General features: G+C 49.4%; 43 protein-coding genes (1 of these 43 cut by a window edge). 16 read left to right on the top strand and 27 right to left on the bottom strand.

The window, feature by feature from the left end; translation table 11 throughout:
• Positions 1 to 1551, top strand: partial view of a SpoIIE family protein phosphatase gene (locus tag NDK19_RS07460; protein WP_250631237.1) — the 3' end only. The gene continues 1869 nt to the left of window position 1, outside the view; 1551 of the gene's 3420 nt are visible here — the last part of the coding sequence; its start codon lies beyond the left edge, outside the window; the stop codon is at positions 1549 to 1551.
• Positions 1552 to 1555: 4 nt separating this feature from the next.
• Here NDK19_RS07460 and NDK19_RS07455 read toward each other — a convergent pair whose 3' ends face one another.
• Positions 1556 to 2329: an enoyl-CoA hydratase/isomerase family protein gene (locus NDK19_RS07455; RefSeq protein ID WP_250631236.1), complete on the bottom strand. Its 774-nt coding sequence runs from the start codon at positions 2327 to 2329 to the stop codon at positions 1556 to 1558.
• A gap of 76 nt (positions 2330 to 2405) precedes the next feature.
• Here NDK19_RS07455 and recO point away from each other — a divergent pair, with 76 nt between their 5' ends.
• The 4 genes from recO (at position 2406) to NDK19_RS07435 (ending at position 5243) form a co-directional block, all read left to right on the top strand.
• Positions 2406 to 3086, top strand: a complete 681-nt coding sequence (gene recO, locus NDK19_RS07450) for a DNA repair protein RecO (RefSeq protein WP_250631235.1) — start codon at positions 2406 to 2408, stop codon at positions 3084 to 3086.
• 99 nt (positions 3087 to 3185) lie between these two features.
• The gene (lptC, locus tag NDK19_RS07445; RefSeq protein ID WP_250631234.1) at positions 3186 to 3695 is read left to right on the top strand and encodes an LPS export ABC transporter periplasmic protein LptC; all 510 of its coding nucleotides are present in this window, start codon (positions 3186 to 3188) and stop codon (positions 3693 to 3695) included.
• A gap of 10 nt (positions 3696 to 3705) precedes the next feature.
• On the top strand, positions 3706 to 3939 hold the full coding sequence (locus NDK19_RS07440; protein ID WP_250631233.1) for a hypothetical protein: 234 nt from the start codon (positions 3706 to 3708) through the stop codon (positions 3937 to 3939).
• Positions 3936 to 5243, top strand: coding sequence for a hemolysin family protein (locus tag NDK19_RS07435; protein WP_250631232.1), 1308 nt, complete (start codon positions 3936 to 3938; stop codon positions 5241 to 5243). Before NDK19_RS07440 ends, NDK19_RS07435 begins: the two co-directional genes overlap by 4 nt.
• Before the next feature lie 15 nt (positions 5244 to 5258).
• Here the strand turns inward: NDK19_RS07435 and gldB are convergent, their stop codons facing one another.
• The 3 genes from gldB to NDK19_RS07420 all read right to left on the bottom strand — a co-directional run bounded on the left by gldB (position 5259) and on the right by NDK19_RS07420 (position 7488).
• Positions 5259 to 6251, bottom strand: coding sequence for a gliding motility lipoprotein GldB (gene gldB / locus NDK19_RS07430; RefSeq protein WP_250631231.1), 993 nt, complete (start codon positions 6249 to 6251; stop codon positions 5259 to 5261).
• A 50-nt stretch (positions 6252 to 6301) separates the two neighbouring features.
• The gene (locus NDK19_RS07425; protein WP_250631230.1) at positions 6302 to 6751 is read right to left on the bottom strand and encodes a hypothetical protein; all 450 of its coding nucleotides are present in this window, start codon (positions 6749 to 6751) and stop codon (positions 6302 to 6304) included.
• Between the two features lie 104 nt (positions 6752 to 6855).
• On the bottom strand, positions 6856 to 7488 hold the full coding sequence (locus NDK19_RS07420) for an L-threonylcarbamoyladenylate synthase (protein WP_250631288.1): 633 nt from the start codon (positions 7486 to 7488) through the stop codon (positions 6856 to 6858).
• Positions 7489 to 7593: 105 nt separating this feature from the next.
• Here NDK19_RS07420 and NDK19_RS07415 point away from each other — a divergent pair, with 105 nt between their 5' ends.
• Positions 7594 to 8466 carry a bifunctional 5,10-methylenetetrahydrofolate dehydrogenase/5,10-methenyltetrahydrofolate cyclohydrolase gene (locus NDK19_RS07415; RefSeq protein WP_250631229.1) on the top strand — a complete coding sequence of 291 codons (873 nt, stop codon included), beginning with the start codon at positions 7594 to 7596 and terminating at the stop codon, positions 8464 to 8466.
• Positions 8467 to 8505: 39 nt separating this feature from the next.
• The gene (locus NDK19_RS07410) at positions 8506 to 9264 is read left to right on the top strand and encodes a DUF542 domain-containing protein (RefSeq protein WP_250631228.1); all 759 of its coding nucleotides are present in this window, start codon (positions 8506 to 8508) and stop codon (positions 9262 to 9264) included.
• Here the strand turns inward: NDK19_RS07410 and NDK19_RS07405 are convergent.
• The 4 genes from NDK19_RS07405 to NDK19_RS07390 form a co-directional block, all read right to left on the bottom strand.
• Positions 9261 to 10577 carry a leucine-rich repeat domain-containing protein gene (locus NDK19_RS07405; RefSeq protein ID WP_250631227.1) on the bottom strand — a complete coding sequence of 439 codons (1317 nt, stop codon included), beginning with the start codon at positions 10575 to 10577 and terminating at the stop codon, positions 9261 to 9263. The two genes, NDK19_RS07410 and NDK19_RS07405, sit on opposite strands and share 4 nt — an antisense overlap.
• 29 nt (positions 10578 to 10606) lie before the next feature.
• Positions 10607 to 11812 carry a response regulator gene (locus NDK19_RS07400; RefSeq protein WP_250631226.1) on the bottom strand — a complete coding sequence of 402 codons (1206 nt, stop codon included), beginning with the start codon at positions 11810 to 11812 and terminating at the stop codon, positions 10607 to 10609.
• A gap of 1 nt (position 11813) precedes the next feature.
• Complete coding sequence (locus NDK19_RS07395) at positions 11814 to 14000, bottom strand: ATP-binding protein (protein ID WP_250631225.1); 2187 nt, start codon at positions 13998 to 14000, stop codon at positions 11814 to 11816.
• A 94-nt stretch (positions 14001 to 14094) separates the two neighbouring features.
• The gene (locus NDK19_RS07390) at positions 14095 to 14484 is read right to left on the bottom strand and encodes an ArsR/SmtB family transcription factor (RefSeq protein WP_250631224.1); all 390 of its coding nucleotides are present in this window, start codon (positions 14482 to 14484) and stop codon (positions 14095 to 14097) included.
• Between the two features lie 102 nt (positions 14485 to 14586).
• Between NDK19_RS07390 and NDK19_RS07385 the strand changes: the two genes are divergently transcribed.
• Together NDK19_RS07385 and NDK19_RS07380 are read left to right on the top strand one after the other, a co-directional pair.
• Positions 14587 to 16269, top strand: coding sequence for an ArnT family glycosyltransferase (locus tag NDK19_RS07385; protein WP_250631223.1), 1683 nt, complete (start codon positions 14587 to 14589; stop codon positions 16267 to 16269).
• Between the two features lie 26 nt (positions 16270 to 16295).
• Positions 16296 to 17474, top strand: coding sequence for a hypothetical protein (locus tag NDK19_RS07380; protein WP_250631222.1), 1179 nt, complete (start codon positions 16296 to 16298; stop codon positions 17472 to 17474).
• 76 nt (positions 17475 to 17550) lie between these two features.
• Here the strand turns inward: NDK19_RS07380 and NDK19_RS07375 are convergent, their stop codons facing one another.
• Genes NDK19_RS07375 through NDK19_RS07365 form a run of 3 tightly spaced genes read right to left on the bottom strand, consistent with a single transcriptional unit; the run spans position 17551 to position 20202 of the window.
• Entirely contained in the window at positions 17551 to 18003 is a 453-nt protein-coding gene (locus NDK19_RS07375) for a YybH family protein (protein WP_250631221.1), read from the bottom strand.
• Between the two features lie 10 nt (positions 18004 to 18013).
• On the bottom strand, positions 18014 to 18880 hold the full coding sequence (locus tag NDK19_RS07370; protein ID WP_250631220.1) for a nucleoside phosphorylase: 867 nt from the start codon (positions 18878 to 18880) through the stop codon (positions 18014 to 18016).
• A 20-nt stretch (positions 18881 to 18900) separates the two neighbouring features.
• A complete protein-coding gene (locus NDK19_RS07365) occupies positions 18901 to 20202 on the bottom strand; it encodes a tetratricopeptide repeat protein (RefSeq protein ID WP_250631219.1) in 1302 nt (433 codons plus the stop codon).
• Between the two features lie 186 nt (positions 20203 to 20388).
• Here NDK19_RS07365 and NDK19_RS16890 point away from each other — a divergent pair, with 186 nt between their 5' ends.
• Positions 20389 to 20523: a hypothetical protein gene (locus NDK19_RS16890; protein ID WP_262910288.1), complete on the top strand. Its 135-nt coding sequence runs from the start codon at positions 20389 to 20391 to the stop codon at positions 20521 to 20523.
• 9 nt (positions 20524 to 20532) lie between these two features.
• Entirely contained in the window at positions 20533 to 21144 is a 612-nt protein-coding gene (locus NDK19_RS07360) for a SprT-like domain-containing protein (RefSeq protein WP_250631218.1), read from the top strand.
• 15 nt (positions 21145 to 21159) lie between these two features.
• Here the strand turns inward: NDK19_RS07360 and NDK19_RS07355 are convergent, their stop codons facing one another.
• The 7 genes from NDK19_RS07355 to NDK19_RS07325 form a co-directional block, all read right to left on the bottom strand.
• Positions 21160 to 27876, bottom strand: coding sequence for a choice-of-anchor Q domain-containing protein (locus NDK19_RS07355; RefSeq protein ID WP_250631217.1), 6717 nt, complete (start codon positions 27874 to 27876; stop codon positions 21160 to 21162).
• 50 nt (positions 27877 to 27926) lie between these two features.
• Positions 27927 to 28907 carry a YpdA family putative bacillithiol disulfide reductase gene (locus tag NDK19_RS07350; RefSeq protein ID WP_250631216.1) on the bottom strand — a complete coding sequence of 327 codons (981 nt, stop codon included), beginning with the start codon at positions 28905 to 28907 and terminating at the stop codon, positions 27927 to 27929.
• Between the two features lie 12 nt (positions 28908 to 28919).
• Positions 28920 to 29828, bottom strand: coding sequence for a hypothetical protein (locus NDK19_RS07345; protein WP_250631215.1), 909 nt, complete (start codon positions 29826 to 29828; stop codon positions 28920 to 28922).
• 75 nt (positions 29829 to 29903) lie between these two features.
• A complete protein-coding gene (locus tag NDK19_RS07340; protein WP_250631214.1) occupies positions 29904 to 31406 on the bottom strand; it encodes a tetratricopeptide repeat protein in 1503 nt (500 codons plus the stop codon).
• 35 nt (positions 31407 to 31441) lie between these two features.
• Positions 31442 to 33946: a DNA gyrase subunit A gene (gene gyrA, locus NDK19_RS07335; RefSeq protein ID WP_250631213.1), complete on the bottom strand. Its 2505-nt coding sequence runs from the start codon at positions 33944 to 33946 to the stop codon at positions 31442 to 31444.
• A gap of 104 nt (positions 33947 to 34050) precedes the next feature.
• Positions 34051 to 34989 (bottom strand): MlaD family protein, encoded by a 939-nt coding sequence (locus NDK19_RS07330; protein ID WP_250631212.1) that lies wholly within the window; start codon positions 34987 to 34989, stop codon positions 34051 to 34053.
• An 84-nt stretch (positions 34990 to 35073) separates the two neighbouring features.
• Positions 35074 to 35853 (bottom strand): N-acetylmuramoyl-L-alanine amidase family protein, encoded by a 780-nt coding sequence (locus NDK19_RS07325; RefSeq protein WP_250631211.1) that lies wholly within the window; start codon positions 35851 to 35853, stop codon positions 35074 to 35076.
• A gap of 93 nt (positions 35854 to 35946) precedes the next feature.
• Between NDK19_RS07325 and NDK19_RS07320 the strand changes: the two genes are divergently transcribed.
• Both NDK19_RS07320 and NDK19_RS07315 read left to right on the top strand, forming a co-directional pair.
• Positions 35947 to 38664 carry a putative LPS assembly protein LptD gene (locus NDK19_RS07320; protein WP_250631210.1) on the top strand — a complete coding sequence of 906 codons (2718 nt, stop codon included), beginning with the start codon at positions 35947 to 35949 and terminating at the stop codon, positions 38662 to 38664.
• Between the two features lie 49 nt (positions 38665 to 38713).
• Entirely contained in the window at positions 38714 to 39127 is a 414-nt protein-coding gene (locus tag NDK19_RS07315) for a molybdenum cofactor biosynthesis protein MoaE (RefSeq protein ID WP_250631209.1), read from the top strand.
• 4 nt (positions 39128 to 39131) lie between these two features.
• On the opposite strand, the gene NDK19_RS07310 is transcribed toward NDK19_RS07315, so the two are convergent.
• The 7 genes from NDK19_RS07310 to NDK19_RS07280 form a co-directional block, all read right to left on the bottom strand.
• Positions 39132 to 39875 (bottom strand): hypothetical protein, encoded by a 744-nt coding sequence (locus NDK19_RS07310; protein WP_250631208.1) that lies wholly within the window; start codon positions 39873 to 39875, stop codon positions 39132 to 39134.
• 386 nt (positions 39876 to 40261) lie between these two features.
• Positions 40262 to 41725 (bottom strand): RagB/SusD family nutrient uptake outer membrane protein, encoded by a 1464-nt coding sequence (locus tag NDK19_RS07305; RefSeq protein ID WP_250631207.1) that lies wholly within the window; start codon positions 41723 to 41725, stop codon positions 40262 to 40264.
• A gap of 20 nt (positions 41726 to 41745) precedes the next feature.
• Entirely contained in the window at positions 41746 to 44904 is a 3159-nt protein-coding gene (locus tag NDK19_RS07300) for a SusC/RagA family TonB-linked outer membrane protein (protein WP_250631206.1), read from the bottom strand.
• A 284-nt stretch (positions 44905 to 45188) separates the two neighbouring features.
• Positions 45189 to 45953 (bottom strand): SDR family NAD(P)-dependent oxidoreductase, encoded by a 765-nt coding sequence (locus NDK19_RS07295; protein WP_250631205.1) that lies wholly within the window; start codon positions 45951 to 45953, stop codon positions 45189 to 45191.
• 221 nt (positions 45954 to 46174) lie between these two features.
• Positions 46175 to 46876: a tRNA (5-methylaminomethyl-2-thiouridine)(34)-methyltransferase MnmD gene (mnmD, locus tag NDK19_RS07290; RefSeq protein ID WP_250631204.1), complete on the bottom strand. Its 702-nt coding sequence runs from the start codon at positions 46874 to 46876 to the stop codon at positions 46175 to 46177.
• Entirely contained in the window at positions 46873 to 47907 is a 1035-nt protein-coding gene (locus NDK19_RS07285; RefSeq protein ID WP_250631203.1) for an aminopeptidase, read from the bottom strand. Before NDK19_RS07285 ends, mnmD begins: the two co-directional genes overlap by 4 nt.
• Positions 47907 to 50072: a cation:proton antiporter gene (locus NDK19_RS07280; protein ID WP_250631202.1), complete on the bottom strand. Its 2166-nt coding sequence runs from the start codon at positions 50070 to 50072 to the stop codon at positions 47907 to 47909. The genes NDK19_RS07285 and NDK19_RS07280 overlap by 1 nt, the downstream gene beginning before the upstream one ends.
• Positions 50073 to 50206: 134 nt before the next feature.
• On the opposite strand from NDK19_RS07280, the gene NDK19_RS07275 reads away from it, so the two are divergent.
• Entirely contained in the window at positions 50207 to 50899 is a 693-nt protein-coding gene (locus tag NDK19_RS07275) for a hypothetical protein (protein ID WP_250631201.1), read from the top strand.
• 10 nt (positions 50900 to 50909) lie between these two features.
• Here NDK19_RS07275 and NDK19_RS07270 read toward each other — a convergent pair whose 3' ends face one another.
• Positions 50910 to 51332, bottom strand: coding sequence for a DoxX family protein (locus NDK19_RS07270; RefSeq protein WP_250631200.1), 423 nt, complete (start codon positions 51330 to 51332; stop codon positions 50910 to 50912).
• A 120-nt stretch (positions 51333 to 51452) separates the two neighbouring features.
• On the opposite strand from NDK19_RS07270, the gene NDK19_RS07265 reads away from it, so the two are divergent.
• Both NDK19_RS07265 and NDK19_RS07260 read left to right on the top strand, forming a co-directional pair.
• Positions 51453 to 52283, top strand: coding sequence for a PstS family phosphate ABC transporter substrate-binding protein (locus tag NDK19_RS07265; RefSeq protein ID WP_250631199.1), 831 nt, complete (start codon positions 51453 to 51455; stop codon positions 52281 to 52283).
• Positions 52284 to 52304: 21 nt separating this feature from the next.
• A complete protein-coding gene (locus NDK19_RS07260; RefSeq protein ID WP_250631198.1) occupies positions 52305 to 55277 on the top strand; it encodes a GAF domain-containing protein in 2973 nt (990 codons plus the stop codon).
• A 405-nt stretch (positions 55278 to 55682) separates the two neighbouring features.
• On the opposite strand, the gene NDK19_RS07255 is transcribed toward NDK19_RS07260, so the two are convergent.
• On the bottom strand, positions 55683 to 57299 hold the full coding sequence (locus NDK19_RS07255) for a hydantoinase B/oxoprolinase family protein (protein WP_250631287.1): 1617 nt from the start codon (positions 57297 to 57299) through the stop codon (positions 55683 to 55685).
• Between the last annotated feature and the right edge of the window lie 372 nt (positions 57300 to 57671).

The raw sequence follows: 57671 nt of genomic DNA, 5'->3' as shown, positions 1-57671 counted from the left end.
ATTTACACGGGCGACAGCTCCGCCGTTTGGTTCAGCGATATCAATGGGATTTACCGCTACGAGCGCAAGGAAAATATTTCCACGGATTTTACTTTCCGCGCATTGATACGGCGCGTAAGTATCGGGCAAGATTCAACTTTGTTCTACGGCAACTTTGCCAATAAAGAAGGGCTTGCGGTAACTGAACAGTCTGCTGTTTTCAGTCCAGACCTGCCCTACGAGTGGAATCGGATTCGGTTTGATTTTACGGCTACCGCCTTTAACAGTCCCCATGCCAACCGATTCCAATGCAAATTGGACGGTTTGGAAAAAGAATGGAGCGAGTGGAGCGACAGCCGCTACAAGGAGTACACCAACCTTGCCGAAGGTCATTATGTGTTTCGGGTGCGTGCCCGCGATGTTTTCGGCAATATCAGCAGCGAGGCAGAGTACCACTTTGCCATTAAGGCACCGTGGTATCGGACGGTGGTTGCCTATGCGCTGTACATTGTGGTTGCCATTCTGGTGATTTGGCTGATTGGCGAGTGGCGGTTGCGTGCCGTTGCCAACGAAAAAGCCACACTGGCGCAACAGGTTGCCCTGCGCACACAAGAGTTGAGCAGTGCCAATGCAGAGTTGGAGGCTACGCTGGCACAGATTAAGACTCAGAACGAGGTTATTCAGCAAAAATCTGCCGAACTGAGCCATGCCAACGAGCAGTTGTTTGATTTGAACAACGAACTGAGCCGCACTTTGGCGCGGGTACAGCAGCAAAACCGCGAAATAGAAATGCAGCGCGACCAGATTCGCCTGCAACAGGAAAACACGGAAAGCAGCATTCGCTATGCCCGCCGCATTCAGGATGCCATGCTGCCCGATGCAAACGAACTATCCCGCTTTTTTTCAGGCTATTTTATCCTGAATCGCCCGCGCGATATTGTCAGCGGCGATTTTTACTGGTTTGCCGAAAAACAGGGCAAAATAATAGTTGCCGTAGTGGATTGTACAGGGCACGGCGTTCCCGGTGCGATGATGAGTATGTTGGGTACTTCATTCCTCAACAGCATTGCAGCCGAGCAGTCTCAACCCGACACGGCAATGATTCTCAATGCCATGCACCAACACGTGCGGGAAGCCCTGCAACAGGAAAAAGGCATCAACCGCGACGGTATGGATATGTCGGTGATTGTTTATGACCCGCTGGCAAGTACCGTCCAGTTTTCCGGTGCGCGCAACTCGCTGTATCTGGTTCGCAACAGCATACTGACCGAGTACAAGGCAGACCGCTTGTCAATCGGCGGATTCCAAAAAGAAACGGAACGACTGTTTTCCGCACAGACAATAGACGTACACGCAGGTGATGTGCTGTATATGTTCACCGACGGTTACGCCGACCAGATTGGCGGAGCGAACAACCACAAACTGATGATAAAGCATTTCCGCGACCTTTGCGAGCGGGTAGGGGCTTTACCGATTCATCAACAGCAGGCGGCCTTTGACAAGCACCTCACCGACTGGATGGGCAGCGAGGCGCAGGTAGATGATATTTTGCTGGTGGGCTTGATGGTGTAACTCCCTACCATGCCAGCGACTCTTTGCTCAAAAATGCCGCAATACCGCGTTTGCAGTCCGGTGTGGCACGCGCAGCAGCGTTTTGAGCGGCCGCATGGGCAAGCGCTTCTTCCAAGGTCATGGATGGCACATCGGCAATCATTTGCTTGGTGGCTGCCATGGCCTGTGCCGAGTTGCTTGTGCAAAGGTGCTCGGCAAGTTCGCGCACGCGCTGTTGCAGGTTTTCTGCCGGAATAATTTCATTGACAAAACCAAACTGCATGGCCTTTTCGGCACTGATGAGGTCGCCTGAGAGCAGCAATTCCTTGGCGCGCCCTTCTCCGATTTTGCGCAGCAGAAAAACCATCACTATGGCAGGAATAAAACCGATTTTTACCTCCGTATAGCCAAATTTGGCTTCGGGAACGGCAATAACCCAGTCGCAGACGGTGGCAAGTCCGCAGCCGCCTGCTATTGCGTGCCCCTGTACCTGTGCAATAACCACTTTGGGCAGGCGATAAATTTGCAGGTAGAGTTCTTTCAGGTAGGTAGAATCTTCCAAGTTTTCTTCGTAGGAAAGCCCTTGCAGATTTTGCAGATAGTCCAAGTCGGCACCGGCGCAAAAAACTTTGCCTTCGGCACGCAATATCACTACTTTTATGGCATCATCGGCAGCGGCGGCGGCAAAAGCCTCTTTCAGTTCGCTGACCAACTGACGGCTGAACGCATTGCGTTTTTCGGGGCGGTTCAGGGTAATATAAGCGATGCGCCCCTCGGCATGGTAGATAATAGATTGCATGTGCGATGAAGTGTTGAGATTGAGTGCAAAGGTAAGACATACCATCTGCCGCCCATCGGATATCTGACAGAAACTTATGCTGGTTAAAACAAGGGGAATCGTCATCAACTTTTTGCGCTACCGCGAAACCTCGCTGATTGTTAAGGTTTACACCGAAACACTGGGCTTGCGTTCCTATATTGTCAATAGCGTGCGCAGCAGCAAAGGGAGCAGTAAAATAGCCCTTTATCAGCCGCTCACCCTGCTCGAGCTGACCGTTTACGAGAAACCCGATGCGGGGTTGCAACGCATATCGGATGCCCGATTGGCGTATCCTTACCGCCATATTCCTTTTTCCGTTACCAAAACCTCGGTTGCGTTGTTTTTGGCCGAAATACTTGGCAAAACCTTGAAGGAAGAAAAGGAAGACGAGGCACTTTTTAAGTTCTTGTTTGAAAGTCTGGTAACTTTTGACAACCTGACTACCGGCGAAGACCTTTTTCATCTGGTCTTTCTGGTGCGGCTGGCAACTTTGCTGGGCTTTGGTGCTGACTCTGCCGAGTCGCTGGCCGAGCAACTGCAAACCGCCCGCATACCGTTCAGTTTGGCCGAACACGGTGCCGCCTATCGTCAGCTATTGGAAATGCCTTACGGCACAACAAACGCTGCCGTTGCGGCGCACAGGTCACTTTTGCTGGATGCGCTCACTGCCTTCTTTGCCCTGCACTACGAAAACTTCGGCACGCTAAACTCGCTGGCCGTGCTGCGCAATTTGTAGCGGCTTACAGCGATTGCTCGCAATTTTATGCGTAATTTTGTCATTGCAACCAATAACCGCACGGTGAAATACAAAAGTTGGCATAAAGCTATGCTGTGCATGGCAACAGTTTTTCTGTTGAGTGCCTGCAATAATCAGGAATTGCGCAAGAAGAAAGTTAAGGTACAATACAACGGCCCGTTGGTGGAATTTCGGGGCGTAGAAACACTTTACAGCGATAATGCCATTATCCAATTGAAAATTGAAGCGCCCGAACAGTTCATTTTTCAAAACGGCGATGTGAAATATCCCAAAGGCGTCAAAATCAGCCGCTACGATGCCTACGGCAAAAAAATCAGCACCCTGCGCGGCGATTCGGGCAGTTATGATAAAACGCGACAGTTGTATCAGGCCTTCGGAAATATTGTGGTGGAAAATCTGGAACTGAACCAACGACTCTACACCACCCAATTAGACTGGGATCAGCCCAAACGCGAAATTCGCACCGATAAGCCCATTAAAATCGTTACGCCCAACGAAATGCTCGAAGGAGTCGGGTTGGTTTCTGACGAAAGTTTTAGCCGTTACCGTATATTGCGGCCATCGGGGACATTTTCTCTGAACCCTTAATAATTTCCCTATGAAGTTAGAACAGGTGATTATTTTGTCAGTTGCCGTTGCCTTATTTGTCATTGGCGTGCACCAGTCCTTTCTGTATGGTGTAATGGCAAGCTATTGGATTTTTATGCTGATAGCTGCGTTGTTGTTTTACTACAAACTCCGTAGCAATCGCTATCGGCAGGCGGCAGTTAAAGACACGCCGACCGAAAAGAAAAGCCCCAAATCAGTTAAACCAAGGCAGCGTTCCCGATGAATACGGCAATTGTTATTGTTATACTCTCGCTTGTATTGTCTGCCTTTTTTTCGGGCATAGAGTTAGCGTTTATCTCAGCCAATAAGTTGCACATCACGCTGCAAAAAAACAAGGGCGTATTTTGGGCAGATATTATAGCCCGCTACTACAACCGCCCTTCTTTGTTTATTACGGCCATGCTCATCGGCAATACCATCACGCTGGTGGTATATGGCATCTACATGTCGCAAATATTAGACCCCCAAGTGATGTACTTTGTCGGGCAGGTGCTGCAAATGAAGGGTACAACTGCTGAAATTGCATTTATTGTTCTGCAATCAATGCTTTCTACGCTGTTGGTGCTGGCAGTTGCCGAATTTATGCCCAAGAGCATCTCATTAATCAATCCCGATAAATTGCTGGCAATTTTTGCGCTGCCCATCCACCTGTTCTATCTGATACTGTATCCCTTTGTTTATGTTGTTGTATCATTGACCAAGCTCGTGATTACGAGGGTTTTGCGGCTGGAATACTCCGAAGCCAACCCTGCTTTCGGCCTTACCGACCTGAACCATTACATTGGCAACCTAAACCGCAGCGAAGACAGGGAAACCAACGTTGATACCAAAATATTTTCCAATGCGCTTTCTTTCAAGTCCATTAAGGTGCGGGAGTGTATGCGCCCGCGCACCGAGATGGTAGCCGTTGATAAAGAAGATGGTTTGGAAGCCCTCAAAAAGGCATTTATAGAAAGCGGGCACTCCAAAATCTTTGTTTACGACGAAACAATAGACAACATCATTGGCTATTGCCATGCGATGGCATTGTTTAAAAAGCCGCAAAGCATAGACGAAATACTTTCTACGGTTATTATGGTGCCCGAAACCATGCCTGCCAATGAATTGATGGTTGATTTTATTGCCGAGCATAAAAGCATTGCCGTTGTGTTAGACGAATTTGGCGGCACAGCGGGGGTTGTCAGCATAGAAGACATCATGGAAGAAATTTTTGGAGAGATACATGATGAGTTTGACATTGTGCAGGAAGACATCAAAAAGGTAGATGCTGCCACCTATATCCTCAGCGCACGCTTGGAAATTGACTACATCAACGAACACTTGCAGTGGGGGCTGCCCACCGGCGATTATGACACGCTGGGCGGCTATCTGATTTCCATTGTTGAAAATATTCCCAAGCAAGGCGATGTTATAGAAACTGCGGATTTTGTCTTTACCATTCTTTCCACGCAGGAAACGCGCATCAATAAGGTAAAGGTGGAAATCAAAAATATGGAAGAACTGCCTTCCATACGTCCGGTATTTTGACGCATGTGAAGGCAGCTATTGCGCTCTTTGCGGCTTGTAGCCCGACTCTTCAAATATTTTTTGCACGTTGCGTTCCGCCATCAGTTGGGGCAGTGTTATTTCAGGGTGAGTTTTCATGTAGGAACGCACAATTTGCCAGCCTAACCATGTGCCGATTCGTCCCGGGCATTCGTCGCCTATCTCAAACGTATGCGGACGATGCTCAATATACCGTTTGCTTGCTATTTGCCCGGTTTCAAAAAACAAATTGTTCTTAACAAAATGTGCCCATATGACATCCTGATTGTCGTAAGAGTCGGTAACTTCCCGTGCCGTATAGCGGATAATGAGCGAGTCGGGTACGTGGGGCAACATTTCCGAGGTGAACTCATAGGCTTTACCGTAGGCAATCATCTGGTTGAGCAGCGTTTGGTTGCTTTCGTCAATTTGATTATAGCGTGCCGAAAGCATCAGTATGACTGCCGGGGCAATCAACTCTTTTCGGTAGTGCGTGAAAATATAGTTAGGGTCGGGGGAACGGTAGCGCGAAGCCTGCCCCATAAAATAATCCAGCCCGATAAAAATGGCCGAGTCGGAAACGGCCAAGTCGTTGCCATAGCCTGTTATCATGGTGTAAACAACCGGCACCTGAAAATCAGGGTAGTAGTATTTAACCATGCGGAAGGCTTGCTCCAATTCTGCTTTGATAGCTGCCATATTGCCAAAGTAGGCCTGCGCCTCCATTGTTAGCGTATCTATGTACTCGCTGCGCCCCAGCCGCAACATGTCGCTAATGGGCACGGCGTCGTTGTTCAGGCGGTTGCGGAACAGAAACGTATTGGCAAATGCAGGGTATTTGTCCAAAAATTGTCGCGCCTCTTCCTCATTGCTGATGGCAGCAATTTCGCCTTCCAACCTGATAAGCGACAGGTTTACGGCTATGTGTGAAACATCGGGCGCTTCTTTTTCTTTGGAGCAAGCCCAAACAACAGACAATAGAATAACAATCGGCAACAAGTACCGCTTCATAGTTTGCATGATGAATAAAAACAAGGGTAGTTTTATTTCATCCGCAAAGATTACATGTTTAGCTGTGGTTGCAAACTTTTTTCTTTCAACCAAATGCCAGCTTCGCGCGTGTTGTGGAAACAGGCGAGGTCTAAGTGGTTGCCGCCAAGGCTTACATGTACATTAATCAGATTGGCCGTTGCTGTGCCGCCTGCTTTTTCAGGATTGATGCTCAGCGCATATGCCTGAATACCTTGACGGGCTAATTGGCGTGTTTTTTCATGTACCAAGTAGGAGTAGGCATCTTCGCGGAGTACTTTCAACTTACTCAAATCGGAAAGCAGCAAGTGCGCTCCGGTTTGCTGAATGGCCTGCAAAACAATGGGAGTAGCCGTTACAAAACGCGCGTAATCCACAAATCCATACCAAGTTTCAATCAATACGTTTTCGGTAGGCAAATACTCAAGATGCAAAAAGTCATCATTGAAAAGTGTCTGGTTCATTAAGTCGGTAGTCTTCATATCACTAAAATCATAAGGTTGTTTGTTTGCCTGTGTAGTTTAGTGATACCATGCGGGTTATCCGCACCCGATGATTAACGCATCAGGGGTGCAAATATTGTGTGTTATAAATATAACTCAAAATCTCCTAATCCTTCCCGTACTACTTCCATAGTGCCATCTTGTTCGCAAAGTACTACCGTTGAAGGAACGTTGCCGCCGTAGCCCGAATCAATCACCATATCCACCACGTGCCCGTATTTGTCGTTGATAAGCGAGGGGTCGGTCATGTACTGAACGATTTCGTCCTCGTCTTTGATGGACGTTGTCAAAATCGGGTTGCCCAATTCTTTGACAATTGCACGGGGTACGTTGTGGTCGGGCACACGGATGCCTACCTGATTTTTTTTCTGTCCTACAATTTTAGGCACTTCGCTGCTCGATTCCAGAATGAAGGTAAAAGGGCCGGGCAGTGCTTTTTTCATCACCCGAAACACGGCGTTGGGAATCTGGCGTGCGTAGTTGCTGATGTCGGACAGGTCGTAACAAATAAACGACAGGTGCATTTTGTTAGGCTTTACGCCTTTGATGCGGCAGATGCGCTCAATCGCTTTGGCGCTGTACAGGTCGCAACCGATGCCGTAAACCGTATCGGTCGGGTAGATGATAACGCCCCCCTCTCGCAGACATTCTACCACTCGGCGAATTTTCTGCGGTTCGGGATTTTGCGGATGAATGCTGATTAACTCTGCCATAATGCGAAGTTAATATTTTGTTACGCTTTGGAAAGAATTCTTTGGGCAGCATTTTTTTTGAACAGGGAAATTTTTTGAAAGCCGTAACTTCGCAAAAAAATTGGGCATATGATTCTCATAGACGGCAAAGCGGTATCGGAAAAGATACAGGAACAAATCAGGGAAGAAGTGGCAAGGCGCAAGGCAGAAGGCCGACGCATTCCGCATTTGGCGGCAGTGCTGGTAGGCAACGACGGCGCAAGCGAAACCTACGTAGGCAGCAAAGTCCGTACTTGCGAGCGCATCGGTTTTCACTCTACGCTCATTCGCTTGCCCGAGACCATCAGCGAAGCCGAACTGCTGGCACAGGTGCACAGCCTGAATGAAAACCCCGACATTGACGGCTACATTGTGCAACTGCCTTTGCCGAAACATATCAACGCCGAAAAAATTACGTATGCCATCAGCCCCGAAAAAGATGTGGATGGTTTTCATCCGGCCAATGTGGGCAAATTAGCACTGGGGCTGCCTACTTTTATCCCTGCCACGCCTTTCGGCATTGTGCAACTACTGGCGCACTACGGCATTGCCACCGAAGGCAAGCATTGCGTAGTGGTAGGCCGCAGCAATATTGTAGGTATGCCGATGGGGCTGCTCATGTCGCGCAATGCCTACCCGGGCAACTGTACGGTTACGATTACGCACAGCCGCACCCCCAACTTGGCAGAGGAAACCCGCCGCGCCGATATCCTGATAGCTGCCCTTGGACGACCTGAATTTATCAAGGCCGATATGGTGAAGGAAGGTGCCGTGGTGATAGACGTAGGCATTACCCGCGTGCCCGATGCTTCCAAAAAATCGGGTTACAGCATCAAAGGCGACGTGGCATTTGACGAAGTTGCGCCGAAATGCAGCTACATCACGCCCGTTCCCGGCGGCGTAGGGCCAATGACCATTGCTTCGCTGTTGAAAAATACGCTGTTGGCTTGTGGGGAGGAGTAATGAAAAATTGCTATTTTAGCATCATCAAATACGAGTACCATGCTGTCGCGTGAAAAAAGCCTTTCCGAGTTGGTTGCAGAGCATCATTCCATCGGTGCGGTATTGCATTTGTTTGGCATTGATTTTTGTCAGCATGGCAATAAAACATTAGAAGCGGTTTGTCGCGAGAAGCGCATGAGCACAGCCCCCATCTTGAAAGAGTGGGAGTCTATGCGACAACAAGAGCGATTTTCCATGCCCGAGTTGCTCAAAGGCTACACGGTAGATGCCATTATTGACTACCTGAAAAATTCGCATCGCGTGTTTATGCGCCGCCGCCTGCCCTATATGCAACACTTGGTGAGCCGTGCACAGCCGCAAAACCTGTCATCTGCCATGCAGGAAACGCTGGACGATTTGAAAATTGCTTTCCCGCTGTTTGCAGAAGATTTTGTACGCCACATTTTGGAAGAAGAAAACGAAACTTTCCGCTATATTTTGGTGCTGGACGATGCCCTGTATCATCGCGGCGGATTGGGTAAAGCCTTTTTTGCTATGCAGAAACATACTATGCAGAGCATTGCGGCACACCACCACGACGATGACGACGATATGCGCGGCATCCGCGAACTAACCCGCGACTATGCAACCGATGCCACCACTCCGTTGGTTATTCGCGTGCTTTACTCCGAGCTGCAACGCTTTGAAAATGAGTTGCAAGCACATGCAGCCATAGAAAATCGCATCCTTTTGCCCAAAGCCTTTGCGCTGGAAAGTAAAGTGAAGCGCCTGATGCAGGAAAAAGCGGGATTGAATTAATCCCTGCCCGTGATTACGTAGTTGAGTTTTCGGTTTTCGCCTTTTTGCAGGAATTCTTTTACAAGCCGACTTTCTAAAAATTCGGGCATAAACGGGTTGCTGTTGGCATGAAAAAACGAAAGTTTCGGCAAATCCATCAATTTTTCTATCGGCAGGTCGGACAGTTGGTTTTGTGCCACGTTCACTTCGCGAATGTTGGGTAGTTGCAGGATGAAGTTGGGGAAAATGCTCAAACGGTTTTCCTGTACGCGCAGCACTTCCAGATTTTGCAGCGCCGCGTAGCTGTCACTCAATTGACTCAGGCGGTTGCGGTGCGCATAAAGACCTTTTAAGTGTTGCAGTTGGGCAATACTTTCGGGCAGTTTTTCAATTCGGTTGAAAGACAGGTACAAATGTGTCAGATTTTTCAGGTGGCTGATTTTTTCGGGGACTTCCGTTATCTGATTCATGTACACATCCAATTCTTCCAATGCCTGCAAATCAAAAATGCAGTCGGGGATGGCAGTAAGTTGATTACCGTACAGAATGATTTGCCGCAACTGCTGCAAGCGGGCTGTTTCGGGGGCTACCTGTGCAATTTTATTACCGGCCACATTGATGGATATCAGCGAGCGGTATTGCCCGATTGCGGGCGGCAATATTTCCAACCGATTGGAAATCAGGCTTAGTTTTTTTAATTGCGGCAGCGGATACCATGTAATATCATGTGTGAGGCGGTTGTAGTCGGCATAAAATGCACTCAGATGCTTTAGTTTCTTCATTTGGTGCGGCAGCGAAGTGAGGCGGTTGCGGCTGATATTGAGCGTATCTAACTTGCGGATTTTCCACACACGCGGCATTTCAGTTAAGTAGCGGTTGTTAATAACCAGCGTGCGAACGTGGCGCAACTTGCCGATTTTTAATAGTTGCTGCTCAACAGCTTCAGTCTGTGCGCTGTTCAGCGTGGCGAAGCTGTCCAGTACCTGACGCTGTCGGGCAGCCGACATGCTTTTGAGCCTTTCGGTCATTAAACTGTCGGGTGCAAAGCGTTGCTGTTGTATCGGCGTGCCGTCGCAGGTGATTTTATGGAGTTTTTTCAGGCGATTGAGGCGGCGCGGCAGTTCGGCAATCGGATTGCGGCTCAAATCCAGCGTGCGCAGATTGGTGCAGGCATATACCCATTCGGGAATAGCAGTCAGGTTGCGTCCCGATAAATCAAGATACAAGATAGTGTCTTTGCGGGTAGAGTGGGCAGCCTCTGCGGATGCTGTATGACGGCGAAGCAAAAAGGTTGGGATTTGTGCCGAAAGGCTGCCCGCTGAGAGTAGAAACAAGAGCGTTAGTGGTAGTAAGGGCTTCATTGTTAAATGCTTATGCCGATTATCAGAGGGTCTGTCGCGGGGGTGTTGGCGGCAGCGGTTGGTTGCGCCTGCCACTCGTCCCACAGCGAACGGATGAGTTGTTTTTGGCGTACAGCGGGCAAATTATGCAATTCTTCCAGAATTTCTACGAGATATTGCCCGGCAAAAGCCCTGTTTTTGAAGCCGCACAGATGCTCTGCCATGCCCGTGGTAGCCATATAAAAGACTGTCCGATTAGGGCTGAACGGCTGCTCGTGTTGTTGGAAATCATCCGCATTGAAGGCATTATTGCTTTTACCCAATGGTTGGGGCATACCTTGCAAAACTTGTGTTTCGCCTGCCGTAATAACTATCAGGTTTTGGCAAGTTCCGGCAAATATCAATCGGTTGGCCTGATGGTTAATGAGCGTGATGCCTATGGAAAGGTCGGTTACATGCGGCATAATGCGGGAGGCTGTGCAAAAGTTGAGTTGCAATTCGGCCAGCAAGCAGGCGGGCAGGGTGATGCCATTGAGCACGGCGCTGTCTGTCAAGTGTTTGATTATCAGGCTAAAAATAGCGCCTTTGGGCAGGTCTTCGGTCAGGCAGACGGCAGTGATGACAAGGCTTTGTTTTTTTTCTGCCAAATGGTAAAAAGCCATCATTGATTTCTCGGGTTGTCCGGCCTGCGGGCGAAAGATAAAAGCATCTTTGCATACGGCTTTGACGGCTTCTTCGGTCGGTTGTATGATTTGTTGCAGTTGCATTAAAATGCCCCATTCTGCCGTTTGCGGAGCATTGGTATCGGCAGTTTCGGTCGCTAAGTGATTGCGTTGCCTTGCCATAATGAAGGCTTCATCTATGGCTTGGCGAAGCTCGTCAAGTTCCCAAGGTTTGGTCAAATAGCGAAAAATATTGCCCTTGTTGATGGCGCGGATGATGGCTTCCATGTCGGAGTAGCCTGTGAGCATCATGCGCACGGTTTGCGGAAACTCTGCGGCAGCTATCTCCAAGAGTTCCACGCCTGTCATTTCGGGCATGCGTTGGTCGGTAATCAGCACGTCAAAGGGGTGCTCAGGCGGCTGATTGCGCATCATTTGCAGCGCTTCTTTGCCCGAAAGGGCGGTTTGAATATCGTATAATCTGCGAAAAGCTGCTTTAAAGATGGTCAGATTATCAATCTCATCATCTACGTACAGGATTTTTGCCTGCCTTTGCGGAAGCATCATATCAGGTATGGGCTAATTGACGCGGTAAAATAATGAGAAATTGGCTGCCTTTTCCTTCGCGGCTGTTGGCGACGATATTGCCGCCGTGTTCTTTTACGATGCCTAATGCGATGGAAAGCCCGAGGCCTACGCCATCGCCAACTTCTTTGGTAGTAAAAAAGGGGTCAAAAATATGGGGCAGATGTTTCTGGGAAATACCGCGGCCTGTATCGGCAATGGTGATTGCTACGGCATCCTTCATGTCGGACGGTACGTGCCGTCCTTTGGCGGGGTAAGTAGTGGTAATAAATATAATGCCCTGATTGTCAATGGATTCTATGGCGTTAATCAATAAATTGAGAAACACCTGATTCAATCGGGCAGGGTAGCACTCTATCTTCGGAATGTTTCCGTAGTATTTTTCTATTTGGATACGGCTGGCAAATTGCCCGCTCAACAGCATAAGCACATTGTCTAAACTTTCTTCAATGTTGGTTAGTTTGATGAGATTTTCTTCATCTATACGGGCGAAGCTGCGCAATCCCTGTACAATTTCAAAGGTACGGGTAGCCCCTCGTTTGAGGCTTGCAACAAGTTCTTCGCTTTCGTTGAGCAACATGTCGGCGTTGTGGACTTTCTCCCATTGTTCAATAGCACTTTGCTTGCTGCCGTTGTGCAGTGCCGGATTGCGGTAAATGGTCAGCAGTTGTTTTAAATCAATAAAATTTCTTCGCAGCGAATCGGCTCCTGCATAAATAAAATTGATAGGGTTGTTGATTTCATGCGCAATGCCTGCCGCCATTTGTCCCAGTGAGGTCATGCGGTCTTGCTGTACTAATTGTGCCTGTGTTTTTTTAAGTGCTGCCAGTGTGGTGCGCAGTTCGGTATTGGTAACTTCCAATTGCTCCTTTTGGCGAACGGTGCGTTTGTAGAGGTAGCCAATGGCCAAACTCATCCCCACAAAAGCGGTGATTAATCCGGCGGCAATCATGAGTTTAAACTGCGTATCGCTTTCTATGCGCTTGTTGGCGCGGTCAAGTTCGGCATTTTTATCGGCAAGTTCGGCTATCTGTTGATGCGTGATTTGGGAAAGCGAGTCCCTTGCGGCAATGGCATCTTTCAGACGCATTAAAGCGCTGCGGGTCTGTTCGTTGCCTGCTGTCATCAGGCTGTGGTTTTTTAGCAGCAATTGCTCCAAAATTTCCATGCGTGCCAAATAGCGGCGGGCTTCTTCGGGGTGGATGTTGTTATCGGCGGAAAAACGCTTGGTCAGTTTTTCCATCTCATGGGTGATGAGGGTGTTGTATTTTTCAATTTCTGCACGATTGCCTTCCAGCGACCGCGTAATTTCGTCAAAATAGCGCATGTATGCCTGCCCGGTGTCTGTTGCCGCTTTGGCAGGGGCAGCAGGTGCCGTGTAGAGGCTGATGCGTTTGAGCGGGGTGCTGAAATTGCGTGCAGTAACAACACCGCCTGCTACTTTGAGTTTCGGCATATCCTGCAACCCCGATAAAGGCACGTAAATAACACCTTTGCTGTCGGCTGCAAATTCCTGCCGATTGTAAATCACGCGCGCCTCGTTTTGCAGTCGTTTCTGATGGTCATAAACAACAACTGCATACAACTCCGCATTGGCGGGCTGCTTGTAATACAAATGCAGAAAGTAGTTGTTGCGGTCGTTTAAAGATATTTTCACATCATCGGTGCTAAGCACTGACTGATTGACTTTGACGGTAGCCTGTGGCGAAAGTTTGATGTCGGCGGGTATGAAAAACGCGAAATAGCCGTTTTCATCGCTGATGCCGCTGCCTACTTCCGTGCCTTGTACGATAACGGCAACATTGGCATTGTTAATAGGGTCGCCGGTGCGTGTAATAACCCTGCCGACGAGGTTTTGCTGCGATGCCCGAAGGGTGATTTGCAGCAGTTGCTGTTCCGTATCGTAAAACCAATTGACTACGGAAAGTTTGTCATTGTTTACGCGTACCTGTTTCGGGCTGTTGAACGAGGCAGGAATCATGCTGCCAAATTGGCCTTTTCTGTCGGTAGTGAAAGGACGTAAGTTATCTACCTGAAATTCAATATTTACAGCAGGTCGTCCGTCATCAAACACAACCTTGCCGTGCAACAGTATCTCTTGCTGAGCTGCCGCAAGCGGCCAAAGGCCGAGAAAGCAAAAAATAAAAGGCAGAAGGCGCAACAACAACATCAACCGTATGATGAAAGGTGATAAAGTGTGCTAAGATACCTAAATTTGCTGTAAAAGTGAAATAAAATCGCAAAATATTGCAATATTTACGTGCTTAGCGCCATCGGTTAATTTGTCCTAACAGGATGCGGTTAGCTGCCAATTCGCGGTTAGAGAGTAGTGTATTGTAAATTTTCAGGTCTTTTTGCAGGTCGGCATCTTTGTTCAGGTAGCGGAAAATCTGCTCAATAAATTCGCTCAATTCGTCTTTGATACTGTAAAAAACCCATTGGTCAATTTTTCGGTAATTGACCAATCCGGCATTTTTGAGATAGGCCAAATGGCGCGAAATCTTGGTTTGCGTAAAATCCAGCACCATTTCCAAGTCGGAAATGCACATTTCTTTGTTTTTGTACAGTAAGAACAAGATTCGCAGGCGCGACTCATCTCCCAATGCCTTGAAAAACTGTTCGCCTACGCTTAAATTAAAGTGCTTTACTTTCATTTGATTATTCGTTTAAGCAAATATCTGCAAAATTTGGCATTTCAGGATTTCCCGAACCTGCAATCGCAAATTCACCTTAGTTTTGCAACAAAAATTTCTGTCATGCCTGCCAACCAAAAAATTTCGTGGCTGATAGCCTTTGTTGCCGCTGTTACGTTTATGCCCTTTCTGGGTGGTATCAGTTTGTTTGATTGGGACGAGGTAAACTTTGCCGAGTGCGCCCGCGAAATGATTGAATTGGGCGACTACCTGCGCGTACACATAGACTACCTGCCGTTTTGGGAGAAACCGCCGTTTTTCATCTGGTTGCAGGCCATTGCGATGCACTTGTTTGGCATCGGCGAATATGCAGCCCGCTTTCCGAACGCGGTTTGCGGTGCCATAACGCTGGTGCTGCTCTTCCAAGTCGGGGCACGGCTGAACGGTACGCGCTTCGGCTTGCTTTGGGCAGGTGCTTACTTCGGTTCTATCTTGCCGCACCTGTATTTCCGCTCCGGCATTATTGACCCTTGGTTTAACTTGTTCATTTTCTTGGGTTTTTACTTTTTCGTGCTGTTCTATTGGCGGAAAGACGGCATCAAAGGCATCACTTTGCAACGCGGTGCGTGGTATTACCTCATTGTTGGCGGGTTATGGCTCTCTGTGGCCATCTTGACCAAAGGGCCTGCCGCGCTGCTGATTGTTGGTTTGTGTCTGGGGGTTTATTGGGTGCTGGAACGCTTCCGTTGGTATGCGCACATTGGGCATTTTGCGGCTTATGCGCTCATCAGTGCTTCGGCGATGCTGATTTGGTACGGCATTGACACGCTCAAAAACGGCCCTTGGCTGGCGATAGAATTTACCAAATATCAATACCGATTGTTCAGTACGCCCGATGCAGGCCATGCGGGATTCCCGGGCTATCACTTCGTGGTGTTACTGCTGGGCTGCTTCCCTGCTTCTGTTTTTGCCATTCGCGCCATGACTATGCCGCGCCCGACAGGCGAAAAGACCGCTCAAACGGATTTTAAACGCTGGATGACGATTTTATTTTGGGTTGTGCTGATTTTGTTTACTATCGTTAAGTCTAAAATTGTGCATTATTCTTCCATGTGCTACTTCCCGCTGACCTATCTGGCGGCTGTGGCAGTGGAGCAAATCCTGCAAGGCAATATCGCTTTCAACAAATGGATGCGCGGCGGACTGCTGGTAATTGGCTCTCTTTGGGCACTGGCGCTGATTGTGGTGCCTTCGCTGGCACAAAATGCTGCTGCACTCAAACCGCTGCTTGCTGCCGACCCGTTCGCACAAGCCAATCTGGATGCGGTTGTGCGTTGGTACGGCTGGGAAGGCATCACGGGCATCATTTTCCTTGCCGGAACGGTTTGGGGCATCCGACAGTTGAGCAACCCTGCCCAAGCACAATCGGGCGTGGTTGCGCTGTTTGGGGCTACGGCGCTCATGGTTACGATGGTGATGTACCTCTACCTGCCCAAAATTGTGCAATACACGCAGGGCGCACCCGTTGCATTTTTCCGCCAATTGGAAGGCAAGGATTGCTACGTTTATACCTACGGCTACCGTAGCTATGCGCATTGGTTCTATGCCAAAACCAAACCCGATACGCGCCCCAAAACAGAAGACGGGCAGGCATGGCAGGACTACCTGTTCAAAGGGGCTGTGGATAAGGATGTGTATATTTCCTGCAAAATTTTCAGCCGTGCCGAGTTGGACAACATCCCAACCCTGCGATTCCTGTATGAACAAAACGGGTTTGTGTTTTACAAACGGCAGAAAAGTGAGTAGAATTACAAGCGATATTTCATTAACCTATGCCCTACCAACTCAAAGAAGTAAGCACCGCAGCCGACCGAAAGGCTTTTCTGATGCTGCCTGTGAAGCTCTACAAGGACAATCCCTACTGGGTGCGCCCCTTAGACGAAGACATTGAAAAAGTATTTGACCCGTCCAAAAATAAATTTTTCACACACGGCAAGTGCATCCGCTGGCTGTTGGCAAACGAAAAAGGCGAAGTGGTGGGGAGGGTAGCCGCTTTTGTGAATGACAAAACCGTGATGCAGGACAACGACCAGCCAACAGGCGGCATGGGCTTTTTTGAGTGCATCAACGACCGCGCCGCTGCTTTCCAACTCTTTGATGCCTGCAAAAACTGGTTGCAACAGCAAGGCATGGAAGCCATGGACGGCCCGATTAACTTCGGCGAGCGCGATTCGTGGTGGGGCTTGCTCACCGAAGGCTTTGACAAAATCCCCAGCTATGGGATGTTTTACCACCACAGCTACTACAAAGAGTTCTTTGAGGCTTACGGTTTTCGCGAATATTTTCGGCAGTTTACCTTCTATCGCTTGGTTGACCAAGAGTTGGTTCCGGTACTCAAAGCCCGCGCCGAGCGCATTTACCGCAATCCCGACTATCGCTTTGTGTCTATTGAAAAAGACAAGCTGATGAAGTATGCCGAAGACTTTCGGATTATTTACAACAAAGGCTGGGTGAAGCACGAAGGTGTAGCCGAAATGACAAGCGAACAGGCGCAAAACCTCATTAAGCAAATGTCGCCGATTTTAGACCCGAAAATCATCTATTTTGCCTATTACAAAGACGAGCCGATTGCCTTCTACGTCAACATTCCCGACCTGAATCAGGCATTGAAAGTGATGAACACGGGCAAGTTCAACCTGTTGGGTATCATTCGTTTTCTTTGGTTCAAACTGACCAAAAACTTTGACAAAATGATTGGTTTGGTGTTTGGCGTAATCCCTGAGTTTCAGGGTAGGGGTATTGAGTCGGCGATGATTGGCTATGCCCGTCAAATTACGGGTGCGAAAGGTTTCCAATACAAGCATTTGGAAATGAACTGGGTTGGCGATTTCAACCCGAAAATGATTAAGGTGGCGCAGTTGCTGGGCAGCGAAGTTTCCAAAGTGCATACTACTTACCGCTACCTGTTCAATCCAAATCAGCCTTTCCGCAAACCGACGGTGATTCAATAATAACCGCAGATGATGCAAAAAACCCGATAGGTCTTGAACACCTGTCGGGTTTTTGTTAATCAATTGCTGCCAAAATTCAGCTGGTATGGTCGGCTATAATCAGCCACTTGCCCTTGACTTTGCGCCAAGTGAGGGTAAAGTAGCCGCCAAGTATTTCTTCGCTGCCGTCTTTGGCGGTGCGCACTAATTGCCACTTGCCGATGGTCTGGAAAACATCGGATGCAAGTCGCTCATTTTCAATAATATCAAATTGCAACTTGCCCATGCCTTCCTTGCCCGGGTAGTTTTTTTGATAGCGTTCGTAGAGTGGTTGCCAACCGTACTGAACACCGTTCTTACCAACAAATTTCAGCTTATCGGAGCGCAGATAGTAAGACATGAACCCGTCTAAGTCTGCATTGTTCCATGCGACGGCCTGCGCTTGCAATGCCGCACGAATGGCGGCATCGTCTTTGTCTGATTGTGCGATTGCTGTCCCTATGGGTAAAAACATTGGCAGGAGCAGCGCGATAATGAGGTGGAAAGTCATTGTGCAAAGTTTATAAGTCGGACGCAACAATTTTTTCTAATGCAAAGCGAATCAGGTTATCCACGGTAGCTTCAGGATTTTCATCAAAGCGTTGCAGGGCACGGTTGGCCAAAATGCCGTTCAGCGATACTGCCCGATGCCCCAGTAGCCTTGCAAAGGCATAGTAGGCGGCTGTTTCCATCTCAAAGTTGGTGAGTCGTTCCTGACCCATGCGGAAACTGACGCAGTGGTCAAGAAAACCGGTGAGTGTTTGCGCTGCACGCAACTGCCTGCCTTGCGGTGCGTAGAATCCGGGCGCAGTGAGTGTAATGCCTTGTTCGCTGCCTTCCGCAAACAGATTGACCAAATCCGCATCGGCACTGACGCGGTAAGGCATAAAAGGTAGCCTTGCCGCCTGTTGCAAGGCACTGCAAAAGGCTTGCTCTTCGGCAGATTGCGGCAAATCGTAGAAATTCATCAGGTTGTCTAAACCGACGGCAGCGGTTGAAACCAATCGGCTGCCGGTCGGAATATCGGCCTGCATCGTACCCGAAGTACCGATGCGGATGATATTCAGCACCGTGTGCGCAGGTTTGATTTCACGGCTTTGCAGGTCAATATTGGCCAATGCGTCTAATTCTGTCATCAGAATTTCCACGTTATCCGTTCCTATACCGGAAGAAATGACCGTGAGGCGCTTACCGCCCAAATAGCCTGTATGTGTTACAAACTCACGCTTATGTGTCTGAAAATCAATACGGTCAAAATAGTGACTTACCTTTGCTACGCGGTCAGGGTCGCCCACCACAATAATGGTTGAGGCGATATCTTCGGGACGCAAATGCAGATGGTAGATGCTCCCGTCGGGGTTTACGATGAGTTCAGAAGATGCAAACATAGGCGCAAAGTAAGCAAAGTTTAGTCATCCTCGTCTTCGTCGTTGTTATCATCCTCGGCTTTGCGGAGTGCTTTGAGTTCCAGCCTGCCGACTTCTGCAAACGATGTTCCTTTTACCCGTCTGAAATAATTGGCGGCTACTTGCGGTTGTTTATCTTCTTTGTACATGAGCCCCAGCGCAAAATACATCATGGCTTTGGTATCTACAGGCAAGTTGGGAACCTTGGAAATTTTATCCATTTCAAAAATAGCCATGCTATGGTCGCCGCTTTTGTATTGGGAGATGGATTTATAGAAAATATAACGAATATCTTTTGGGTTGGTGCGTAAACACTCCTCGGCAGAGGAAGCGGCAGCAGCATATTCTCCTACTTTGAATTGATTACTGCAAAGCGGGCAGTGTAGCCGGGACTTTTGATCAGGATTTTTCTCTTTATTGATAGAATCCATTAAGACGCGAATGCGTTTCATAATGTCCGCACCGGGTTCGTTGATTTCTTTCAGCAGCGTATTGGCTTCTTTATAGGCGGGGCGTATTTTAATAGCGGTATTGAGCATATCATTGGCTTTTTGGTATTCATATACTTTGGCATAAGCCTCGGCTACCTTCAGGAAATATTCCGGTGAAAGTTCATAGACCCGCTGTTTAAAGGTGCCAAAGTCCGCTTTTTTCAACGCTTCCGTAGATTTGGGATAATCTTCTAATTTGTGGTAGGCCAGCCCCAGTTCATAGTAAAACCGTGCATAGTCTTTCTGCTGCGTATTGGCCGGAAGTTTGGGTAAGAATGCATTGATGGCATCTATGGCTTTTTGATATTGTTGTTGCTGATTGAAAATCTTGATTTCCATGTAGTTCAGGTCAAGGTTGTCCGGTTGAATCGCCTTGGCTTTGGTCAGCAACTCGAGTGCCTTGTCCTGCATTTTTGCCTTGTTGTAAGCCGCTGCGCCCCCGATGGCTGCCGCAATTTGTTTGGGTACTTCTTTGTGGTATTCAAAAGCAAGTGCGTACTGGTCGCCTGCTTTGCTGTACGATTTGCTCAAATCCAGAATTTTTGCTGCCAATTCATAGGCTTTTACGTAGTCCTTCTTCACTTCGGTGCACTTACTGAGCGTTTCAAGTGCCTTGAAGGGGTTTTTCATATCCCACCAACATTCAGCCATGCTGTACCAATAGTCCGCTGCCTCAGGCTCTGCTTTGACTGCCAAGCTGTATTGCTGTAAAGCGGCATCATAGCGCTTGGCTTTGCGAAGGTTTTCCGCATTTACATAGTTCTGCAATCCGCTGCCTTTTTGTGCCAATGCCGTTCCGCATAACGATGACATGCAAAAAAGAAGGAAAGCGGCCAATAAAAGTTGTTTCATGTGTAAGGGCTGTTTCGTGGAAAATATGGGAAAAGTTAGTACAATTATATGTTTTTTGCTATTCCTTCTTCAAATTTCCCAAAATCATGTCTGTTGTTAATCGCCAAAAGTTTCGTACTTTTACTTTTCATATTCACTTGACTAAAAATGCGAAACTTATTGATTATCGGCCTCATCCTGATAGGTTTAGGGGCTGCTTCTTGTTCCCGTTCGTCCTGTTCAACCAACCGCAAGGGTTACAAGAAAAAATGGAACTACTATAACCGCATTCAGTATCAATAACAATTTGGCATGACGCTTACCGAACTGACGCAACGCATCCAAAAGCACGTGCCCGCAGATGCTGTTGAACAGGTTGTAAAATGGATTGTGGAATATAAAATTCTGTTAATCGTTTCCCGCAAAAGAAAGTCTTTGCTGGGCAGCTATCATGCACCCACCCGTAAAATGCCTCAGCATCGCATTCGCGTAAACGGCGACCTGAATCCTTATGCCTTTTTGCTGACTTTTACCCATGAACTGGCACATTTGGTTACATGGGAGCAATACGGGCGCAGCGTTGCACCGCATGGCGAAGAATGGAAAGCGGCTTTTCGCAAATTGATGGCGGGATTTCTTGCGAAAGCGGTTTTTCCGCAGCCGCTGGGTCAGGCTGTTGCCAACTATTTGAAAGACCCCGAAGCATCCAGCACCCGCAATCATGCCCTCTACAAGGCACTCAACAGCTATGGCGAACCCAAGGGCGAATATTTGGAGAATATTCCTACGGGCGGCTATTTTCACCTCTCCGATGGTCGCCGCTTTCGCAAGCTGGCCATGTTACGCACGTACTGCCGTTGCGAAGAAATTCACACAGGCCTACACTATCGCATCCATAAGTTGATGCAGGTAGAGCCTGTGTGAGAGGGTTTAGTCGGTCTATCGCGCTACGGTAATAGCACCGCTGATAGCCGGAGCATTATTTACTTCCAGCACATAGTAGTAAACCCCGTCGGGCAGCCCCTCGGCTGACCAATCGTTGCGGTATTGGCGGGTTTCGTATACTGTCCGCCCCCAACGGTCTACTATTCGCAAGTAGTGCCGCTCGTGCCGTTCCAAGTGTTCCACCACCCACGTGTCGTTGATGCCGTCGCCGTTGGGCGAAACCACTTTTTGCGTCGGGCGGACGGTAATATCTATCGGCGCTACGGTGATAGTAACCGATGCGGTTGCTTCGCAGCCCGCAGCTGTGCGAATCCGCACTGTGTAGGTGGTAGTTTGTGCAGGTCGGGCAATGGGGTTGGCAACGTCGGTTGCGCTCAAACCTGCCGCAGGCGACCAAGAGTAACTTACCCCACCCGTTGCCTGCAACTGCGCCTCTTCAAACTGATTGATAACGGTTCGGTCTGCCGATACCTGCACTTGCAGCGCCGCCGCTTCGGGAATTTCTACCGTTGTTACCTCTTGGCAGCCTTCCGCACTGCGCAGGTGTAACCGGTGTTTACCCGCGGGAAGGTCGCCGAAGTGGAACTGCTGCGTCCAATCGCTGCCGTTTAGGCTGAAAAACAGGGGCTGACGCATGAGGCTTTCCACCTGAAAATAACCGTCCGAACCGTTGCGACAGGTCGGCGATTGAACGGCGGTTATCCGATAGCGTATCGGCTCGCGGAAGCGCACCGCTGCCGTTGCCGCTTCCGAACGGCAGCCGTTCAGGCTCACGGTCAGGGTGTACGTGCCTTGTGCATCGGGGTTATAGGGTATGCTGATAACGGGCTCTCGGGCGGTAAAGCCATTAGGTCCGCGCCATTCGTAGCTTGCACCCGCAAGGGTAGGGGTGCTCAATTGCACCGTGCCGCCTTCGCACAGGTTGCCGCTTTGCACAATGGCGGGGCGCTCAGGAACGGGGTGCACCGTTACGCGAAGTTCGGCGGTATTGCTGCGGCAGCCTGCTGCCACTGCCGTCAGGCGATAGATGCCCGAACGGCTGACGTGCAACACTTCCCCGCTGCCTATCAACTGACCTTGCTCATCGCGCCACTCGTAGCTGCCGATGCTCAACGGACGGGCTCGCAACTCGCCGCTGCCGCAGAACACAACAGGTTGCGACTCGGCAAATGCCGCTTCGGGAATGGGATTGACCGTAACGGCTACGGGTGCGGACACTGCCGCGCATCCGTTGCGCCGTGCCGTCAGGCGGTAAATGCCGCTTTGGGTAACGGTCAGTTGTGCACCGCTGCCGACCAATTCGGTGCCGCGATGCCATTCATAGCTTGTTTCGGGTTCGGTTTCTGCCGAAAGAATGCCCGCACCGCAAAATACCTGCAACGTTCCGCCTGCTACGGTTGCTTTGGGCAAAGGCAGCACGGTAATGCTGACTGCCGTGCGCGGGCTTTCCAAGTTTTGGAACACTGCCGCCACATAGACCGTTGCGCTCGTATCGGCGCGGAAAGTGATGGTTTCGCCCGCGCGGCTTGTGCGGAAAGGAACGCCGCCCTGGGCGCGGCTGTACCAATGGAAGGTAATGCCGTTGCCGCCGACGGGCGATTGCAGGGCTACATCACCCGCACCGCATCGGGTTACATCGCTGATGCCTTGCGGGGCTTGCGGGGCGGTGGCAATCTGTACAATCACCGAAGGGGCATCGGGCAGAGCAACAATGCGGTATTCGTACAGTGTGGCGGGGGTTGTTTGCGTATCGGTATAGTTGCGTGCGCTTACGGGCAAATCGGCGATGCTGCGGAAGGGCTGGTTGCTGCCCGCTACTCTGCGCTCTACTCGGAAGCCTTGCGGTGTACCTTGCCCTGTTTGCCAGCTCAAAACGGGTTGCCCTTGGGCATTGAGGCTGAACCTGACAGTTGGCGGGGTAACAACGGGTGCAGGCGGTGGTACAGGCGCAGGCGACGGGGTTGGTGTAGGCGTAGGTGTGGGTGCAGTACCTACCGTTCCGCTGACGGTGAAAGTGAACGGATTTTCGTCGCTATCGTCGTTGTCAAAGGAAACCGTGCCGCTGAAACTGCCCGCTGCGGTTGCCGTCAATCGCAGTTGGAACGTGGCGCTTCCTGCGGGTGCAATTGTGCCTGTGGGGAAGGTGCCGACCAAGTCAAAGCCTGCGGGCAAGGCGGCTAACGTGCCTACGGTGAGGTTTACCGTGCCCGTGTTGCGGATGGTGAAGGTGCGCACAACGGGCGTGCCGACGGGCGTAGTGCCGAAGTTCACACTGCCCGTGCCGCTGACAATGTTAGTGCTGCCTTGTAAAAGCTCTACTTCGGGTGCACCGACTGCCGCCGTTCCGCTGATGTTAAAAGTGAAGGGGTTGGCGTAGCTGTCGTCGTTGTCAAAGGAAACCGTACCGCTGAAACTGCCCGCTGTGGCTGCCGTCAATTGCAGTTGGAACGTGGCACTGCTGCCGGGTGCAATCGTGCCCGTGGGGAATGTGCCGACCAAGTCAAAGCCTGCGGGCAAGGCGGCTAACGTGCCTACGGTGAGGGTTGCCGTGCCCGTGTTGCGGATGGTGAAGGTGCGCACGACGGGTGTGCCGACGGGCGTAGTGCCGAAATTGACACTGCCCGTGCCGCGGACAATGTTGGTGCTGCCTTGCAAAACTTGTATTTGGGGGGCGGTAGGTATGACAATAGGCGCGCCGCTGCAATCTATGCCTGTGCCGTTATCCCAACCGACGGCAGAGGCGCAAACCGCCGACATAAAGTCAGGGGTCATTATCAGCGTGTAGTCGTATGGTTCGGCACCGGGCGCTATGGGGCTCATCACCTCTCTGTTGATGCGGCGGGGGGCATTCCACGAATCGGCACGCATGACAAGGTTGCCCACGCCGTCGCGCGAAATATCCCGAATGAGCAGTGTATTGGCTCTGTTGTCGGTGGTACGCGATGTGAGGAACGTACCGTGTCCGACCATTCCTTCCCCGTTGCGCAGATTGATTTTAAATATGACCGTAGCCCTTGCGCCGCTTACGATAGTGCTGCCCGAAGGCATAAAATCGGTAAAGTGCCGCAGCCAACCTCTGCCCGTGAAGCGTTGCAAGCCGCTTGAATGTCCGTTGACGGAAACAAGGGCATACAAATCCGTTCCCGACCAATACAGCCCGTAGCCGCGTCCTTCTACGGCATCAGTTTCGTAGTCTTCGCGACACCAGTCGCGTACGCCGCCCGTAAACTTGATGATAATCGGGTTTTGGTTCGTGGCGCTTGCCTGCCTTGTGCCGATGTAGTAGTTAGAGCCGCCGATGGTCAGGCGCGGCGCACCCGTTGCGGCAATTGCCGCTTCGCTCATCGTACAGTCAAAAACGGGCAAACTGCTGAGCACAATGGCAGCAGGCAGTTCAGGTTCGGTAATGGCAGTGCCGAATTCTACCGCCCCCGCATCGGGGAATCCGACGCGCATTTTGCCTGTTTGGTCGGTTAAAACAGCCCCCGCGCTTACGCCAAAATCAATGGCGGGACTGGTTGCCTGCAAACTCATCGTAGGTGCAAATCCGCCGTTGTTCGCCAAAGGATTGAGTTGCGGGTTGGCAATGGTTACGGTTGTGGAAACATTGAAATTGTTGGACAGGTTGTTTGCCTTATCGGGAAACTGAATGTTGCCCCCCAAGTCGGTTAAATGGGCGTTGGCGTGCTGCTGGATGTTCCATGTATTGCCGCCGTTGCCTGCCGTGTTTTGGAAGAAAATATTGTTCCGAATCCGCGTATTGGCTGCATGAGATGTAGCAATTGCACCGCCTACCCAACCGGCGTAGTTGTTGGCAAAGGTGCAGTTGGTAATATCAACCGTAGAACCGCTCATATTGAAAAATGCCAACGCCCCGCCATTGGCAGAAAAACCGCTTGCAGAGGTTTCCAGAGCCCTGTTGTTGAAAAACGTACAGTTGCTGATTTGCGTATCTGCCCAATCTACGCGAACGGCACCTGCCGTAACGGCAGCGCGGTTGTTGGCGAAGGTCGTGTTGCGCAGCACAAACCCGCGATTCTTAGCGTTGTTCATGTGCTGAATAGCACCGCCCGAACCGCCCGAACCGCCGCCGGGCAGAGCTATCACTTCGTTGTCGTTAAAATAGCAGTCTTCTATGAGCACATTATCCGAATCGTCGGTGTAGAGGTAGCAAGCACCGCCTTCGCCCCGTGCGCGATTGCCTTCAAAAAGGCAGCGGCGAATGATGATACTGCCCAATAGGGTAGTGGGTGTGGCAGGGCTGGCGCGGTCGGTGTAAATAGCCGCCCCGAAACCGCGCAGGAAGGGGTTGGGCTTACCTGTGTCGTAAACTGCCGCCGTGGTGTTGTTGCCGATAAACCGACAGTCTTCTATCAGCAGCCCCGCGTTCAGTCCGTTGATACCTGCCCCGTTGATACCGCGGTTGTTGATAAATTCGCAGTTTTGAACCGTATGGGCGTGCGGTCCCCAGAGCATAACCGTAGAGCCGCGCTCATCGTTTTTGGCAATAGATACGTTATCTTCAAAACGGCAATTGCGAATGGTGGCGCGTCCTTCAAAGTGGCTGAAAATGGCACTGCCGCCTTGTTCGGCGTTGTTGTTGTTGAAAACGCAATTTTCAATGGTCATGATGCCCTGATGTTCGGAACGGATGCCCGCGCCGTATTCGGTATGATAGCCGTTGACAATCCGCAGGTTGCGCAACACTAACGATGTTGGATTGACCGAAGTAGAGCGCAACAGGAACACCCGCACGGCATTGTTGCCGCTGATGGTCAGGTTGGGGGCTGCCGCGCCGTCTATGGTCAGGTTTTTACCGACGGGTATGGTCAGCGTGGAAGCCAGCGTGATGGTCTGATTGGCAAGCGAAGGGGCAAAAGTGATGGTTTGCCCGCTGACGGCACAGTCAATCGCTTCCCGCAAGGTATTCGGACCGCTGTCTGCCGTGCTGCTCACTACCAAGTGGCAAGCCGTTGCACCGAACTCAAAAGCACCGATGTCAGGTGCGCCTACCCGTGCTGCGCCGCGTTGGTCGGTAGGGGGTGCGCCCGTTGCTACGCCCGCGTTGATGGCAGGGCTGCCCGCTTGCAGCGCCATAGTGGGCGTAACGCCGCCGTTATTTGCCAGCGGACTAAGCAAAGGGTTAGCAATGTTGGGGCTTGCCACGCAGCGCGCCCCTGTAGAGGCTTCGGGGAAAAACATATTACCGCCGCCGTCCACTAATTCACAGTTGCAGTTTCGGCTGATAGGAACGCCGCCCGGACCGGCGGTATTGTTCACTTGTTGGTTGAAAAACAGGCAGTTGCGCAGCGTTACTGCACTGTTGGAAGGCAAGCCGCCCAGCGAAAAGATAGCACCGCCTTGCGCGGCAACCGTTGCGTCGGAACGGTTGTTGGCAAAGGTACAGTTAAGAAATTCCATTGTTCCCGTTCCGGAAGAACCGGGCACTGTTACAGCCCCGCCATAAGCCTCTGCCACATTGCCGTCAAACGTACAGTTGATAACCCGAATGTGCCCTTGGTGATTGAAGGCAACACCGCCCGCCATACGCGAACGGTTGTTGTTAAACGTACAGTTGCGAATGGTCAGCGGGTTGATAGTGCCGATGAGGGCTGCGCCGCCCTGTCCGTCGGATGGCGGGTCAAGTGCGGTATTGTTGCTGAACACGCAAGAGTGCATATCGGAAAGGAATCTGCCCCTGAAAATCCAGAGCCCGCCGCCCAACCGATGCGCAATGTTGTTTTCAAAAATACAAGAGTGCAAAATAATTGAGTGCGTAGGCGGAATGTTGGTAAAGTTGTATTCATTGAAGGGATCGGCTAATACCAAACTGCCGCCGCTGTGCCAATAGCCGCCGCCCTGATGGGCTTCGTTATTTCTGAAGATGCAGCCCGTAACTTCTACGGCGTTGTTGTTGTAAGGGAACAGAAACAGCCCGCCGCCTTGTCCTTTCTTGCCTGCGCTGTTGCCTTCAAAGAGGCAGTTGCGCACCACCAGCACGCCGTTGTCGCCGCGTGCGCCGTCGTCGTAAACAGCGCCGCCCGTTTCATCGCCGCTTTCGGTGGTGAGTGAGTTATTGCGGAACGTGCAGCCTATCAGATACATATCGCTCAACAGGTTGCTGATAGCCCCGCCCTGATTAACGGCTTTGTTGCCTTCAAACAATGAGTTATTGACGCGCAGTTCGCTCAAACTTTTGGTGTAGATAGCACCGCCGCCGCCTTCCACGTCAATGAGCGATTCGTTGTCGTAGAATTGGCAGTTATTGACCTCCACATAGCCTTTGAATTGTACAAAAATGGCTGCCCCCTGCGCATTGACGCGCGCATTGCGCACAATCAGATTGTTGAACACAATTTGCCCCGAACAGGTAAAAATACCGAAGTTGGGGGCGGTAGTGGCGCGGCGGACGGTTGCCCCGTTGCCGTTGATAATCACATCTACCCCGTCCACATCGTTGTTGAAGCGCGGCAAGCCGCGTTGTCCTTCCCAGCCCGTCGTGCCGGGGTTGGGCGATGTATAGTAAATGCTTGTCAGGATGTACAAGCCGTTGGGTGCTAAGTTGATAACATCGGCTTCTCTGTTTGTGTTTGCCGTGTTAATAGCCGCTATCAGCGCGGCAACATCACCGTTTGGAATGTTAAAAACAGCGCCTTGCGTTCCCGGACTTAGCATCAGGAACAGGCACACTACCCATAAAAATGCTCTCATAAGTTACAACCACGTGCAGATTTCACCTAAGAACGGCAGCGGTTGCATGATTATTGTGTGTCGGCGGTTAATACATTGTTACGGGCAATGGCTGCCATGATTTTTTCAGCGTGTTCGCGTGAGTTTTCAATGAACCATTTGTTGGTTTCCATGCCGCCGCAAACCACGCCTGCCACATACACGCCTTGGGCGTTGCTTTCGTGTGTATCAGGATTGTACACGGGTGCGTGCTTATCGCCTTGCAGAGCTACGCCCGCCATTTGCAGCAGGCGGAAATCGGGACGGTAGCCCGTCATGGCAAGCACGAAATCGTTGGGCAGGATTATCAGCCCGTCGGGGGTTTGCACGTCTATTTCGTCGGGGCGGATAGCCGCAATTTGCGAGTGAAAATATGCCTTGATGCTGCCTTCTTTGATGCGGTTTTCTATGTCGGGTTTTACCCAATATTTCACGCTTGGGCGGATTTCGCCGCCGCGGATAATCATCGTTACTTCCGCACCGCGCCGCCACGTTTCCAATGCCACATCTACGGCAGAGTTGGCTGCCCCCACAACAGCGATTTTCTGGAAAGCATAGGGGTGTGCTTCGTCGTAGTAGTGCCGCACTTTGGGTAAGTCTTCACCCGGCACGCCCATCAGGTTGGGCAAGCCGTAGAAGCCGGTAGCAAACACAATGTTGCGTGCCTCATATTCGGCTTTTGAAGTTTGGATGCGGAACGTGCCGTCTGCTTGCGGTTCAATGGCAAGCACTTCTTCGTACAGCCGCACATGCAGCCGAAAGGCAAGTGCCACGCGGCGGTAGTAGTCCAGTGCTTCGCGGCGATTAGGCTTGTCGGCATGTGAAACAAAAGGCACATCCCCGATTTCCAGACGGTCTGCCGTAGAAAAAAACGTCATATTAGCGGGATAGTGGTAAATTGCGTTCACTAAACAGCCTTTTTCTACTATCAAATAGTTCAACCCGCGCTTTTGGGCAGCTATCCCGCAGGCCATCCCGATAGGGCCTGCACCTATGATGAGTACATCCAACATGTTTACTCAACCTTAAAAAATACCGAAAAGTTTGGGCTTCTTTTGCTGATTTTTTGCGGGTGCTTTCTTGGCAGGAGCTTTTTTGACAGGCTTTTTCTTGGCCGGTGCTTTTTTGGCGGGTTTTGCGGTGTTGGTTTTGCCCTTCGGTTGCTTTTTGAGCTGCTCAAACGCTTCTTTTTCGCGCTGATTTTTCAGGCGGATTTCTTCGCGCCTTTTGGTTAAACGCTCTTTGCGTTCGGTGTCGCGTTCGGGTGAGTCGTAGGTGAGCGGTGCAATGACGGAAAATCGGACGCGCAGCACGTTATCTTTCGTGGTTGGGTCACCGAATTGGCTGATGTTATCTAAATAGTCGGTGCGGGTGTTCATCAGCCCAACTTCCATACCGATGCCCAAGTAATTGGGGAAATGATAGGTTCCGCCGAGCGAAGTAGGCAGCAGCAGCGCAAAATTGCTGTAGCTTTCGTCTGCAGCACGTGTGTCGGAGCGATTCAAGAGCGCATTGTTGCGGTCATCTTTGGGGTTGAATCGCATCACACCTATTCCCTGACCGATGTAGATGCGTTGATGCGGCTTTTTGATAATGTTCAGTTGTGCCTGTGCAGTAAGTTGGAAAAAGGAAGTATTGAATGAGCGGTTGGGGGTGCCGGTTTCTGAAACATAGCGCACGTTGTTGGCTGCCAATTTGCCCCAACCCAACTCTATGGCAGGATTCAGCCAGCGATTGCGGGTTTGCACCAGCCGCCCGTGAAACATAGCACTGAACGATGCGTACTTGCTCAGTTCGCCACCATAGGCTATCATGGAAGTCCCTAAATCAAGCATGGTAGCAGGCTGTTGATGTTGGGATTCCTGCATTTTTTGGGCAAATGCGGGTAAGCATACGAACCAGCACAAAAGGAGCGTCAGCAGTTTGTTTTGCATGGATTTTTGACAAAGAAAAAGGGAAAAGCCGAACTAAATTAGGCTTTTCCCTTGAAACAGCGGAACTATCCGCGATTAATTTTTCTTCTGCAATTGTTCAATTTTTACCTCAATGGCATCAGCTTCTTTCTTCTTGCCGATGGTGTAGAGGATTCTTGAATAGCCTTCCAGCAACTCAATGTTATCAGGATAGATAGAAACTGCTTGTTTGAACCAAGGTTCGGCATCTTTTACGCGCTTGGTTTTTTCATACACATACAGCAGGTTTTGCAGCGTTTCCACATCGGTAGGACGCTTTTTAACGGCGGCTTCTACTATGGCTACAACATCCTGAATTTTACCGGCCTTGTCGGCTGACTGGATGTAGCTCAACATCAAGGTTGCATCATCAGGGTTTTTCTCAACAGCGGCTTTGTAGTAAGGCATCATTTCGGCAGGTTTTTCCAAAATGGTGTAAATAGAGTTCAGCGCGCCGAGACGTTGCAGGTCATCGGGATTGTTGGCAATTGTTTTTTGGAAGAATGGAAGGGCTTGTTCAAAATAAACTTTGGCACGCTCCATAACTGCTTTGCCGTCTTTTTTGAAGGTTTCCATATCCATGTTGTCGGCTTCTTTCTTGATGGCAGCGCCTTTGTTGTAGTAGAAAGCACCTAAGCTGTAAATAGCGTCATCATTGTCGGGTTGCAATGCGTAGGCTTCTTTGTAAGCTTTTTCGGCAGCTTCCATATTTTTGGCATTTTCATGCAGAATGCCCAAGTTTAAAGCAATAGGGAAACGCTCTTTGGGGTCGGTAGTGGTTTCCAATGCTTTTTCCAAGTCGGCAATGGCTTCTTTTTCCTTACCGGTTTTGATATATACCTGAATTTGCTGGAACATCAGGTTTTTGTCCGAAGGGTTTTTGGCACGGGCTTCTGCCAGTAAGGCAAGTGCTTTGTCGTAATTTTGCTCTACGGCAATGTATTTGTCGAGCAGTGCGTAGTAAACGGATACGTCTTTTACGCCCAGTTTAATACATCTTTGTGCCAATTCTTCGATTTTGTTGTAATCCTTTTTGTTTTTCTGCGAAGTAGCTACCAGCGCAAAAAATACGGAAGTAGTATCGGTAGGGCGGAGCATGTGCGCGCGCTCGAAGTCGGCTGCTGCTTTGTCAAAGTCGTTGTCGTTCTGATAAGCGGCTACACCCCAGTTGAAATACTTGGCATAAAGGTTTTGTACCTTTGGCTGAATGTAGAGCAGTTCGTAGTTTTTGTTCAGCTCAATGGCTTTGGCGTAAGACTCATAAATAGTCGCAACGCGTTTGTTGGCAGTTTCATTATCTGTGGAGGCACTGTCGGCAACTGCCAGTTCAGCATACACATCGCCGCGGAACATCCATGCCTTAGGGTCGGTTTTGTATTTTTCAGACTCAAAAGACTTATCTACCTCGGCAGCGGCTGTAGCGAAATCTTTTTTCTTAAATGCGCCTTCGGCTGCTTTGTAGGCCTCTTTGGCACGAGCAGTTACCTCTTTGTCTTCTTTCTGTGCATACCCACAGTAGGCAATCGCCGCGAAACTTACGGCAAGTAACAACTTTTTCATTGTCAATCGTATTAAGTTAAAAATCAGTTAAATGCTTAGTCGGTAATGGTTGCATTGCTTTCCGTTGCAGCGGCATCTTCGTTAGCGGTGCCGGCATCTTCGCCAATGCCTTCTATTTTGGCAATGGATGAAATCTCATCGTCTTCATTGAGGCGAATCAGTTTTACGCCCTGTGTAGCTCTGCCCATCACGCGCAGTTCATCTACCGAAATACGGATGGTAATGCCCGACTTGTTGATAATCATCAGTTGGTCGGAGTCCACTACCTCCTGAATACTTACCAGTGCGCCGGTTTTTTCGGTAATGTTCATGGTTTTTACACCTTTTCCGCCGCGGTTGGTGATGCGGTAGTCTTCCACGGGTGAGCGTTTGCCATAGCCTTTTTCCGATACTACCAAAATTTGGCTGTCGGGGCGGCTGATGGCAATCATCCCGATTACCTTATCGTTGGCTTCGTCAAAGCTAATGCCCGTAACGCCTGCGGCAGTTCTGCCCATCGGGCGCACGCGGCTTTCGTTGAATCGCACGGCTCTTCCTGAGCGCACGGCAATTACGATATCGTCATTACCGCTTGTCAGGCGAACATCTAACAAGTTGTCGCCTTCATTGATGGTAATGGCATAGATACCTGCGGCGCGAGGGCGTGAAAAGGCTTCCAATGCGGTTTTTTTAATGATGCCCTGTTCGGTGCACATCACAATGTAGGTGTTGTTGATGTACTCGGGGTCGTTCAGGTTGCGGACTTTCAGTGCGGTGCGCACTTTTTCGTCCTGTTCTATCTGAATCAGGTTTTGAATCGGGCGGCCTTTGGCGGTTTTGCTGCCTTCGGGAATTTCATACACTTTCAGCCAGTAGAGGCGGCCTTTGTTGGTAAAGAACAGCACGTAGCTGTGCATGTTGGCAATGAATAATTGCTCGGTGAAGTCGTCTTCTTTGCTGCCGGCACCGCGTGAGCCTACTCCCCCACGGCTTTGCGTGCGGTATTCGGAAAGCGGTGTGCGCTTGATATAGCCCTGATGTGAAATGGTAATCACCATTTCATCATCGGCAATCATGTCTTCTATGTTGATATCGTCGGCACTGTGAACAATGGCAGTGCGGCGTGCATCGCCGTACTTGTCTTTCAACTCGCGCAGTTCGTCCTGAATGATGGTCATACGCAGGCGCTCGTCTGCCAAGATGTTGCGCAAGCGCTCGATGGTTGCCATCAGTTCTGTGTACTCGTTTTGCAGTTTTTCGCGCTCCAATCCCGTGAGGCGTTGCAGGCGCATATCCAAGATGGCTTGTGCCTGAACTTCACTGAATCCGAACTGCTCTACCAGTCCTGTTTTGGCAATGGCAGCATCTGCCGAGGCGCGGATGTGGCTGATGATGGCATCAATCATGTCCAGCGCTTTGAGCAAACCTTCTAAAATATGGGCGCGCTTTTCGGCTTCATCCAATTCAAAACGGGTGCGGCGCACCACAATTTCGTGGCGGTGCTCCACGTAATGACGGATGAGGTCTTTGAGGTTCAAGGTCATGGGGCGACCTTTTACCAAGGCCACATTGTTGATGCTGAAAGCAACCTGCAAAGAGGTAAACGTATAAAGGGTATTCAGCACCACCTGTGCGTTGGCATCTTTTTTTAGTTCGTAAACAATGCGCACGCCTTCGCGGTCGGATTCGTCGCGGATGGCCGCAATACCTTCAATTTTCTTTTCATTGACCAAGGCAGCGGTTTTTTCAATCATTTGCGCCTTGTTTACCTGATAAGGCAACTCGGTAACAACGATTTGCTGACGGCCGGAGGGCAGGTCTTCAATAGCGGCTACGCTGCGGATAACTACGCGTCCGCGGCCTGTTTCAAAGGCATCTTTTACGCCCTGATAGCCGTAGATAATGCCGCCCGTAGGGAAGTCCGGCGCTTTGATGTATTGCATGAGCTCCGCAATGCTGATTTGCGGATTGTCTATGTAAGCAATAATGCCATCGGCTACTTCGCCAAGGTTATGGGGTGCCATGTTGGTAGCCATACCCACGGCAATACCCGACGAACCGTTTACAAGCAGGTTGGGAAGTTTAGCGGGCAGTACGGAGGGTTCTTCGAGCGAATCGTCGAAGTTGGGCTGAAAATCAATGGTATTTTTGTTGATGTCGGCCAGCATTTCTTCTGCCACGCGGCGCAGACGGGCTTCGGTGTAGCGCATAGCTGCTGCATTGTCGCCGTCCATTGAGCCAAAGTTGCCCTGACCGTCCACCATCATATAGCGAAGGCTCCAAGGCTGTGCCATGCGCACCATCGCGTCGTAAACGGCAGAGTCGCCGTGTGGGTGATACTTACCCAAAACTTCACCGACAATACGGGCAGATTTTTTATAAGGTTTGTTGGGCGCTAACCCTAATTCATCCATTGCGTATAAAATACGACGATGAACGGGTTTCAGGCCGTCGCGAACATCGGGCAAGGCGCGGGAAACAATAACAGACATAGAGTAATCTATGTACGCTCCCCGCATTTCATCCTCAATGTTAATTGGAATAATGTTCCCTTCTTGCATTGGCACTCGTTTAAAGAGAAAGACATTTGCATAACTGCAAACATCTTTCCATGATTGGAAAAGTTGAACTTAAATGCGGCGCAAGTTACGAAAATACGGCCAAATTACTTCTTGGCTGCGGGGTCTTTCTTGCCGAATAGCGAAAAATGCACGTAGCGTTTGGGGCGCGCTTTCAAGTCTATAAAAAGGCTGTCTAAGCTAACCAATGTGCGATTCAGGTTGGTATGGAGCGAGTCTGTGGCAACTAATTTGCCCAGTGAGCCTTGCCCCTGCTCAATGGCTTGCATGGTTTTTTGCAAACTTTCCAGCGAGCGGTTCGCATTTTTTACGGTGCTTGCCAGTTGCATGGCATTGAGCGAATCGGCGAAGGTGTTCATTTTGCCTACCAGTGGGCGAATGGACTTTTCGGCCTCTATCAGTTGCGCCGTAAGTTTGTTGATGTTGGCAGTGATTTCCGTTATTTTTCCCCGATTTTCGGCCAAAATGCTGTTTGCTTGTCCCGAAGCATCGGCTGTGTTGGTCATAATCTTCCGAACTTCAACGCTCATACCCTGATATTCTTTCACTAAGCGATTGATATTCACCAGTGTAGAGTCTAAGCCTTGCATCACGGGCGAAGCTTTTTCCATCAGCATTTCGGTCATGCCGCTTTCTCTTTTGGCAAGTAGCGTATCGCCTTCGTTGAGTTTGGGCTCGGTAAAGGCAACAAGCAGGTCTATTTTTTTGCCGCCAAGCAAGCCGTTGTCCGAAAGTTGGGCTATCGTGCCTTTGCCGAGCTTGATATCATCCTGAATATCAAGTGTTACGAGCAATTGGTTGCCGCGGTCTTGCAGAATGGTTACGGCTGCTACTCTGCCAACCGACATACCATTGATTTGTACCTGATTGGAAACGGTCAGCCCGTCCACACGGTCGTAAACAACATAGTAGGTAGTGGTAGGGTCAAAGAAGTCAATACCTTTCAAGTAATTAAATCCTACATAAAGGATTACTCCGGCAACGAGGGCGAGCAGCCCCACCTTGGTTTCACCTGATAATTTCACGTTTTTGTTCAATTTGGGGCAAAGATGACAAAACCCGCAGGATTTTCAAAATCATTCGGGTTTAATCAGTTGATTGTCAGTGTGTTATTTTTCTATGTACTCTTTGTAGTCGCGGATGGCGCGATAGAGAGCGGAGGCAGTTTCGTAAATTCCTTCTTCGCTGTTGAGGTATTTTTCTTCTTCGCTGTTACTCAAATAGCCTATTTCTACCAAAATAGAAGGCATACCCGTTTTATAAAGCACAATAAAGTCGGCGCTTTTCACACCGCGGCTGTTGCGGTTAATGGTGCGTGCCCCAAAATTGTACTCCACGAATTGAGCCATTTGCAGACTTTTTTCGCGAATAATGTTTTGGCGGTTAGCAGCCATGATGAAATCTATGTTGCTGTTCGCGTTAAAGTCTTGATATACTTTTTTGTTTTTTTCATGTGCAATCGCCCGATTTTCGCGCATGGCTGTCTCAATACTTTCTCTGGTAGAAGACAGCCCGGCTATGTAGGTTTCAGTTCCTATGATGGCGGGGTTGGCAGAGGCATTGGCATGAATGGATATAAACAAATCGGCACCTTCTTTGTTGGCAATCCGAGCGCGCTCTGCCAGCGGAATAAGGTCATCGGTGTAGCGTGTGTAGCGGCGGATTAAGTCGGGCATTTGTGTCTCTAAGATGCTGCCTAACTGTGTAGCTACCTTGAAAGCAACGTCTTTTTCCATGGTATTACTGACGCCCAGCGTGCCCGGGTCTTTGCCACCATGCCCAATGTCGAGGACAACCTTTCTTAAAGCAGGGGCAATAAAGTTGGCGGGAGAGAAAGAAAGTATAAGAAAGCTGACAGTCAGCAGTGAGATGCTAATAAGGGGTTTCATACTAACAAATGTTAAAGTAATTTTGGAGCGGTTTCAAACGGTTGTAAAAATATAAAGTCGCGGCTAATATTGCGTCATAACTACTCAAATTTTTTGAAAAAGTTGTTAAAAATTACTTGTGTACTTTGTTGCACGTTGTTAGTGTTGCTGCCCGGCCGACAGGTGATTGCTCAAAACACATCGCCTGCCGCTAACCTAAGGGCAGCAACCGATTCTTTAAGCACTGTGCAGGACTCCATTGCACGGGCTGTGCCCAAAGGCGACATTACCACGACTATCAATTATACGGCTAAAGACTCTATCCGGTTTGATGTACGCAAACGGATGATTTATTTATATAATGATTCTAAAATTGAGTACGGCGATATTTCGCTCAAAGCGGCAAAAATTGAGATTGACTGGCCTCAAAATACGATTAAGGCCTCTTATACGATAGACAGCACCACGCGCAAGGAGCAGGGTTTGCCCGAGTTTAAGGAACGGGGAGAGACCTATACCTCCAAAGGTTTGGCATATAATTTCAAAACCCGCAAGGCAAAAGTTACAGGCGTAACGACCAAGTATGGCGAAGGTTTTATTTTGCTGGAAAACGTCAAGAAAGACGAAAACGACAACTCCTACGGTGAAAACGGCCTGTACACCACCTGCGATGCACCCGTTCCCCATTTTGGGATTCGCGCCCGCAAAATGAAGGTGATTCCCGGCAAAGTGATTGTTTCGGGATTGTTTAATCTGGAAATCAACCGTATTCCTACCCCTTTGGGGTTTGCTTTTGGCATGTTTCCGCAGCCTAAAACACGTTCGTCGGGTTTTGTAATGCCGCAGTACGGTGAGACGCGCGAGCGCGGTTTTTTCCTGAGTCAGGGCGGGTTCTACTTTGTGCTGAGCGATAATTTTGACCTTTCACTGCTCGGCGAAATACATACCAAAGGCGGTTGGGGGCTTACGGCTGCTACTCGGTACAAAAAGCGCTATGCCTTTGACGGGCAATTCCGCTTCCAGTATAACCGACGCATCAACGAAGTGCCCGGACAGATTGAAAACAATGTAGTCAATGATTTTAATATCAGTTGGAATCATACGCCGCAAAGTAAAGGAGATAGCCGTTTCAGTGCCAGCGTAAATGCGGGTACCAATACGTTCGGACGGAACAATGCCCCGCAATTGAATAATTTTCAGTCATCCTCGTTTAACTCTAACATTTCTTACAACAAAACTTTTACGGGAACGCCTTTCACTTTCGGGGCTAATTTGCGCCACGAACAAAACATCGTTACTCGGATAGTAAGTGTTTTTCCGGAGGCAAACGTGGGCATGAATCGCATTTATCCGTTTAAGGGTAAGAAAAGCGACAGTAAATCTATTTGGAGTCAGTTTAACTTCAGCTATACCGGCAAAGCGCGTGCAGTAATCACCAACAACAGGCAGGGGCAGTCGTTTCCTTTCAAAGTGGCCGGTAATCTGAACGACAAAGGTGAGCCGGTCAATCAAATTCCTGCCTCTTTCTTGCCTTTTAATTTTGACAATTTGAGCAATATTTTGGGGCGTGCGCAAATGGGCGTGCAGCACAATATACCCGTTACTACGGCGGTAACTTTGTTTAAATATTTTACCACAAGTTTTAACGGGAACTATTCGGAGGTGTGGTATCCCGAACGCTATGTATATACGCTGGAACGCAACGACATTGTAAAGATTGACACGGTGCGCGGTTTTTCGCGCTTCTATTCCTACAATGTAGGCGCTTCGGTACAAACCCGCTTGTATGGTTTCTTCTATCCCAAATCAAAAAAAATTGACCGCATTCGCCTGACCATTAACCCTAATATGGGCTTTACTTACCAGCCTGACTTTGGCGACCCGCGATTCAATTTCTTTGACAACCTGAGTATTCAGCCCGAAAATCAGCAAAACCCCAACTTGGTGCGGCAAAGTCGCCTGAATGGTATCTACGGGCAGCCGATATCCGGCCGTCAGGGCTCTGTTAGTTTGGGACTTACCAATACGCTGGAAATGAAACTGCGGCCTAAGGAAGACACCGCCGCCGCATCGGCTTCTTCTGCCAAAGCAACAGCGGCCAAGGCATCTAAAGCGGCAGACAAGGTTACGCTGATAGACAATTTCGGACTGAACACCAGCTATAACATGGCTGCCGATTCTTTCAAATTAGCACCTATTGCACTTACGGCACGTACAAACCTGTTTAAGAAGTTCAACGTTGCCGCCAGTGCTACCTTAGACCCTTACGGCTATGAACTCCTGCGCGTAGATACAATCGGGGGCATCAGGAACGTTACGCAGCGGCGCAACAAGACTTATGCATGGCAAAACGGCAATGGTATAGGCAATATTACCAATGCCAGCTTGGCCATTACGGCAAATTTTGCACCGCCGCAAGCCAACCGAAAATTGCGTTCGGACAAAGTCAGCCAAGAGGAACTGGACTACATCAGCCGCAACAGAAATTTGTATATAGACTTTACCGTACCGTGGACGCTGAGCGTGAGCTACAACCTTTCCTACAACAAAATGGGCTTTCAAACCTCGCAAGTAACGCAAACGCTCAATTTCAACGGCGATTTGAAAATGACCGAAAAGTGGAAGATAGGCTTTAACTCCGGCTACGATTTTGAAGCTAAGGGCTTGAGTTTTACCCAGTTTACTATCTACCGCGATTTGCACTGCTGGGTAATGAATGTCAGTTGGATTCCTTTCGGGCCGCGTGCAGGCTATACATTGGACATCAATGTACGTGCTTCCGTACTTTCAGACCTGAAACTCAGCCGTCGCAACCTGTGGTATTTCCGTTAGGCTCATGCGGTGCAAAGAGTTTTTGTAAATTGCGCTGTCTCAATGTAATATGATTGCTTTGACAGACTCTCCGATTGCGGTTGAAAAAGTGATTGCCGAAGTCAGCGCTGCTGCCGAAGCGGGCGCGATTGATATTTTCATTGGTACGGTGCGCAACTGCAACGAAGGCCGACAGGTTACACATCTGGAATATGAAGCCTATGAACCTATGGCACTGCGCGAGATGGAGAAAATAGCCCGCACGGCCGAACAACAATGGCCTGTTAAAAAGTTGGCGATTGTTCACCGCACGGGCAGATTGGCTATCGGAGAAGTTGCGGTGGTTGTAGCTGTGGCTACGCCTCACCGCAAAGAGGCATTTGAAGCCTGTCGTTATGTGATAGATACGCTCAAAACCACTGTCCCCATCTGGAAGAAAGAGTACTTTGAAGGAGGCGAATGGTGGGTGGAGGCGCATCCGTAGGGGGCTAATCCAACGCCCAGATTTCGTATAAAGGCTCTCCGCGGCTGTTTTTGCCCTTGTGATGCCAGTCTTTGTCTTTTAACTGAAAATCAAAAGTCAGGCTTGCGCCTACGCGGCTGTTGTCGCGGCTGAAAAACTGTATATTTTCGGTGTACTTACCGTCTTGTGCCGTATAGGTGCCGCCGCCGCAGCCAAAAAACTGCTTGGTTTCCGTATTGATGGCAGCCCATACAAAATAATTGCCTGTCAGCAGTTTGATGGTTTTACGCGGCCCGCGCTGCGAGCGAGTTTCTTTGCCTTCCGCATCTACGCGGCCTGCAAATCGCCAGAGGCCTGTCAAGGGAGTGGTGGCGGTAGATTCTATCCGTTCCAATGCCTCTTTGTTGGTTTGCCCCTGATAAGAACTTTCCATGTAGATTGTCTTACCGTCTGCAGATTGTGAGAGGGTAAAGGTTTGGCTGCTGCCGACCGCCGTAGAATCTACCGAGTTAAATTCAAGCGTGCCGGTTAGTTGATTGCCCTCTATGCGATACGTTCCGCCAAGGATGCCGAAAAATTGCTTGTCTTTTTCATTGAATACTGCCGAAACGAAGTAGTTATCGCTCATTAGGTAAATCATTTGAGCGCCCTGAGGCAACCCTTGCGTAGTAGTAACTCTCCATGCGCCATTCAGACGGAAAGGCTGTGCCTGCAAACTGCCGGCAATAATCAAGGCAGCCACTATCAGCCAGTTTTTTACATGCTTCATATGAGGTTGTTTAAATGGTTCATTAAAGATAATCAATTGAGCAGATTAACGCGTTCTTTTTTACCGCGGAGTGCGCAAAGGTTTAACCGCAGTGTACACAAAGAAAAAATTCATCATAAAAACACTCAGCGGCTATTGGCGTAATACTCAGCGGGCTTTGCGGTAAATTTGAAAGGTCATTTTAAATTGCTCACTTGCTTAATCAATTGAGCAGATTAAACCGCATGGCATAGGCGTGCGGAGTGGCGGATGATGCGAGTAAACGCTGATTTTTACATCTGAAATTCTGTGTCTAAACTCCCCAATGCCATTTGTAATTAGCTGAAAAGATAAAGGCCGCCATAAGAGGGCAGCCTTTATCAAAACAACAATCTATTCGTGATGAATTAGTTCTGCGTCATCAGCTTGTTAGCTGCCAGTTCTGCATCAGGAATAGGCCAGATGTAGTTCGCATCGGTTGGCGCTACAGAGCCGGGAACACCTGTTTTGGCAGGCAGCGGCTGCAACAAGCGATGCAAGTCTAACGAACGCAGACCTTCGCCAAGGAACTCAATGCGTTTTTCCAATGCCAAGGCTTGCAGGAATTCGGCAGGCGTAGCAAAAGAGGTATAAGTTGCACCCGGAGCCGAGCGACCGCGAACGGCATTCAGCAAGTCTATGGCCAATTGAGAAACAGAGTTGGTAGAGCGAACCAATGACTCGGCATAGTTCAGTAACACCTCAGAATAACGGGCGATAGGTACGTAGTCGGTGTAGGGGTTCAACGGGAACTTGGTGATGAATGTGCGGCCTGTAGCTACGGCAGTCATTGCACGGCGTGCATCATTTGCTGTCCATGCCGGATTGCTCAGAATACCTGCAGGGTCGAGGTTGTAGTCAGCAATAGCATTTTGCGGAGGTGCAGGAACACCAAAGTAAGAACCCAAACCGTTTTGTACACCCGGTAAATCGTTCAAAGTCATTGGGAATGAGAAAATAGACTCTGAAGTAGTGTAAGGGGGAGCGAATATGCTGGCAAAAGTAGGTGCTAAGCGGTGCTGTACGCCCGTAGGAGCAGAGAATGGAGCCGATGTGCCGCCTACAATCTTACGACATTCGGTAACGGCATCGGCATAGCGTCCCATGCTCATCAGCACGCGGATTTTGATAGCAACCACTGCATTGCGGTGGGCGCGGGTTACATTCAGCAAAGCAGAAGGGTGAGAGGCCAACACGTTCTGCTCGGCAAAGTTCAGGTCTTCCAGAATTTGGTTATAGACCTGTGCTACGGTGCTGCGAGCCAAGTCGGAGTTTTGAGGGCCGACTTCTGCCTGTAAACGCAGCGGCAAACCGGGGCTGGCACCGTTGTTCAGCGGGAACGGACGGGCATACAGGTTTACCAGATAGTAGTAAGACAGGGCGCGCAGGAAGCGGGCTTCACCGCGGTATTGGTTGGCAAGTGCCGTTGAAATAACGGTAGGGTTGTCATCCAAACCTTTGAGGAATACGTTGATGCGGTTAATAGCCAAATAGCCGGATGACCACGCGTTTTGAGGCTCGGCGTTACCGGAGTTTTGGTTGTAGCTCCAAGCAAAGAGCGCTGTTACACCGTTACCGGTACGGTTTTGGAAGTCTTCGCCGCGCACATCCATATATACCAGCATACGGCCGCCCAAAAACTGACCCGATTTCACACTGGCATAAAGGCCGTTCAATTGTGCAGCTATACGGTCTGGGGTTGTAAAGGCACTTTTATCGGAAAGTGCGGTCAATGGAACCGGTTCAAGGATTTTATCCTGATTACAAGAGGTTACTGCCAGCGTTGTAAAGGCTGCCAGCAACGATGCTTTCAAATATTTTTGGATTTTCATCGTGTTCTTCAGTTTAAGTGTTAGAAGGTAATGTTAACGCCCAGTGAGTAGGTGCGTGCCTGAGGGAATGTGTTACGGTCTACACCTGCGCCGATGTTGGTAGCTGTTGCTCCCAAACCCGGGCTGTTAGTGCTCACTTCGGGGTCGCTACCTGTGTAGTTGGTAATCACAAAAGCATTTTGCACCTGTGCGTACAGCCTTGCATTAGTCAGAGAAAGTTTCTTCAACACATCAGCAGGCAGCGAGTAGCCCAAGCTCACGTTGCGCAGGCGGATGAAGTCGCCTTTTTCTACGTTACGGGTGATGGCAAATGCAGAACCGTTAGAGAAGTTGTCAGTATATACCAAGCGAGGCACAGTGGTCTGGTCGCCCGGCTGACGCCAGCGCTGCAACACTTCGGTGCTGTTGTTCCACATGCGTTGGTCGAGCAGACCGGCACGAGTACCGTTGTACAGGTAGAAACCAAATGCATACTGGAAGAACACGCCCAAGTCAAAACCTTTGTAGCGGAATGTATTGTCAAAACCGCCAAAGAAACGAGGGTTTGTATTGCCGGCAATGATACGGTCTGTAGCAGTAGGTGCAGGGGCATTCTGACCGTTATCTACGAATGTCCAACGAGAAGCGGCAGGAGCAGCGTGGTTATATTGTACTACGCGGCCACTTGCCAGACGGAACATTGCGCGGCCGTTTTCAGGGTTTACACCTTCCCAAGGTACTGCAAAGATGCTGCCCACGGGATAGCCTACACGTGCAATGCTGGTCAGTTCCAAACCACCTGTAGTAAATTGGATATCGGCATTGTCCTGATTCAGGGCAAGCACTTTGTTTTCGTTAGTAGTCAGGTTAAATGAGGTTGTCCATTTGAAGCCGCCTTTGTCAATATTGACAGTGTTGATAGTAACCTCAATACCTTGGTTGCGCATAGAGCCAATGTTGGTCAGGATAGAGTTGCCCGGGATACCTTTTGAAGGAGGCTGAGGGTTGCCGATAATCAAATCTGAAATGTTGTTCAGGTAGTAAGCAAACTCCATGGTCAGGCGGTTGTTGAAGAATGCCGCATCAAAACCAACGTCAGTTTTCTTGCTTGATTCCCATTTCAGGTTCGGGTTACCTGCTTGTGTGTAAACCCATGTAGCCAAATCGCCGTACAGACCGGAACCAAAGAAGTTCAGAGAACCGAAGTTAGGAATGTTGGTGTTACCGGTTGTACCGTAGCTGCCGCGCAGTTTAAAGTCGCTGATAAATTCCAGATTCAGGTTTTTGAAGAAGTCCTCTTCAGACAAGCGCCAGCCGCCTGAAACCGCTCCGAATGTACCGAACTTGTTAGTAGCTGAAAGAGCAGAGTAGCCGTCGCGGCGAATAGTAGCGCTAAACAGGTACTTGTCTTTGAAGCTGTAGTTTACACGGCCGAAGTAAGAAATCAAACCGTTTTCTGTTTGAATGTTACCTACCGGAGGGTTGTTGGTAGTAAAGTTACCTTGATAGCTGGTGAAGAAGTCATCCGCTACACCTTGGCGAGAACCGCCCCAACCGTCCAAATTAAACTTCTGTACTTCGGTTGCTGCCAGTAAGGTCAGGTTGTGGTTGTCGGCAAATGTTTTGTTATAAGTAGCAATATTTTGCCAGTTCCACTGCAAGTTGCGCTGGTAGGTATTGAAAGCCGTGCCCAATGGGAAACCGTCGCCGTGGATGCGTGTGCGGAACGTGTTGTCTTCTACGTTTTGGCGGTCAATACCGTAAACCGTACGCAGGCTCAGACCTTTCACTGGTCTTACTTCAACAAAGAAGTTACCCAGAATACGGTCGGTGGCAGAGCGTGAAATATTTTGCTCCAAATCGTATAACGGGTTAGGCCAGTTAAAGCCTACGGCATTAGGGAAGTTATTGCCGGTGGTTGCACGGTTGTTAGGTGCATCAATGGCCGGTGTGCCGTCGGGGTTGCGTACAGGAATGTTAGGAGCCAATACAATAGGCAGACGACCTAAACCGTTGGTAGCAAATGCGCCAAACAAACCGGTTTGAGGGCTGTTGGTTACTGTGTTGGTGTACTGTACGTTACCGCCAACGCTCATCCACTTGGTTGCCTGATGGTTGATGTTCATACGGGCAGTGGTGCGCTGGAAGTTGTTGGCACGCAGCATACCTTCTTGGTCGGAGAAACCGACAGAGAAGAAGTAAGAAGTTTTGTCGGTTGCACCGTTAATGGATACGGTATGGTTATGCTGGAAACCTGTACGGAAAACCACGTCATACCAGTTGGTGCTTACAGGCTGACCATCAGGGCCGATGAACGGACGAGCTACTTCGGTTACGCCTGCATGAATAGGGTTGTTGCGATAGCCTTCGTTCTTAATCTCAATGTACTGGTCGGCATTCAGTACGTTGAAACGGCGGAATGTTTCTGTCCAGCCTACCCATGAATCATAATTTACCTGAGCCTTACCTTTTTTACCCGATTTGGTAGTAATCAAGATAACGCCGTTGGCAGCACGCGAACCGTAGATAGCTGTGGCTGCTGCGTCTTTTAACACCTCGAACGACTCAATGTCGGCGTTGTTGATAGACGCAAGCGCGTTGTTACCGGCGTTGGCAGAGCTGCTGGTGTTACCCGATACGATGGGCATACCGTCAATTACAATCAGTGGGTCGGCACCGGAAGTAATGGAGTTTGTACCGCGTATGCGGATGATAGGAGTGTTGCCCAATACACCGTTAGGGGTAGTAATGTTTACACCTGCCGCACGGCCTTGCAGCGCTTGTTCAAAAGACTGAACGGGCATGTTTAAGATTTGGTCGCCGCTTACTTTGGCAATAGAACCTGTCAGTTCGCGTTTGGTTTGCACACCGTAACCGGTTACAACCACTTCGTTCAATACTTTGTTGTCAGGTTGCAGAACGATATCAATCACACTGCGGCTGCCAACTTCGGCTTCTTGTTTCAGAAATCCTACATAGCTGAAAACCAGCGTAGCATTTTCCGGCACGTTAATCCGATAATTTCCATCCACATCGGTTGTAGTACCTGTGCTGGTACCTTTCACAACCACCGATACGCCCGGAAGTGGGCTGTTGTCTTCCCCGGAAGACACTTTACCCGATACTGTTCTTTGTGCGTACGCTGTTACGGAAAACAGCGACAACAGCACAAAGCAACTTAGCTTGAATAGTTGCTTCATTGTCTGATTTGTTTTATTTGGTGAATAAATGCGCCGTTAAATTACGCAAAAGAATGATGTTGTGCGTGTTATTAGTTAACAATTTATTAGTATAGCAAACGATAAAAAAACATGCAGCGTGATAAACGGCATTAAAATTAGCTGATAATCAGTTGGTTTTAATTTGCAAAAAAACAATCGGAGGGTGCAACTCTATTACAAAACCCTCCGACTGCGACAATGTACGGTTAATCTTTGCTGCAAAAAACAGATGTTATGCAAAAATTTCAACTCTGATTGTTTTATTAGCAAACATAGCCGCCATCTACCGAAAATACGGCTCCTGTGGTATAAGCGCCGGCTTCTGAGGCCAGATACAGCGCAATGCCGGCGAGGTCTTCGGGTTGCCCGATGCGCTGAATGGGCAGGTGTTTAATGGATTTGCTTAACATTTCCTCGTTTTTCCAAAGGGCTTCGCTGAATTTGGTTTGAATCAGCCCCGGACAAATCACATTGGCGCGTACACCTGCTCTGCCCCATTCTTTGGCCATTACTTTGGTGAGCATAATCAGGGCGGATTTGCTCACGCTGTAAATGCCCAAGCCCGGCTCGGGGGTTAGCCCGCCAATGCTGCTGATGTTGATGATAGAGCCGCCGCCGCGCTGTTGCATAATGGGCAACACCATTTTGCCCAGCTCGAAAGGTGCTTTTACGTTGATATCCATAATTTTGTCAAAAGCGGCACTGTCGGTATTCACTACGGGGCCGAATACGGGGTTCGTTGCCGCATTGTTTACCAGAATATCTATGCCGCCAAAGGCTTCCATTGTTTTTTCTATCAGTTGCTGTCTTTGTGCGGCATCGCCTACGTTGCAGGCCACGCCTATGGCTTCGTAACCTTTGGCTTTCAGTGCGTTGGCTACCTCATCTACGGCCTCTTGCTTGCGGCTGCTGACAACGACCTTTGCACCGGCTTCTGCCATAATTTCCGCCATAGCCTCGCCGATGCCTTTGCTGGCGCCTGTAATAACGGCGACTTTGCCGTTCAGTAAAAATCTGTCTTTGAGCATTGTTTTTTGTGGTTTTATGAAATTAGTTCAATCATTTTCAATTTTTTTTCGGAACGAGGGTTGATCTGATTTTAATTTTTCTCACATCAACATCAAATCCATGTTTATCTGTGTTCTTGCCAAGATAGATTTAGCTATACGAAAGCACAAGTGGTTTGCAAAAATGCTTTGTGTAAATCCATGAAAAACAGGTATTTAAACCTGATGGGTTACTAATACTGTCAGGTTTGTGTATGCGCACTTTTCACTGCTCGCGTAACTTCGCGCTTGAATGGCCTTCCCGATAGTTTTTCTACCTGAAAACCAATGGCTTTCAGGGTGCGAATCACGGCTGATTTAGAACAGTAGGTTGTCAGGATGCCGCCATTGGCAAGCCATCGGAAAGCCAACTCAAAATTGGGTTGCTCCCACAGCTCGGGCTGTTTTTCAGGTGCAAAGGCATCGTAGAAAATCACATCAAAACTACCCTCGGCAAATGTAGCTTCCTGCCAGCCTTTCTCCGATTTGATGAGTTGCAAATTGGGTAAAATCGGCTGCGGGGTTTCCCATGGCGTGGCATGAATTTTATCAAAATAAGCAGCCACTGCATCGGGGAGTTGCTCGGTGTAGTTCAACTGCGCCAATATATCCTGTGCCAGTGGCAGTGGCTCTAATGTGGTGTAAATAACCTCAATTTCAGGGTGTTGCAGCAAAAATTCAATGACTGCCAGCATGTTCAGCCCTGTGCCGAAGCCGAGTTCCAGCACCCGCACCTGCCGCAGTGCCTGCCTGTTGATAGCTTCTTCCAGTCCGTAGCGCACGTACACCTGCCGCGATTCGCCCAAAGCACCGTAGCGGGAATGGTAAAACTCGCCGATATCGGGGCGGTAGAGTGTATGCGAACCATCAGACGATACAATCAGTTGAACCTCAGGATGTTTCATAGTGAAGGGTAAGTTGCTTTCAGGTGCGCCCAGTATTTTTTAAAATCGCCGCCAAACTTTTGGTAAAACTCTTCTTCAAAAGCGTTTTGCTGCTCATTGTAGCGGATAAACTCCATGAAAAAGGTATTGTTGGGCGTAAAGTCCGTAAAATAATCACGGTAGCGGTCTGATGCAAAACGCACGGTATCCAAAGCATGTACAATTCGCTCGATGTGCTGTTGCTTGGCGGCGGCTTTTTTACTGTCGGCCATATCGGTCGGGAAACTGCCGTAGAGCGAATCCAAACTTTGTGCAGCCTGTAAAACAAAGCGGATAAATCGCTTTTTATCGCTCATGCTGTGGACGTATTGTTGCAGTTCGGGCGAGTTTTCGCCGTATTTGTGGCGCAAAAACATTAACGCCCCCTGATAGCCGACAAAGTTGGCCAAATTTTCGTTATAGTCCACATTATCAGGTACATACAGGGTGCCGTGCGTCAGTTCGTGGATAATCAGGTCTGCCAAATGGCCGGGGCTGCGCCTCAGAAAGTTAGACAGAACAGGGTCTTTGAACCAACCGAGTGTGCTCCAGCCCAGCACTTCACCGATGTCCGTATCGTAGCCTTGTGCTTTCATGCGCCGTTCTTCGGCTTCGGCCTTGGGCAACTCAAAAAAACCTTTGTAAGAAAAACTGCCTAACAGCGGAAATCGCCACTCGTAGGCTTTCAACTCATAGGGTGGGCAGGCGGTTAATACCCACAAAACAGGCTTCCCGTGTTGGTCGTAGAAAGTTGTGTAATTTTTGGAAGGATTCAGGCCGATGCTGTCTTCGGCAAAGCGGCGGATTTCCTGAATGAGTTGCAGCTTTTGTTTCAGCGAATCGGGGAAATTTGTGTCGGTAAGCACTTCTTCAATGGGGCGTGCTTCCCACAAAATTTTCAACTGCCCCCGTGCCTGCATCAGCCCGTATTGCAGCAACTCCCATTGCCAGATAATCAGCCCCGAAAAACCCCCCAATATCGGTAGCAGCCATTTGCGCTTTTGCAACTTCATTATTTGTGTCGTTTTTTTCTGAATAGTTCCCGAATACTTTTGCTAAGTTCGTCTATTTTTTCTATCGGTTTGGTAGAAACAATAGGATAAGTAGTGTTGGTATCGCCTATCTCTTGCACCCCCGACTGCACAGGAAACACAAGGATAAAATTATGCTGTTCAAAATACTTGTTCAGATAGTGAGGGATTTTATCCATGCTGCTGTTGTATGAGGGGTGGTCTTTGCGGCTCATTACGATTATCATACCGTCATCGGGCTTCATATCGCGGGAAAGAATCAGGAAATCTTCCCAATCGGTAAAGGTTGCGAAGTCGCAATCTATCATTTGCTGTCGCTGCATATCGCGGGCATATTGGAGCACTTCCGGAGAGCCGTAGAAAATCAGTTTGGCTCCCGTATTTTTTCCTAAGCTGCGGATGCGGTTGAGCCATAAAGTAAACCCGATTTCTTCCTCTGCTTTTTCAGGAATGATGACCAAGTAACGTCGGATGGTTGCCGATGGTTGTACGGTCTTGCAAATCAGGGTTGTAACATTGTTTTTGGCCAAAATCCCCTCAGTAAGCGTGCCCAAAAAGCTGTCGGAAAGGGCTTGTTTCTGGTGCAGCCCCAATACCATATCGGTAATTTTATGTTCGCGGACGATGCCTGCAATGCCGCTGGATACGTTTTGGTCGTAGCGCAGCAGTTGGTTCATGTAGGTGTCGGTAGCTGCCGCCACGGTAGCTGCTTTTTCTAATACTTTGCGGGCATTTCTTTCGGCAGCCTCATCGGCTTCCAAGCTGTTGATAACCGTTAGCGCATAAAGGCCGCGCTGATTGTTTTTGGATTTGATAGCCAGACTGAGTTGCACCAGTTCTTCGGTTGTTTCGGGATTGCGCAACGGGATGAGGATGCGCTCCTGCGGTTCTTCGGAAGTTTCGTTGCTGCCTTCGCTTTGCTCTTGCAGGGCGATGTTTTTAGCGCCTTTTTGCGCCACAAATGAGGCAACCGTACAGGTTACAAGAATCATCAGAATGGTGCCGTTCAAAACCGCATCGCTCAACAGGCGGATGGGCTCTCCCGTTTCGGTTTGTCCCAAAACAATATTGTAGCCTACCAAAACCGCTGCCAGCGTTGCGGCTGCCTGTGCGTTGCTCAACCCGAAAATCAGTCGGCGCTCGTCTAAGTTGAATCGGAAAGTCTGCTGTGTGAGCCATGCGGCCGCATACTTGGCTACATTGGCAGTAACGGTCATAAACACGGCTACTTTGATGGTTTCCCAGTCTTTAATAAAGGCGCGAAAGTCAATGAGCATCCCTACGCCAATCAAGAAAAAGGGGATAAAAATCGCATTACCCACAAACTCTATGCGATTCATCAGGGGGGAGGTGTGCGGCACTAATCTGTTGAGTGCCAAACCTGCCAAAAAAGCCCCGATAATGCCCTCGATGCCGGCAAGTTCTGCCAAAACCGCCCCTAAATACATCATCACAAGTACGAAAATGTACTGCGAAATATTTTCCTCGAAACGCTTGAAAAACCATCGGCCGATGATAGGGAATCCGACCAATACCACTGCACCGAAAACAATAATAGAAATCGATAGCTTTACCCAGAATTGCCAACCCATTGCGCCGTTAGTCATACCCACAATAATGGCCAGCACAAGGAGTGCGAGCGTGTCGGTAATTACCGTACCTCCGACAGTGATAGTGGCAGCGCGGTTTTTGGCAACGCCAAGTTTGCTCACCAAAGGATAGGCAAGCAGGGTATGCGATGCGAACATGCTGGCCAGCAAAACCGACGTTGGCAGCGAAAAGCCCATCAGGTACAGTCCGCCGAGCGTACCTAAAAGCATGGGTAGGATGAACGTGTAAGCGCCAAAAACAACACTTTTGGAAGCATTTTTTCGGAAATCTGCCAAGTCTATTTCCAAGCCTGCCAAAAACATGATATAAAGCAGTCCCGTTGTGCCCGGGATGATAATGCTGCTGTCTCTGTTCATCAGATGAAGCCCGTTGGGGCCGATGAGCGCCCCGGCAATAATCAGCCCCAGCAAATGTGGAATGCGTATTTTATTGAGCAAAATAGGCGCAAACAGAATGATGCAGAGGATAATCAGGAAGCGCAAAATCGGGTCGGTCAGAGGGAGGGTGAGTTCAAATATATTCAGTCCTAACAGCATAGAGTTGGATGGGTTTAGGCAGGAAAACCACTCCTGTAAGTTGATTATCGGTTTCAAATCATCTGTAAATTATACAGCTAATTGCCTGATTGCAAGAATTTGTGCAAATTGATGCTGCTAAACTACTTTCAAACATGAATCCTCTTGCTGTTACCTATCAGTCGTTGGCAGAAGGTCGTGCTGCCTTTGAAGCCTACCAGAAAACGGCGCTGCCACCCAAAGAACGCCCCAAACTGCTCGCCGCCTTGAAGCGGAAAATTGTGCTCGATGTGTATAAAAATGCCTACAAGCCCGATATTGAGAAGTTCAAACAGTCGTTGCAAACTACTGAACGCTGGCTATTGCCCGAAGGTAATGATTTGTACTTGGTGCTGATGAACGAAGGCGAAAATGTATTCAGCGAAAACCTGACACGTCGGGGCATTGTGTTCAACTATGCCATTGAACGCCGCCCCAACTCCGATGTGGCAGGGCTGACCATCAAGGCCGTTCGCAATAACATGTCCAATTTGGTGTACAGTGGCTCGGTTAAAGTATCGCAACCGGCCCCCGACCAAATAGATGTGGAAATACCGCTTTCGCAAAATATGGGCTATATGTGGCGTGAGTCCAAAACAGACTGCCTCAAAGTGAGTGTTTCGGCCAATTTACCCACTGTAACCGTGCAGCCTTGCGGTGCAATGGGCACTTTTGCAGATGCCTCGCACGGCATTCCGCCTGCGGAACTTGCCAAAAAAACAGGCGATACTTTTACAGTTAAAAATGCCATCCGCTCTGCCATGCGACAGTTCATTATGGGATATACCAAAGCGTTGAAAATGAGTTGATGCTCTGAAACTACATTTTCCGCAGGCCAAACAGGAGCGCATCCAATGAGTATTTGCCCGCACCCAACCACCACATGGGCAGGTAGGCAAAAAGATACAGCAGTGCGTGCTCTTTTACGTCTAATGCGTCTTGGGCATGAACAATAAACGCCGCTACGGCCGTCAGAATGATGAGTGGCAGCAATGCAAGCCGATGCAGCAGCCCCAGCGTTAGCAATACCGAGCAAATAACTTCTGCAAAAACGGCCAGCAGCAGCGAAGGATACTCTCCGATGCCAATCGGGTCGGCGAAGCTCGTTTCGCCGGCACTGAGCCGCTGCCATTTGGCAAGCCCGTGTGGCAGCATCAGCAAGCCGAAGCCGACGCGCAGCACAAGCAAAGCTATGTGCGCAGGTGTACCATTGTAATCTATTACGGCAAAAAACTGTCGCATACCTGTTGAATTTTTAGAACTTAACACAAATTTCACGAGTTATTGCAGACAAATCGCATCGTCAGCGGTTTTTTTGAAAGTACTTTGCGGTTGAATTGAAACGGCAAGACTTTTAAGACTATGGTAAAGCGCAACTATCTGATTGGTATTATTTGCGGGTGCTGGATGGCAGGAACGGCTCTTGCTCAAACCGTTAAAATTAAAGGCAGTGATACCATGTACCCGCTGGTACACGAAATTACCGACTTATACGGCAAAGGCGTGGCTTCCGAAGGAGGGGGGAGTAATGCGGGCATCAGCGCTCTGCTGGAAGGGAAAGCCGATGTAGCCATGGCCTCACGCAGTTTGCATACCAACGAAAAAAATAATTTTACTTCTAAGGGAAAGCCCTATTCGGAGGTGATTATTGCATATGACGCGTTGTCTTTTATCGTGCATCCCGACAACAAAGTAAGCCGATTGACCCAAACCCAACTGGCGGGTATTTTCAGCGGCGAAATTACCAACTGGAAACAGGTAGGCGGCGACGACCGCCCCATTCTGGTGATTATCCGTGAGGCGGCATCAGGTACGAACGAGTTTGTAAAGGACATCATCACCAACAAAAAACCGTTTCCAAATCAGGCAAAAGTTTGTTCCGGCACTTCTGCCGTTATTCAGGCAGTAAGCCAACACACGGGCGCTATCGGCTTTGTGGGTATCGGTTATTTGGAGGAAATCGTAAAGCCCATTGCCGTATCTGCCGGAAACGGAGGCAATTTTGTGCTGCCGTCTTTCAAAACAGCCCTAAATAAAACCTATCCGCTCATCCGCCCGCTGTATTTGTATTACCTGAAAAGTCAGGAGGATAAAGTGAAGGGTTTTATGAATTTTGCACTTTCTCCCTTAGGACAAAAGGCTGTTGTTCACAAAGGATTCATCCCTGCCGGTAATAGTAATAATGCCAAATAATCCAAGTTCTGCAATAATATAATGCTGCTTGCACACACTACGATTCGCTTTCGGCTGTGGCTGTCTCTGGGTATATTCGCTTCTATTACCCTGCTGATGGTGCTGGTCATGTTTTGGTTTGATGCGCGCCAACGACGCGTGCGCCAGCTTACCGATGTACTCCGCCAAATGAACCTGAAAGTAGAACGGGCAGCCAAATTGGAAAAAGACTTTTACATTATTGAAACCATTAATCCTGCTTTCTACGAAACGGGAAACAGTGCCCTCGTAGCCCAGCATAGCGCGGTTTTGGACGAAATCAAAGAAAATTTGGCAGGTTTGAGGCAAAACCCGATGCTGAAAGATGCAGCCGTAGATGTTGCATTGGACAGCATCACCACCGACATAGACCTGTTCCGCGCGGTTTTTGACAGTTTGGTTATGATGCAGAAAAAACGCGGGTTCAAAAACTTTGGACTTGAAGGAGAGATACAGGCCGCCATCAACCGCGTAGTAAACTCGGGTTATGACCTCAACGAACTGCTGATTGCCAATATCAGAAAGTTGGAAAAGGAATTTCTCATACAAAAAAACCCTGCCTACGTTGGTCGCATCAAAGTACTTGCCGACTCGCTGGAAGCCAATGCCATTAAGACCATCCGCGAACCCGTCGGGCGCGAGTTTGTGGTCAGTTCATTGGAGCAGTACCGCAAAAGTTTAGATAAACTTGTTGAAAATCAGCAGATTATCGGTGCGCCCGGGCAAGGTGGGTTGCAGAATGAACTCATGCTGATTTCGGCCCGCATAGAAGAACGTATCGCCGCCATTGACAGCATCATAGAAGCCCGTGCGCAGGCCATGAGCAATAATTTGCGCATTACTCAACTTGTGTTGTTTGCCTTGTTGCTGGGGTTAATGTTTTCACTCGGATTCTTCCTGATGCGCAGCATCAGCCGCCCCTTACGTTCGCTTTCCAATGCCATCCGTGAAGTAGTAGACAGCAACTTTGACCGCAGCAAACAGTTTTTTCAGGCAGAAACCAACGATGAAGTAGGGCAACTTTCCAAAAACTTTGCCTACCTGTTGCAAATGTTTTACAAGCGCACCGATGAGGTAGAGCATCAAAAGGAAGCACTGCAAGCCTCCAACACCCGCCTGATTACCCTTCGGAAAATGGGGCAGCGAATCAGTGCGGTATTGGATGTGGAAGAACTCATCCGCGTGCTTTATGAAGAACTGAGCACCGAAATGGTACTACCGACCCTTATAGTCTGCATTGCCGACCGCTACAATCGCTTGATTGCCAGAGGGTATCACAACGGCGCGTGGGTTGAGGGTATCAAACTCAACCTCGATACGGACACGGCACACGTGGCGGTGCATATTTTCCTGCATCAGCAAAAAATCATCAGCAGCCAATGGCCGACTGAAAACACGCAATCGCTCGTGCCATTCTTTGCCGAAGAAAATCCGCAAACGGTCATCGGCTTGTTGATGACGGCAAAAGAAAAACCGCTTGGCGTATTGGTGATTCAAAGCCCGCAACAGGATGCCTTTAACGAGGTGCAACTCAGCATCATTCGCAACATGGGCGTTTATACGACCATCGCACTTGACAATGCCTTGCTCTATGAAAGCATGGAAGACACCGTGCAGGAGCGAACAGCGGAGGTTTTGGCACAAAAAGAAGAAATAGAACGGCAAAAGCACGAATTGGAAGATGCCTTTGACGACGTGAAACGACTGAGCGAAATCGGTAAAACCATCAGCAGCTATCTGGATGCCGATAAAATTGCCGAGCAGGTGTACCGGCGCGTAAACGACCTGATGGATGCCGATACGTTCGGAATCGGTATTCTGCGCCCCGAAACCAACACGCTCGAGTTTGTGGGAGTGATTGAAAACAACGAGCGCCTGCCCACTTTCAGTTATTCGCTCGATAACCCGCAAAGCCTTGCCGTTTATGCAGTCAAAAATGAGCGCGAACTTGTCATCAATCATTGGGAGCAAGAGGCCGCTCAATACCCAATGGCAGACCTTCCCGAATCGGGCGCACATCCGCAGTCGCTTGTCTATATTCCCTTGCGTACCAAAAACGCCATGATTGGCATTTTGACGGTGCAAAGTTTTCAGGCTCATGCCTACAACGACTATGACCTGAACCTGCTGCGCAACCTTGCCATTTACGTAGCCATTGCGTTAGAAAATGCCAATGCTTTCAGTGAAATTGCCCGCCAGCGCGAAAGCATCCAGAAAAACAACGAAAAAATAACGGCCAGCCTTAACTATGCCAGCCGAATCCAGAGTGCTATGCTGCCCGATTTGGCAGAAATCAGCCGCTGTCTGCCCGACTCTTTTGTGTTCTTTCGCCCTCGCGATATTGTCAGTGGCGACTTCTATTGGTTGCAGGAAAAGGACGGTAAAGTATTGCTCGCAGCGGTAGATTGTACTGGGCACGGCGTGCCGGGGGCATTTATGAGCATGATAGGTATTGATATTCTGAACGAAATTGTCAATGAAAAAGGCATTACCGAACCCGACCAGATATTAAACCTGATGCACCAGCGCATCCGTCAGGCATTGAAGCAGGAAATTACCCAAAACCGTGACGGCATGGACATTGCCCTGTGCGTGATTGATGAAACAGGCAGAAAGCTGACTTTTTCGGGTGCCAGAACCTCCATTGTTTACTGCCAGCATAACCAACTGCTGGAAATTAAGGGCGATAATGTACCGATTGGCGGTTTGCAGCGCGAGCAAGACCGCATTTTTACCCGTCATATCATTACTACCGAAACGCCTACAACCTTCTACCTCTTCACCGATGGCTACAAAGACCAGTTCGGCGGCGAAAACAATACCAAATTGACGGCGCGTGCATTTAAGCAACTCCTTTTCAGCATGCACAGGCAGCCCGCCGAGACACAGAAAACACTGCTCGCCAACTATTTGGAAGAGTGGATGGGCTCGCACCCGCAACTGGATGATATTTTGGTAATGGGGGTGAAAATATAAACTGTTGAATCCGAACTTCGGGTTTGAACGCGAGTTGTTTGGTTGTTAACGTGAATTTTGCGGCATAATCTTGGAAAAATTAAATTTGATTAAATTCGGTTTTGCGCAATAATTCATGCAAAACCTGTAGGGACAAGGCATGCCTTGTCCCTACAAATATACCTACATGGGAAAAATACAATTTGCAAACATACATCTTTGTGCTAATGCGTCATTTTGATTTTTTCGCGCAAAACACACTGATTATCAAATGGATAGCGAAATAATTCGCCTTGAACTGCTGAAAAACAGTTGTTTAAACACGACAGGTCGCTAAGACCTGTCGTGTTTGTGTATAAATTATGCAGATGTATCCCTGCGAATACATCCATATCGGAAAAATACAATTCTAAAAAGATGTGTTTTTTACACATATCCCAGTGCCTTATCACGTGCGATGGCCTCTGCATCGCGTTCGGCAGGGTCGCCAAAGCCGCCGCCGCCGGGCAGGTCTAAAATCAGTTCATCGCCCGGGTAGAGTTTGGTCAGTCCTTTGGGAGGTACGAATCGCTCGGGCACAATGCGGATGCTGCCGCCGCCGCCGTTTCTTCCGCCGCAAAGTCCGTGCGGTACGGTCTTGGTTTTTTCGGTCAGGATGGAAATGTTAATCGGCTCTTTGCCAATCATTTTGAAACTGAAACGCTGCCCCAGCCCGCCGCGATATTTGCCTGCACCGCCTGTACCGGGGCGCAGCGATTTTTCCGTTACCAATACGGGCGCATCGTTTTCCAATACCTCAATCGGTACGTTGGCCACGTTGGTCGGAAAACTCAACACGTGTGGCCCGTCAGCATCGGGGCGTGCGCCGTAGCCGCCGTTCAGGAAGAAATACTCCACAAATGTTGCATCGGGCTTTTTGCGGTCGGTGTGTTGCCCGTTGAGCACGATACACCAGCAGGCACTGCCGCAGTCCGCTTGTACCTGCATGGGCACGGCTTGCGAAAGTGCGCCGAACACGGGCGCAAAAAGGATATTACCCGTAATGTTACGCGCCCCCAGCGGCACGGGCTTTTGCGCATTCAACAGCGAACCTTTCGGAGCGCTTACCTTGATGGCACGGAAAGCCCCTTCGTTGTTAGGCACATCGGGGCTGAACGTACATTTAATCGGGTAGGCAGTGTAGGCGTAAGTGTAGTTTTGCACGGCATTGATACCCAGCGAGTGCGCACCGGAAGTGCCCGTGTAGTCCACCGAAATTTCATCGCCTTTGATGGTAATAGCACACTCAATACGCACGGGTTCATCCAAGCCGTCGCCGTCGGCATCGTAGGAATAGCGGTAAGTTCCGTCGGGGGCTTTGGCAATGGCTTCGCGCATGGCTTTTTCGGTTGCCTCAATGATTTGGTCGGAGAGGGCTTCTATGTCTTCCATGTCCATTTCATCCATGAGCCGTTGCAGCGAGCGGATGCCTTGGTCGTTGGCTGCCACCTGCGCACGGATGTCGCCCAGCGTTTGGCGAGCAGCCCGCACGTTGGATTCTATCAGGCGGAAAAGCGTTTCGTTGGGTTTGCCGGCTTCGTAAAGTTTGGTAGGCGGCACCATTAGTCCTTCTTCGTAGAGGTCGCGTGCGCCTGCCCCCCAGAGGCTGCCGCCCATGTCGGGCGAGTGCGCAATCGTTCCGATGAAGCCGATGAGTTTGCCTTTTCTGAAAATAGGCGACACCAAGCCGATGTCGGGCTTGTGCCCTGCACACAGCCAAGGGTCGTTGGTCATCACCACATCGCCTTCTTGCCAACTTTCCGTAGGGAAATAGTCTTTCAGCAGCGCCTGCGTGAGCATGGGCAATACACCCAAAAATGACGGCACGCTGATGCTGGACTGCGCCACCGACTGCCCGCGACGGTTCATCAGCACCACGGCAAAGTCGTTGCTTTCGCGCGTTACGGTAGAAAATGCCGTGCGTTGCAGTGTTGTTCCGGCTTCGTCCACAATCGCCAGCAGCCGCGACCAAAGGATAGAAAGGGTAATGGCATCGTATTTCATATTGCTCAAATGAGTTGGTGAGACGTTATTATTGTTATGACAATGGTTAATGTGGTGAACTATCCGTAATACTACGAAAAAAAGTGCGAACTCGTATCGCTTTTCGCATGAAAAAACGCCTCAACGCCAATTCGGTTGACATCAGCATTTGAGCAAACTCAATTACCTTACTTCAAACGCGCATTGTTTGGCAACTATTGGAAAAGTTATATTTTTATTTCACTGCTATTGGCGTCTAACGACGGCTAAAAAGTTATTTTCTATCATTATCTGACAGGTTTTTCAGCCGCTGGCAGGGATGGGTAAATGCAGGTTGAATATTTGAAAAGTTTAATTTTTTACGGTGTTTTTTTTAAAGGAGTTCGCGAACAA

Source organism: Rhodoflexus caldus (assembly GCF_021206925.1).
Lineage (GTDB): Bacteria > Bacteroidota > Bacteroidia > Cytophagales > Thermoflexibacteraceae > Rhodoflexus > Rhodoflexus caldus.
This window is presented reverse-complemented; position numbering and strand designations above follow the sequence as displayed.

Bases quoted from the DNA above. Each gene is read 5' to 3' on its own strand.
- NDK19_RS07455 (WP_250631236.1), bottom strand. From the start codon at position 2,329: ATGCAATCTATTATCTACCATGCCGAGGGGCGCATCGCTTATATTACC.
- recO (WP_250631235.1), top strand. From the start codon at position 2,406: ATGCTGGTTAAAACAAGGGGAATCGTCATCAACTTTTTGCGCTACCGC.
- lptC (WP_250631234.1), top strand. From the start codon at position 3,186: ATGGCAACAGTTTTTCTGTTGAGTGCCTGCAATAATCAGGAATTGCGC.
- NDK19_RS07440 (WP_250631233.1), top strand. From the start codon at position 3,706: ATGAAGTTAGAACAGGTGATTATTTTGTCAGTTGCCGTTGCCTTATTT.
- NDK19_RS07435 (WP_250631232.1), top strand. From the start codon at position 3,936: ATGAATACGGCAATTGTTATTGTTATACTCTCGCTTGTATTGTCTGCC.
- gldB (WP_250631231.1), bottom strand. From the start codon at position 6,251: ATGAAGCGGTACTTGTTGCCGATTGTTATTCTATTGTCTGTTGTTTGG.
- NDK19_RS07425 (WP_250631230.1), bottom strand. From the start codon at position 6,751: ATGAAGACTACCGACTTAATGAACCAGACACTTTTCAATGATGACTTT.
- NDK19_RS07415 (WP_250631229.1), top strand. From the start codon at position 7,594: ATGATTCTCATAGACGGCAAAGCGGTATCGGAAAAGATACAGGAACAA.
- NDK19_RS07410 (WP_250631228.1), top strand. From the start codon at position 8,506: ATGCTGTCGCGTGAAAAAAGCCTTTCCGAGTTGGTTGCAGAGCATCAT.
- NDK19_RS07400 (WP_250631226.1), bottom strand. From the start codon at position 11,812: ATGATGCTTCCGCAAAGGCAGGCAAAAATCCTGTACGTAGATGATGAG.
- NDK19_RS07395 (WP_250631225.1), bottom strand. From the start codon at position 14,000: ATGTTGTTGTTGCGCCTTCTGCCTTTTATTTTTTGCTTTCTCGGCCTT.
- NDK19_RS07390 (WP_250631224.1), bottom strand. From the start codon at position 14,484: ATGAAAGTAAAGCACTTTAATTTAAGCGTAGGCGAACAGTTTTTCAAG.
- NDK19_RS07385 (WP_250631223.1), top strand. From the start codon at position 14,587: ATGCCTGCCAACCAAAAAATTTCGTGGCTGATAGCCTTTGTTGCCGCT.
- NDK19_RS07380 (WP_250631222.1), top strand. From the start codon at position 16,296: ATGCCCTACCAACTCAAAGAAGTAAGCACCGCAGCCGACCGAAAGGCT.
- NDK19_RS07375 (WP_250631221.1), bottom strand. From the start codon at position 18,003: ATGACTTTCCACCTCATTATCGCGCTGCTCCTGCCAATGTTTTTACCC.
- NDK19_RS07370 (WP_250631220.1), bottom strand. From the start codon at position 18,880: ATGTTTGCATCTTCTGAACTCATCGTAAACCCCGACGGGAGCATCTAC.
- NDK19_RS07365 (WP_250631219.1), bottom strand. From the start codon at position 20,202: ATGTCATCGTTATGCGGAACGGCATTGGCACAAAAAGGCAGCGGATTG.
- NDK19_RS16890 (WP_262910288.1), top strand. From the start codon at position 20,389: ATGCGAAACTTATTGATTATCGGCCTCATCCTGATAGGTTTAGGGGCT.
- NDK19_RS07360 (WP_250631218.1), top strand. From the start codon at position 20,533: ATGACGCTTACCGAACTGACGCAACGCATCCAAAAGCACGTGCCCGCA.
- NDK19_RS07355 (WP_250631217.1), bottom strand. From the start codon at position 27,876: ATGAGAGCATTTTTATGGGTAGTGTGCCTGTTCCTGATGCTAAGTCCG.
- NDK19_RS07350 (WP_250631216.1), bottom strand. From the start codon at position 28,907: ATGTTGGATGTACTCATCATAGGTGCAGGCCCTATCGGGATGGCCTGC.
- NDK19_RS07345 (WP_250631215.1), bottom strand. From the start codon at position 29,828: ATGCAAAACAAACTGCTGACGCTCCTTTTGTGCTGGTTCGTATGCTTA.
- NDK19_RS07340 (WP_250631214.1), bottom strand. From the start codon at position 31,406: ATGAAAAAGTTGTTACTTGCCGTAAGTTTCGCGGCGATTGCCTACTGT.
- gyrA (WP_250631213.1), bottom strand. From the start codon at position 33,946: ATGCAAGAAGGGAACATTATTCCAATTAACATTGAGGATGAAATGCGG.
- NDK19_RS07325 (WP_250631211.1), bottom strand. From the start codon at position 35,853: ATGAAACCCCTTATTAGCATCTCACTGCTGACTGTCAGCTTTCTTATA.
- NDK19_RS07315 (WP_250631209.1), top strand. From the start codon at position 38,714: ATGATTGCTTTGACAGACTCTCCGATTGCGGTTGAAAAAGTGATTGCC.
- NDK19_RS07310 (WP_250631208.1), bottom strand. From the start codon at position 39,875: ATGAAGCATGTAAAAAACTGGCTGATAGTGGCTGCCTTGATTATTGCC.
- NDK19_RS07305 (WP_250631207.1), bottom strand. From the start codon at position 41,725: ATGAAAATCCAAAAATATTTGAAAGCATCGTTGCTGGCAGCCTTTACA.
- NDK19_RS07300 (WP_250631206.1), bottom strand. From the start codon at position 44,904: ATGAAGCAACTATTCAAGCTAAGTTGCTTTGTGCTGTTGTCGCTGTTT.
- NDK19_RS07295 (WP_250631205.1), bottom strand. From the start codon at position 45,953: ATGCTCAAAGACAGATTTTTACTGAACGGCAAAGTCGCCGTTATTACA.
- mnmD (WP_250631204.1), bottom strand. From the start codon at position 46,876: ATGAAACATCCTGAGGTTCAACTGATTGTATCGTCTGATGGTTCGCAT.
- NDK19_RS07285 (WP_250631203.1), bottom strand. From the start codon at position 47,907: ATGAAGTTGCAAAAGCGCAAATGGCTGCTACCGATATTGGGGGGTTTT.
- NDK19_RS07280 (WP_250631202.1), bottom strand. From the start codon at position 50,072: ATGCTGTTAGGACTGAATATATTTGAACTCACCCTCCCTCTGACCGAC.
- NDK19_RS07275 (WP_250631201.1), top strand. From the start codon at position 50,207: ATGAATCCTCTTGCTGTTACCTATCAGTCGTTGGCAGAAGGTCGTGCT.
- NDK19_RS07270 (WP_250631200.1), bottom strand. From the start codon at position 51,332: ATGCGACAGTTTTTTGCCGTAATAGATTACAATGGTACACCTGCGCAC.
- NDK19_RS07265 (WP_250631199.1), top strand. From the start codon at position 51,453: ATGGTAAAGCGCAACTATCTGATTGGTATTATTTGCGGGTGCTGGATG.
- NDK19_RS07260 (WP_250631198.1), top strand. From the start codon at position 52,305: ATGCTGCTTGCACACACTACGATTCGCTTTCGGCTGTGGCTGTCTCTG.
- NDK19_RS07255 (WP_250631287.1), bottom strand. From the start codon at position 57,299: ATGAAATACGATGCCATTACCCTTTCTATCCTTTGGTCGCGGCTGCTG.